This window comes from Mycobacterium innocens (genome assembly GCF_900566055.1).
Classification (GTDB): Bacteria; Actinomycetota; Actinomycetes; order Mycobacteriales; family Mycobacteriaceae; genus Mycobacterium; species Mycobacterium innocens.
In genome coordinates, this window is the sequence record NZ_UPHQ01000104.1 from 1 (window position 1) to 57,177 (window position 57,177).

Annotated in this window: 52 protein-coding genes and 3 pseudogenes (1 of these 55 only partly in view); 33 read left to right on the forward strand and 22 right to left on the reverse strand. The window is 67.1% G+C overall.

The features are described 5' to 3' along the window. Both EET03_RS31405 and EET03_RS11745 read right to left on the reverse strand, forming a co-directional pair. A pseudogene (locus tag EET03_RS31405) lies at positions 1 to 251 on the reverse strand (IS1380 family transposase); the annotation flags it as partial. A 119-nt stretch (positions 252 to 370) separates the two neighbouring features. Next, a complete protein-coding gene (locus EET03_RS11745) occupies positions 371 to 943 on the reverse strand; it encodes a class I SAM-dependent methyltransferase (RefSeq protein WP_075542835.1) in 573 nt (190 codons plus the stop codon). Between the two features lie 65 nt (positions 944 to 1,008). On the opposite strand from EET03_RS11745, the gene EET03_RS11750 reads away from it, so the two are divergent. Continuing rightward, positions 1,009 to 2,421, forward strand: a complete 1,413-nt coding sequence (locus tag EET03_RS11750) for a DNA polymerase IV (protein ID WP_099194143.1) — start codon at positions 1,009 to 1,011, stop codon at positions 2,419 to 2,421. Here the strand turns inward: EET03_RS11750 and EET03_RS11755 are convergent. Continuing rightward, a complete protein-coding gene (locus tag EET03_RS11755) occupies positions 2,386 to 3,357 on the reverse strand; it encodes an asparaginase (protein WP_244232330.1) in 972 nt (323 codons plus the stop codon). The genes EET03_RS11750 and EET03_RS11755 overlap by 36 nt on opposite strands. Before the next feature lie 42 nt (positions 3,358 to 3,399). Between EET03_RS11755 and lspA the strand changes: the two genes are divergently transcribed. The 3 genes from lspA to EET03_RS31410 all read left to right on the forward strand — a co-directional run bounded on the left by lspA (position 3,400) and on the right by EET03_RS31410 (position 5,633). Further along, complete coding sequence (lspA, locus tag EET03_RS11760) at positions 3,400 to 4,035, forward strand: signal peptidase II (protein ID WP_075542837.1); 636 nt, start codon at positions 3,400 to 3,402, stop codon at positions 4,033 to 4,035. Beyond that, positions 4,035 to 4,961 carry an RluA family pseudouridine synthase gene (locus tag EET03_RS11765; RefSeq protein WP_075542838.1) on the forward strand — a complete coding sequence of 309 codons (927 nt, stop codon included), beginning with the start codon at positions 4,035 to 4,037 and terminating at the stop codon, positions 4,959 to 4,961. The genes lspA and EET03_RS11765 overlap by 1 nt, the downstream gene beginning before the upstream one ends. Positions 4,962 to 5,213: 252 nt before the next feature. Beyond that, positions 5,214 to 5,633: a YciI family protein gene (locus EET03_RS31410; protein WP_075542839.1), complete on the forward strand. Its 420-nt coding sequence runs from the start codon at positions 5,214 to 5,216 to the stop codon at positions 5,631 to 5,633. Positions 5,634 to 5,670: 37 nt separating this feature from the next. Here EET03_RS31410 and EET03_RS11775 read toward each other — a convergent pair whose 3' ends face one another. Beyond that, a complete protein-coding gene (locus tag EET03_RS11775; protein ID WP_075542840.1) occupies positions 5,671 to 6,081 on the reverse strand; it encodes a group I truncated hemoglobin in 411 nt (136 codons plus the stop codon). Between the two features lie 227 nt (positions 6,082 to 6,308). On the opposite strand from EET03_RS11775, the gene EET03_RS11780 reads away from it, so the two are divergent. The 4 genes from EET03_RS11780 (at position 6,309) to dnaE (ending at position 12,511) form a co-directional block, all read left to right on the forward strand. Next, positions 6,309 to 7,325, forward strand: a complete 1,017-nt coding sequence (locus EET03_RS11780; RefSeq protein WP_075542841.1) for an SDR family NAD(P)-dependent oxidoreductase — start codon at positions 6,309 to 6,311, stop codon at positions 7,323 to 7,325. 4 nt (positions 7,326 to 7,329) lie between these two features. Further along, positions 7,330 to 8,133: an SDR family NAD(P)-dependent oxidoreductase gene (locus EET03_RS11785; protein ID WP_075542842.1), complete on the forward strand. Its 804-nt coding sequence runs from the start codon at positions 7,330 to 7,332 to the stop codon at positions 8,131 to 8,133. Between the two features lie 327 nt (positions 8,134 to 8,460). Continuing rightward, complete coding sequence (locus tag EET03_RS11790) at positions 8,461 to 8,892, forward strand: type II toxin-antitoxin system Rv0910 family toxin (protein ID WP_075542843.1); 432 nt, start codon at positions 8,461 to 8,463, stop codon at positions 8,890 to 8,892. A 67-nt stretch (positions 8,893 to 8,959) separates the two neighbouring features. Continuing rightward, positions 8,960 to 12,511 carry a DNA polymerase III subunit alpha gene (gene dnaE, locus EET03_RS11795; RefSeq protein WP_075542844.1) on the forward strand — a complete coding sequence of 1,184 codons (3,552 nt, stop codon included), beginning with the start codon at positions 8,960 to 8,962 and terminating at the stop codon, positions 12,509 to 12,511. A 7-nt stretch (positions 12,512 to 12,518) separates the two neighbouring features. Here dnaE and EET03_RS31415 read toward each other — a convergent pair whose 3' ends face one another. Continuing rightward, positions 12,519 to 14,396: a protein arginine N-methyltransferase gene (locus EET03_RS31415; RefSeq protein WP_099194145.1), complete on the reverse strand. Its 1,878-nt coding sequence runs from the start codon at positions 14,394 to 14,396 to the stop codon at positions 12,519 to 12,521. Next, positions 14,383 to 14,946, reverse strand: coding sequence for a glycosyltransferase (locus tag EET03_RS31420; protein WP_244232324.1), 564 nt, complete (start codon positions 14,944 to 14,946; stop codon positions 14,383 to 14,385). The genes EET03_RS31415 and EET03_RS31420 overlap by 14 nt, the downstream gene beginning before the upstream one ends. Before the next feature lie 295 nt (positions 14,947 to 15,241). Here EET03_RS31420 and EET03_RS11810 point away from each other — a divergent pair, with 295 nt between their 5' ends. Then, positions 15,242 to 16,942, forward strand: a complete 1,701-nt coding sequence (locus EET03_RS11810; RefSeq protein ID WP_075542847.1) for a long-chain fatty acid--CoA ligase — start codon at positions 15,242 to 15,244, stop codon at positions 16,940 to 16,942. Then, the gene (locus EET03_RS11815; RefSeq protein WP_099194146.1) at positions 16,939 to 18,822 is read left to right on the forward strand and encodes a lysophospholipid acyltransferase; all 1,884 of its coding nucleotides are present in this window, start codon (positions 16,939 to 16,941) and stop codon (positions 18,820 to 18,822) included. The genes EET03_RS11810 and EET03_RS11815 overlap by 4 nt, the downstream gene beginning before the upstream one ends. 7 nt (positions 18,823 to 18,829) lie before the next feature. On the opposite strand, the gene EET03_RS11820 is transcribed toward EET03_RS11815, so the two are convergent. Beyond that, complete coding sequence (locus EET03_RS11820; RefSeq protein WP_075542849.1) at positions 18,830 to 19,060, reverse strand: hypothetical protein; 231 nt, start codon at positions 19,058 to 19,060, stop codon at positions 18,830 to 18,832. A gap of 139 nt (positions 19,061 to 19,199) precedes the next feature. On the opposite strand from EET03_RS11820, the gene EET03_RS11825 reads away from it, so the two are divergent. From EET03_RS11825 to EET03_RS11835, 3 genes are all read left to right on the forward strand, one after another. Next, positions 19,200 to 19,637 (forward strand): nitroreductase family deazaflavin-dependent oxidoreductase, encoded by a 438-nt coding sequence (locus tag EET03_RS11825; RefSeq protein WP_075542850.1) that lies wholly within the window; start codon positions 19,200 to 19,202, stop codon positions 19,635 to 19,637. Between the two features lie 33 nt (positions 19,638 to 19,670). Then, complete coding sequence (gene ilvA, locus EET03_RS11830; protein ID WP_063470310.1) at positions 19,671 to 20,963, forward strand: threonine ammonia-lyase; 1,293 nt, start codon at positions 19,671 to 19,673, stop codon at positions 20,961 to 20,963. A 92-nt stretch (positions 20,964 to 21,055) separates the two neighbouring features. Beyond that, on the forward strand, positions 21,056 to 21,976 hold the full coding sequence (locus tag EET03_RS11835; protein WP_075542851.1) for a phosphatase PAP2 family protein: 921 nt from the start codon (positions 21,056 to 21,058) through the stop codon (positions 21,974 to 21,976). Positions 21,977 to 21,989: 13 nt separating this feature from the next. On the opposite strand, the gene EET03_RS11840 is transcribed toward EET03_RS11835, so the two are convergent. Then, positions 21,990 to 22,649 (reverse strand): pyridoxamine 5'-phosphate oxidase family protein, encoded by a 660-nt coding sequence (locus EET03_RS11840; RefSeq protein WP_099194147.1) that lies wholly within the window; start codon positions 22,647 to 22,649, stop codon positions 21,990 to 21,992. A 40-nt stretch (positions 22,650 to 22,689) separates the two neighbouring features. On the opposite strand from EET03_RS11840, the gene EET03_RS11845 reads away from it, so the two are divergent. Further along, complete coding sequence (locus EET03_RS11845) at positions 22,690 to 24,015, forward strand: aminotransferase class I/II-fold pyridoxal phosphate-dependent enzyme (protein ID WP_075542914.1); 1,326 nt, start codon at positions 22,690 to 22,692, stop codon at positions 24,013 to 24,015. A 75-nt stretch (positions 24,016 to 24,090) separates the two neighbouring features. Here the strand turns inward: EET03_RS11845 and treZ are convergent, their stop codons facing one another. The 6 genes from treZ to EET03_RS11875 form a co-directional block, all read right to left on the reverse strand. After that, a complete protein-coding gene (gene treZ / locus EET03_RS11850; RefSeq protein WP_075542853.1) occupies positions 24,091 to 25,815 on the reverse strand; it encodes a malto-oligosyltrehalose trehalohydrolase in 1,725 nt (574 codons plus the stop codon). After that, the gene (gene treY, locus EET03_RS11855; RefSeq protein ID WP_075542854.1) at positions 25,808 to 28,108 is read right to left on the reverse strand and encodes a malto-oligosyltrehalose synthase; all 2,301 of its coding nucleotides are present in this window, start codon (positions 28,106 to 28,108) and stop codon (positions 25,808 to 25,810) included. Before treY ends, treZ begins: the two co-directional genes overlap by 8 nt. A gap of 3 nt (positions 28,109 to 28,111) precedes the next feature. Beyond that, entirely contained in the window at positions 28,112 to 30,295 is a 2,184-nt protein-coding gene (gene glgX / locus EET03_RS11860) for a glycogen debranching protein GlgX (RefSeq protein ID WP_099194148.1), read from the reverse strand. Positions 30,296 to 30,384: 89 nt separating this feature from the next. After that, positions 30,385 to 32,529 carry an acyltransferase family protein gene (locus EET03_RS11865; protein ID WP_075542856.1) on the reverse strand — a complete coding sequence of 715 codons (2,145 nt, stop codon included), beginning with the start codon at positions 32,527 to 32,529 and terminating at the stop codon, positions 30,385 to 30,387. A gap of 85 nt (positions 32,530 to 32,614) precedes the next feature. After that, positions 32,615 to 33,439, reverse strand: coding sequence for an NlpC/P60 family peptidoglycan-binding protein RipD (ripD, locus tag EET03_RS11870; protein ID WP_075542857.1), 825 nt, complete (start codon positions 33,437 to 33,439; stop codon positions 32,615 to 32,617). A 333-nt stretch (positions 33,440 to 33,772) separates the two neighbouring features. After that, on the reverse strand, positions 33,773 to 34,192 hold the full coding sequence (locus EET03_RS11875; RefSeq protein WP_063470318.1) for a hypothetical protein: 420 nt from the start codon (positions 34,190 to 34,192) through the stop codon (positions 33,773 to 33,775). 84 nt (positions 34,193 to 34,276) lie between these two features. Between EET03_RS11875 and EET03_RS11880 the strand changes: the two genes are divergently transcribed. The 4 genes from EET03_RS11880 to EET03_RS11895 are packed head-to-tail and all read left to right on the forward strand — an operon-like array spanning position 34,277 to position 37,931. Beyond that, positions 34,277 to 35,584, forward strand: coding sequence for an adenosylmethionine--8-amino-7-oxononanoate transaminase (locus EET03_RS11880; RefSeq protein WP_075542915.1), 1,308 nt, complete (start codon positions 34,277 to 34,279; stop codon positions 35,582 to 35,584). A 6-nt stretch (positions 35,585 to 35,590) separates the two neighbouring features. Beyond that, the gene (locus EET03_RS11885; protein ID WP_075542858.1) at positions 35,591 to 36,751 is read left to right on the forward strand and encodes an 8-amino-7-oxononanoate synthase; all 1,161 of its coding nucleotides are present in this window, start codon (positions 35,591 to 35,593) and stop codon (positions 36,749 to 36,751) included. Further along, positions 36,748 to 37,422: a dethiobiotin synthase gene (bioD, locus tag EET03_RS11890; RefSeq protein WP_075542859.1), complete on the forward strand. Its 675-nt coding sequence runs from the start codon at positions 36,748 to 36,750 to the stop codon at positions 37,420 to 37,422. The genes EET03_RS11885 and bioD overlap by 4 nt, the downstream gene beginning before the upstream one ends. Next, a complete protein-coding gene (locus EET03_RS11895; protein ID WP_075542860.1) occupies positions 37,422 to 37,931 on the forward strand; it encodes a 2'-5' RNA ligase family protein in 510 nt (169 codons plus the stop codon). The genes bioD and EET03_RS11895 overlap by 1 nt, the downstream gene beginning before the upstream one ends. Here the strand turns inward: EET03_RS11895 and EET03_RS11900 are convergent. The 4 genes and pseudogenes from EET03_RS11900 to EET03_RS32400 all read right to left on the reverse strand — a co-directional run bounded on the left by EET03_RS11900 (position 37,932) and on the right by EET03_RS32400 (position 41,222). Beyond that, positions 37,932 to 38,799 (reverse strand): annotated as a pseudogene (locus tag EET03_RS11900) (hypothetical protein). Beyond that, positions 38,796 to 39,155: pseudogene (locus EET03_RS11905) on the reverse strand (hypothetical protein). Before EET03_RS11905 ends, EET03_RS11900 begins: the two co-directional pseudogenes overlap by 4 nt. Positions 39,156 to 39,160: 5 nt before the next feature. Further along, a complete protein-coding gene (locus EET03_RS11910; protein WP_099194378.1) occupies positions 39,161 to 40,996 on the reverse strand; it encodes a V-type ATP synthase subunit I domain-containing protein in 1,836 nt (611 codons plus the stop codon). 97 nt (positions 40,997 to 41,093) lie between these two features. After that, entirely contained in the window at positions 41,094 to 41,222 is a 129-nt protein-coding gene (locus EET03_RS32400) for a hypothetical protein (RefSeq protein ID WP_279637687.1), read from the reverse strand. A gap of 259 nt (positions 41,223 to 41,481) precedes the next feature. Here EET03_RS32400 and bioB point away from each other — a divergent pair, with 259 nt between their 5' ends. From bioB to EET03_RS11925, 3 genes are read left to right on the forward strand one after another with little or no spacing between them, the layout of a single operon-like run. Next, entirely contained in the window at positions 41,482 to 42,543 is a 1,062-nt protein-coding gene (gene bioB, locus EET03_RS11915; protein ID WP_122508763.1) for a biotin synthase BioB, read from the forward strand. 13 nt (positions 42,544 to 42,556) lie between these two features. Beyond that, positions 42,557 to 42,784 (forward strand): biotin synthase auxiliary protein BsaP, encoded by a 228-nt coding sequence (bsaP, locus tag EET03_RS11920; RefSeq protein WP_081254859.1) that lies wholly within the window; start codon positions 42,557 to 42,559, stop codon positions 42,782 to 42,784. Further along, positions 42,781 to 43,473 carry a DUF2567 domain-containing protein gene (locus EET03_RS11925; RefSeq protein ID WP_075542862.1) on the forward strand — a complete coding sequence of 231 codons (693 nt, stop codon included), beginning with the start codon at positions 42,781 to 42,783 and terminating at the stop codon, positions 43,471 to 43,473. The genes bsaP and EET03_RS11925 overlap by 4 nt, the downstream gene beginning before the upstream one ends. Before the next feature lie 6 nt (positions 43,474 to 43,479). Here EET03_RS11925 and EET03_RS11930 read toward each other — a convergent pair whose 3' ends face one another. Continuing rightward, positions 43,480 to 44,820, reverse strand: coding sequence for a lipase family protein (locus tag EET03_RS11930; RefSeq protein ID WP_075542863.1), 1,341 nt, complete (start codon positions 44,818 to 44,820; stop codon positions 43,480 to 43,482). A gap of 308 nt (positions 44,821 to 45,128) precedes the next feature. Further along, entirely contained in the window at positions 45,129 to 45,851 is a 723-nt protein-coding gene (locus tag EET03_RS11935) for an NUDIX hydrolase (RefSeq protein ID WP_075542864.1), read from the reverse strand. Positions 45,852 to 45,897: 46 nt separating this feature from the next. On the opposite strand from EET03_RS11935, the gene nadA reads away from it, so the two are divergent. Genes nadA through nadC form a run of 3 tightly spaced genes read left to right on the forward strand, consistent with a single transcriptional unit; the run spans position 45,898 to position 49,384 of the window. Next, entirely contained in the window at positions 45,898 to 46,956 is a 1,059-nt protein-coding gene (nadA, locus tag EET03_RS11940) for a quinolinate synthase NadA (protein ID WP_075542865.1), read from the forward strand. Next, positions 46,953 to 48,527: an L-aspartate oxidase gene (locus EET03_RS11945; RefSeq protein ID WP_075542866.1), complete on the forward strand. Its 1,575-nt coding sequence runs from the start codon at positions 46,953 to 46,955 to the stop codon at positions 48,525 to 48,527. Before nadA ends, EET03_RS11945 begins: the two co-directional genes overlap by 4 nt. Then, complete coding sequence (gene nadC, locus EET03_RS11950; protein WP_167470627.1) at positions 48,527 to 49,384, forward strand: carboxylating nicotinate-nucleotide diphosphorylase; 858 nt, start codon at positions 48,527 to 48,529, stop codon at positions 49,382 to 49,384. Before EET03_RS11945 ends, nadC begins: the two co-directional genes overlap by 1 nt. Positions 49,385 to 49,386: 2 nt before the next feature. Here the strand turns inward: nadC and EET03_RS11955 are convergent, their stop codons facing one another. After that, on the reverse strand, positions 49,387 to 49,953 hold the full coding sequence (locus EET03_RS11955; protein WP_075542868.1) for a TetR/AcrR family transcriptional regulator: 567 nt from the start codon (positions 49,951 to 49,953) through the stop codon (positions 49,387 to 49,389). Positions 49,954 to 50,184: 231 nt separating this feature from the next. Here EET03_RS11955 and EET03_RS31425 point away from each other — a divergent pair, with 231 nt between their 5' ends. After that, entirely contained in the window at positions 50,185 to 50,559 is a 375-nt protein-coding gene (locus EET03_RS31425) for an alcohol dehydrogenase catalytic domain-containing protein (RefSeq protein WP_244232325.1), read from the forward strand. Positions 50,560 to 50,685: 126 nt separating this feature from the next. Further along, complete coding sequence (locus EET03_RS31430; RefSeq protein ID WP_244232326.1) at positions 50,686 to 51,036, forward strand: MDR/zinc-dependent alcohol dehydrogenase-like family protein; 351 nt, start codon at positions 50,686 to 50,688, stop codon at positions 51,034 to 51,036. A 97-nt stretch (positions 51,037 to 51,133) separates the two neighbouring features. Here the strand turns inward: EET03_RS31430 and EET03_RS11965 are convergent, their stop codons facing one another. After that, on the reverse strand, positions 51,134 to 51,544 hold the full coding sequence (locus EET03_RS11965; RefSeq protein ID WP_063470352.1) for a nitroreductase family deazaflavin-dependent oxidoreductase: 411 nt from the start codon (positions 51,542 to 51,544) through the stop codon (positions 51,134 to 51,136). A gap of 113 nt (positions 51,545 to 51,657) precedes the next feature. On the opposite strand from EET03_RS11965, the gene hisD reads away from it, so the two are divergent. The 7 genes in view from hisD to hisF are tightly spaced (at most 7 nt apart) and all read left to right on the forward strand, a layout consistent with a single transcriptional unit that may run on beyond the window. After that, complete coding sequence (gene hisD, locus EET03_RS11970; RefSeq protein ID WP_099194379.1) at positions 51,658 to 52,974, forward strand: histidinol dehydrogenase; 1,317 nt, start codon at positions 51,658 to 51,660, stop codon at positions 52,972 to 52,974. Next, positions 52,971 to 54,113: a histidinol-phosphate transaminase gene (locus EET03_RS11975; protein ID WP_075542869.1), complete on the forward strand. Its 1,143-nt coding sequence runs from the start codon at positions 52,971 to 52,973 to the stop codon at positions 54,111 to 54,113. The genes hisD and EET03_RS11975 overlap by 4 nt, the downstream gene beginning before the upstream one ends. Next, a complete protein-coding gene (gene hisB / locus EET03_RS11980) occupies positions 54,110 to 54,742 on the forward strand; it encodes an imidazoleglycerol-phosphate dehydratase HisB (protein WP_075542870.1) in 633 nt (210 codons plus the stop codon). Before EET03_RS11975 ends, hisB begins: the two co-directional genes overlap by 4 nt. Continuing rightward, entirely contained in the window at positions 54,739 to 55,359 is a 621-nt protein-coding gene (gene hisH / locus EET03_RS11985) for an imidazole glycerol phosphate synthase subunit HisH (RefSeq protein WP_023373621.1), read from the forward strand. The genes hisB and hisH overlap by 4 nt, the downstream gene beginning before the upstream one ends. Before the next feature lie 2 nt (positions 55,360 to 55,361). Further along, complete coding sequence (gene priA / locus EET03_RS11990) at positions 55,362 to 56,096, forward strand: bifunctional 1-(5-phosphoribosyl)-5-((5-phosphoribosylamino)methylideneamino)imidazole-4-carboxamide isomerase/phosphoribosylanthranilate isomerase PriA (protein ID WP_075542872.1); 735 nt, start codon at positions 55,362 to 55,364, stop codon at positions 56,094 to 56,096. 7 nt (positions 56,097 to 56,103) lie between these two features. After that, positions 56,104 to 56,916: an inositol monophosphatase family protein gene (locus EET03_RS11995; protein WP_075542873.1), complete on the forward strand. Its 813-nt coding sequence runs from the start codon at positions 56,104 to 56,106 to the stop codon at positions 56,914 to 56,916. Position 56,917: 1 nt separating this feature from the next. Beyond that, positions 56,918 to 57,177, forward strand: partial view of an imidazole glycerol phosphate synthase subunit HisF gene (gene hisF, locus EET03_RS12000; protein WP_075542874.1) — the beginning only. 526 nt of this gene lie beyond the right edge of the window; the window shows 260 of its 786 coding nt (coding positions 1-260); the start codon lies at positions 56,918 to 56,920; its stop codon lies off the right edge, out of view.

Below are 57,177 nucleotides of genomic sequence, written 5' to 3' on the forward strand. Positions count from 1 at the left end.
CGCCTTGAGCAACTGCAGGTCCTCGTCGATCCGCTCGACCAGCCCCAACCGGGTGACCAGCCGATGCACCGCGGCGATCCCGCCGAAAGCGGTGGCATCGATGTTGGCGCCGACCTCGTAGCGCACCACCCCCGAGTTCAGCATCGGCCTGGCTGCGCGCCCCAGCGCCCCGCCCGCGCGTGCCGCGCCGCCACCCTGCGCCGCCGGCGTGTGATGTTTCGCCGACTCTGTTCATGCGCTAGCTTCTTCACCACAAGGGCCTTTCCCGCTGGGCTGCGTTGAGCTCGTAAACCCAGCCAGGGTAAGGCCTTTGCCCTATCCTTTCCAGCCGACACGCTTACTGAAGGACTAGGGCGCTTGGTTACTGGCGTCAAGCCGCGGGTTTGATCGCCCGCCAGCGTTGCCTGCGGTCGCGAACCTCAACATCGACATCGCGAAAACCCGCTGCGCGCAAGCGATCCGGCAAGGTCGCCGGCGGGATCGGGTTGCAGGTGTCGCGCAGGTGCAACAAGCTGAACACCAGAGACGGCACGCCGTCGCTGCCGGCGAATACGCCGCCCGGGCGCAGCACCCGGAAGGCTTCAGCGAACAGCCGGTCTTGCAGGTTAACGGTCGGCACGTGGTGCAGCATGGTGAACGAAACCACGGAGCTGAACTCGTCGGCGGGCAGTCTGGTGGCGGTGCCGTCGCCGATGATGATGCGTGCCCGGTCTCCGTACAGTTCCTGCAGCCGCTGCGCCATCGGGGCGTCGATCTCGACAGCGGTCAGGTTCGGCGTCTTGTCGACCAGGACCCGAAGAAATGCGCCGTATCCGGGTCCGATCTCGAGGGTGTTGTCGCCCAGGTCCACATCGGCGAGCACCCATGGCAAGACCTGGCTTTCAACTTCCCTGGCCCAGCGGTCGGAGTTACAGCACAACCGGTGAACCAGATTCATCGCCATACCGACTGACTTTAGACGACGGATGCTTCCGACGGTTCCGGCAGCCGTGAATAGCATTGCCCGTTGTGGAGTCCCGTTGGGTGCTGCACCTGGACATGGACGCGTTCTTTGCCTCGGTCGAACAACTCACCCGTCCTACACTCCAGGGCCGGCCCGTATTGGTGGGTGGCCTCGGCGGGCGCGGTGTGGTCGCCGGCGCCAGCTACGAGGCGCGAGTTTTCGGCGCCCGCTCGGCCATGCCGATGCACCAGGCCCGCCGGCTGATCGGCGTCACGGCGGTGGTGTTGCCGCCGCGCGGTCTGGTGTACGGGGTTGCCAGCCGCCGGGTGTTCGACACCGTGCGCAGCCTGGTTCCCGTCGTCGAGCAGCTGTCTTTCGACGAGGCATTCGGGGAACCGCCCCAACTCGGCGCGGCCACCGCCGAGGACGTAGAGACGTTCTGTGAAGCCTTGCGGCGACGGGTGCGCGAGGAGACCGGACTGGTTGCCTCGGTCGGGGCGGGCTCGGGCAAGCAGATCGCCAAGATCGCGTCCGGTCTGGCCAAGCCCGACGGCATTCGAGTGGTCCGCCGGGAGGAAGAACAGCGGCTGCTCCACGGCTTGCCGGTGCGGCGGTTGTGGGGAATCGGCCCGGTTGCCGAGGAGAAGCTGCATCGACTCGGCATCGAGACCGTGGGGCAGCTGGCCGCGCTGACCGACGTCGAGGTGGCCAACATCCTCGGCGCGACCGTCGGGCCCGCACTGCACCGGCTGGCCCGCGGTATCGACGATCGGCCCGTTGCCGAGCGAGCCGAAGCCAAGCAGATCAGCGCCGAGTCCACTTTCGCCGCCGACCTGACCACCCTTGACCAGCTGCGTGAGGCTATCGACCCGATCGCCGAACACGCGTATCAACGCCTGCTGCGCGACGGCCGCGGAGCTCGCACCGTCACCCTGAAGCTGAAGAAGGCCGACATGAGCACGCTGACCCGTTCGGCGACAATGCCCTATGCGACCACCGAGGCGGGGGCGCTGATCGCGGTGGCCCGGCGGCTGCTGCTGGACCCCGTTGAGATCGGGCCGATTCGCCTTCTCGGCGTTGGTTTTTCGGGGCTCAGCGAGGTACAGCAGGAGTCGCTGTTCCCCGACTTGGAGCTGTCACCGGATACGGCCGAGGAAGCCCAACACGACTTCCCGACATTACGGGCCGCGCAATTCGGCGGACCGGACAGCGCCGGATGGCGCATCGGCGACGACGTCGCCCACCCGGAACTCGGGCACGGCTGGGTGCAGGGGGCCGGCCACGGCGTGGTCACCGTCCGGTTCGAGACTCGTCGTTCAGGTCCGGGCCCGGCGCGGACCTTTCCCATCGATACCGGCGACCTCGCCGTCGCCAACCCGGTCGACAGCCTCGACTGGCCGGACTATGTCGGCCGGCTGCGGGTCGACGAGCCGACCGGCGTCTCAGCCCCAGCGGTCAATGACCTCGGCGACCGGTAGCCCGGCCGCCAGCGCGGCCATCAGCAACACCCGGGCCTGCGACGGTGGCAGCCGTGGCACCATCACCGCGCCGGCGTCCACCAGGTCGTGTCCGGGACCGTAGCCGGCGCCCACCCGTGCGCCGGCGACCCGGGTTGAGACCGCGACCACCACCCCATCGCCGCTGTGTCGGCGCACCGCGTCGATCACCGCCGACCCGGCATTTCCCGAACCCAATGCCTCTAGCACGATGGCCCGGGCGCCGGCGGCCACACACGCGTCCAACGTAACGGCGTCACTTCCCGGATACACCGCGACGATATCGACCCGCGGTGCCTCGGCGGCGCACAGTTCACCGAGGTAAGGGCGTTGCTTGGGGCTCGTCATCGTCACCGTGTCGGAGACCGCGCCAAGCAGTTCGCCGGCGAACCCGCTCAGGTCGTCGGTGGCCACCTTGCGCAGGCCCAGCGGTTGCAGCACCCGGCGCGCGAAACACACCAGCACGCCGCGGTCGCGGGCTGTCGCGTCGGCCGCCAGCGTCAGTGCGTCGCGCAGATTGACCGGACCGTCCGCGTCGGCGGCGTCGGCGCTGCGCATGGCGCCGGTGACGATCACCGGGGTGTCGCCGGAGTAGGTGAGGTCCAGCCAGAGCGCGGTTTCTTCGAGGGTGTCGGTGCCGTGCGTGATGACGACACCGACCGCACCGCCATCGACGGCGGATTGAACCGCGGCGCGGATGCGATCCCAATCGGCCGGGGTCAACAGCGAACTGTCGAGCGCCATCAGGTCCACGACATCGATGTCGAGGTCTGCGCCGGCCGCCGCGGTCAGCTCTGCCCCGCTGCGCGACGGACGGCGCACTCCGTCGGCGCCGATGCTGGTGGCGATCGTCCCTCCGGTGGTGATCACGCTGAGGCGGCCCATGCTGGGATCATCCCGCATGCCGGGCACCGCCATCCGCATGTGGGCGCTGTCACTGGACTAGGGGATGATGGTGGCGTGCCCGACGAACCAACAGGATCAGCCGATCCGCCTACTACGGCGGGGGATACCGGGGAACCTGAGGATTGCGCGCCGCCGCCTCCTAGGCGGCTGCGCTTGCTGCTGTCAGTTGCGGCGATCGTGCTGGCACTGGACATCGTCACCAAGGTGCTGGCCGTCAAGCTGCTGCCGCCGGGCCAGCCGGTTCCGATTATCGGCGACACGGTGACGTGGACGTTGGTACGCAATTCCGGTGCCGCATTCTCCATGGCGACCGGCTACACCTGGGTACTGACGCTGATCGCGACCGGCGTCGTCGTGGGCATCTTCTGGATGGGACGACGGCTGGTGTCACCGTGGTGGGCGCTGGGGCTGGGGATGATTCTGGGCGGCGCGATGGGCAATCTGGTTGATCGCTTCTTCCGGGCCCCCGGGCCGCTTCGGGGACATGTCATCGACTTCTTGTCGGTCGGCTGGTGGCCGGTGTTCAATGTCGCCGACCCGTCGGTGGTCGGTGGTGCGATCCTGCTGGTGGTCCTGTCGATCCTGGGCTTCGATTTCGACTCGGTAGGTCGGCGCAGACCCGACCGTGCCACGCCGAGTCGGGGCAAGGCCGACGGGGACACCGGCCGGCGCAAGGCCGATCAGCACTGATGACCGACCGCTCGATGCCCGTCCCGGAGGGATTGGCGGGTCTGCGCGTCGATGCCGGGCTGGCCCGTCTGCTCGGACTTTCCCGCAGCGCCGTGGCGGCCATCGCCGAGGGTGGTGGCGTGCACCTGGACGGCGTGCCGGCCGGCAAGTCCGACCGCCTGACGTCGGGGGCATGGCTGCAGGTTCGGCTGCCCGAGGCGCCGCCACCGCTGGAAAACACACCCGTCGACATCGAAGGCATGACGATTCTGTATTCCGACGACGACATCGTCGCCGTCGACAAACCGGCGGCTGTCGCCGCACACGCATCGGTGGGCTGGACCGGTCCCACGGTGCTCGGCGGTCTTGCCGCGGCGGGTTACCGCATCACCACATCCGGTGTGCACGAGCGGCAGGGCATCGTGCATCGCCTCGACGTCGGCACCTCCGGGGTGATGGTGGTGGCGCTGTCGGAACGGGCGTACACCGTGCTGAAGCGGGCATTCAAGCACCGCACCGTCGAGAAGCGTTATCACGCGCTGGTGCAGGGACACCCCGATCCGTCCAGCGGGACGATCGACGCACCGATCGGCCGCCACCCCGGCCCCGAATGGAAGTTCGCGGTCACCACGAACGGCCGCCACAGCGTGACTCACTACGACACCATGGAGGCTTTCGTCGCTGCCAGCCTGCTCGACGTCGAGCTGGAGACCGGACGCACTCACCAGATACGGGCGCATTTCGCCGCGCTGCGCCATCCGTGCTGCGGCGACCTGGTGTACGGAGCCGACCCCAAGCTGGCGAAAAGACTTGGCCTGGAACGGCAATGGCTGCACGCCCGGTCGCTGGCCTTCGCTCATCCGGCCGATGGCCGCCGGATCAAGATCGTCAGCCCTTACCCGCCGGATCTTCAGCACGCGCTGGATGTGTTACGAGCCGAGGGGTGATCCCCGCGTCGCCGCATGGTTGTTGCACCTGTCGATCTGATGGCGCGTCAATCGTCATAACGGTGACACCATCGAGTCGGAAAGGAACACCGTCATGCAGTACCGCCTACTCATGCACTATCAGGAGGGCGGCGAGATCGGGCTGAGTGAGGAAGACATGGCCCCCGCACGGCGCCGTTCTTCACCGCGCGCAACGGTGTCCCGCAGACTCAGGACGGGCCGTTTGCCGACACCAAAGAACGGCTCGGTGGGGTGTTCGTCATTGAGGTGCCCGACCTCGATGCGGCCCTGGCGTCGGCGCGACGATGCCCCGCAGCCGAGTGGGGATCCGTCGAAATCCGTTCTGTCGCAGTCACTTACGCTCGCGGTAAGGGCTGGTACCAGCCTGAGCGAGGTGCAGGCTCGGGTCACCGGGCTGGTTCGCGAGTCCTACGGCCGGTTGTTGGCGCTGAGCTCGACGGCCCGGACGCAGGGCTCAGCGCCCTCGATGCGATTGCCGACCCGGCGGTCGAGCGGTTTCAGCCAGCCTGGGCGGCGCGAGCCCGTCTGCTGGTCACAGCCGGTCGTCCCGCAGCGGCGGCCAAGGCCTACCGCGCGGCCATTGACCTGAGCACCGACGCCGGGGTCGTCAAATACCTGCAGCGACGACTCGTGGCGGTGGCGCGGCGCTGACCTTTCATCGGTGGGTTGGCAACCGTTTCGGGCCGGCTCAGACGCTGACAGTGGTGCTGTCGTCCGACGCGACGTCGGCGGCCAGCGGCGAGATCGTTTTCAGGATTTCGGTGATCGTCTCAGCGGGGACGCCGGCTGCGGCCAACGCGTCGCCCAAATGCCCGGCCACCAGGGTGAAGTGGCGCATGGTGATGCCACGGCCCTGATGCACCTGCTTCATCGGCGCACCGGTATATGGCTCCGGCCCGCCCAGAGCCGCGGCAAAGAATTCCGTCTGTTTGCCTTTGAGACGGCTCATATTCGTTCCGGTGAAGAAGCCGGCGAGTTGGTCATCGGCGAGCACCCGAGCGTAGAAATCCTCGACGACGACCTCGATCGCCTGGTACCCGCCGATCTGGTCGTAGATCGTGATCGGCGCGCGCTTGCGGAAACGTGACAGTAGTCCCATCCGGTCAGGGGAGCACGTCGGCGTTGCCTGGCCGTTAGGGACCGATCACGCCCGGATTATCAGTTGTAACAAGTCGATTGCTGTAGAACGCCGACGCGTCCCGCGGTTCGGCCAGGCGCCTGGCGGACTCGTATGCCGACAGGTTGGTCCCGGTCATTGACCGATGCCCTAGGTTTGCTTCATGACCATTGCCACATCCACCACACCGCCATCAGGAGCGACAACCGATGAATCTTGGTGACTTAGCGAACCTCGTCGAGAAGCCGTTCGCGACGGTGTCCAACATCGTCAACACGCCGAACTCCGCCGGGCGATACCGGCCCTTCTATCTGAGGAATCTGCTCGACGCGGTGCAGGGCCGGACACTGCGCGACGCGGTTGAGGGCAAGATCGTCCTCATCACCGGCGGGTCGTCGGGCATCGGCGAGGCGGCCGCGAAGAAGATCGCCGAAGCCGGGGGCGAGGTGGTTCTGGTCGCGCGCACCCGGGAGAACCTGGAAAAGGTCGCCGACGATATCCGCGGCAATGGCGGGGCGGCGCACGTGTACCCGTGCGATCTGTCCGACATGGACGCCATCGCCACCATGGCCGACCAGGTACTCGCCGATCTGGGACGGGTCGACATCCTGATCAACAACGCGGGGAGGTCAATTCGGCGCTCGCTGGAGCTGTCCTATGACCGGATTCACGACTACCAGCGGACCATGCAACTGAACTATCTGGGTGCGGTCCAGCTCATTCTCAAGTTCATTCCCGGTATGCGGGAACGCAAGTTCGGGCAGATCATCAACGTCTCCTCGGTCGGCGTGCAAACTCGAGCACCGCGCTTCGGCGCCTACATCGCCAGCAAGGCCGCTTTGGACAGCCTGTGCGACGCGCTGCAAGCCGAGACGGTCAGCGACAACGTCCGGTTCACCACCGTGCATATGGCACTGGTGCGGACGCCGATGATCAGCCCGACCACGATCTACGACAAATTCCCCACGTTGACCCCGGATCAGGCGGCCGGTGTGATCACCGATGCGATCGTGCACCGGCCGCGGCGGGCAAGCTCTCCTTTCGGACAGTTCGCGGCTGTGGCCGACGCTGTCAACCCGGCCGTCATGGACCGGGTACGCAACCGGGCGTTCAGCATGTTCAGGGATTCCGCTGCGGCCAAAGGAGGCGAAACTCCAACGGGCACATCAGAACTCGACAAGAGAAGCGAAACGTTCGTCCAGGCGACCCGAGGGATACATTGGTGAAATCATGAGTCTTCCCAAACCGAACAAGCAGGCCACGGTGGTCATCACCGGTGCTTCTTCCGGCATCGGCGTCCAACTGGCTCGCGGTCTGGCCCGCCGCGGCTTTCCGCTGGTGCTGGTGGCGCGGCGCCGGGAGCGCCTCGAGGAGCTCGCCGATCAATTGCGCGCGGAATTCTCGGTAGGTGTCGAGGTTTTGCCGCTCGATCTGGCCGATGCGCAAGCCAGAGCGCAGCTGGCCGATCGCCTGGGTACCTACGAGATCGCCGGCTTGTGCAATAGCGCGGGCTTCGGCACCAGCGGCCGTTTCTACGAGCTGTCCCCGGAACGCGAAAGTGAGCAGGTCACACTCAATGCGCTGGCCCTCATGGAACTCACCCGCGCAGCACTGCCCGGCATGGTCGAGCGCGGCGCGGGAGCGGTGCTCAACATCGCATCGATCGCCGGATTCCAACCGATTCCTTTCATGGCGGTGTACTCGGCCTCCAAGGCCTTTGTGCTGACCTTCTCCGAAGCCGTCCAAGAGGAGTTGCACGGAACCGGTGTGTCCGTCACGGCGCTGTGCCCGGGCCCGGTTCCTACCGAGTGGGCGGAGATCGCCAGTGCCGAGCGGTTCAGCATTCCCGTCGCGCAGGTGTCGCCGCGGGAGGTCGCCGAAGCCGCGATCGCCGGGATGCTTGCCGGCAAACGCACCGTGGTGCCGGGCGCGGTGCCCAAGTTGGTCAGCACCGGCGGCAGATTCCTACCGCGTACCCTGTTGCTGCCCGCGATCAGGATCGGCAACCGGCTGCGCGGCGGGCCCGGTCGCTAGGCCGGCTGGTGTCAACTCACGTGTCTCAGCAGTCTCAATAGTCCCTGGGCAGGGAAGGACGCGATGTGCCCACCTAGTAGCGACAAGTCGTGGCGTCATCGGGAGCGCCTGAAGGTGTCGCTACTAGGTGGGCACAAAGTGCATCCTCCCGGGCAGAGACAGGTGTGACGATTGTGACGAGCCGCCGGGCATCGTCGCCACGGCTGGGTTCGATTGCCGCGCTCCTCAGCGGGCCGCACGGCCCGCATCGTCGCCACGGCTGGGTTCGATTGCCGCGCTCCTCAGCGGGCCGCACGGCCCGCATCGTCGCCACGTTAGGCTCATCCGATGGCCTCCGTTGAGATGACCGCCGACGTCCCGATGACTCCCCACGGCACCTGGGAACACGTCTCCAATCTGTCGGAGTTGGGCGATTGGCTGGTGATCCACGAGGGATGGCGCAGCGAGCTGCCGGAGGAACTGAGCGAGGGCATCGAAATCGTGGGGGTGGCCCGGGCCAAGGGCATGCGCAACCGGGTCACGTGGACGGTGACCAAATGGGACCCGCCGCACGAGGTCGCGCTGTCCGGCTCCGGAAAGGGCGGCGCCAAGTACGGCGTTACCCTCACGGTCACGCCGACCAAGGTCGGGTCCAGCCTCGGCTTGCGCCTCGAGCTGGGCGGTCGTGCGTTGTTCGGGCCGGTGGGTTCGGCGGCTGCCCGAGCCGTCAAGGGCGACGTGGAAAAGTCGCTGCAGCAGTTCGTCGAGCTGTATGCCTAGCGACCACAAGACACACTCTGCGACACGCCCGAAAGCCGTCGGTGCTCAGTCATAGACTGGCGTCCCTATGAGCGGTTCATCTTCGCGGTCCTTCGTGCACCTGCATAACCACACCGAGTACTCGATGCTGGACGGTGCCGCGAAGATCAACCCCATGCTGGCCGAGGTCGAGCGGCTGCAGATGCCGGCGATCGGGATGACCGATCACGGAAACATGTTCGGCGCCAGCGAGTTTTACCACTCGGCGACACGGGCCGGGATCAAACCGATCATCGGTGTCGAGGCGTATATCGCGCCCGCTTCTCGTTTTGATACCCGGCGCATCTTCTGGGGCGACCCGAGCCAGAAGGCCGACGACATCTCGGGAAGCGGCTCCTACACCCACTTGACGATGATGGCCGAGAACGCCACCGGCCTGCGCAACCTGTTCAAGCTGTCGTCGCTGGCCTCCTTCGAGGGCCAGCTGAGCAAGTGGTCGCGCATGGATGCCGAGCTCATCGCCGAGCACGCCGAGGGAATCATCATCACCACCGGCTGTCCCTCGGGTGAGGTGCAGACCCGCCTTCGCCTCGGCCAGGAGCGTGAGGCGCTGGAGGCGGCGGCCAGATGGCGCGAGATCGTCGGCCCGGACAACTACTTCCTCGAGCTGATGGATCACGGGCTGACCATCGAACGGCGGGTCCGCGAGGGACTGCTCCACATCGGCCGCACCCTCGACATTCCACCGCTGGCCACCAACGACTGCCACTACGTGACCCGCGACGCGGCCCACAACCACGAAGCGCTGCTGTGCGTCCAAACCGGCAAGACCCTGTCGGACCCCAATCGCTTCAAGTTCGACGGCGACGGCTACTACCTCAAGTCCGCCGCCGAGATGCGCCAGATCTGGGACGACGAGGTCCCCGGCGCCTGCGACTCCACGCTGCTGATCGCCGAGCGGGTGCAGTCCTACGCCGACGTGTGGACGCCGCGTGACCGGATGCCCGTCTTCCCGGTTCCCGACGGCCACGACCCCGCGTCCTGGTTGCGCCACGAGGTGGCCGCGGGGCTGCGCCGACGGTTCCCCGACGGACCGCCCGACAGCTACGTCGCCCGCGCGGAATACGAGATCGATGTGATCTGCGCCAAGGGTTTTCCGTCCTACTTCTTGATCGTCGCCGACTTGATCGGCTACGCGAAGTCGGTGGGCATCCGCGTCGGACCGGGCCGCGGCTCCGCCGCCGGCTCCCTGGTCGCCTACGCCCTGGGTATCACCGACATCGACCCGATACCGCACGGTCTGCTGTTCGAGCGGTTCCTCAACCCCGAACGCACGTCGATGCCCGACATCGATATCGACTTCGACGACCGCCGACGTGGTGAGATGGTGCGCTACGCCGCCGACAAGTGGGGCCACGACCGGGTAGCTCAGGTCATCACCTTCGGCACCATCAAAACCAAAGCGGCGCTGAAGGACTCGGCCAGAATCCACTACGGCCAACCCGGCTTCGCGATTGCCGACCGGATCACCAAGGCGCTGCCGCCGGCCATCATGGCCAAGGACATTCCGCTGTCGGGCATCACCGATCCGGCCCACGAGCGATACAAGGAAGCCGCGGAGGTTCGCGGCCTGATCGAAACCGACCCGGACGTCCGCACCATCTACCAGACCGCACTCGGCCTGGAAGGCCTGATCCGCAACGCCGGCGTGCACGCCTGTGCGGTCATCATGAGCAGCGAGCCGCTGACCGAGGCCATCCCGCTGTGGAAGCGGCCGCAGGACGGCGCCATCATCACCGGCTGGGACTACCCGTCGTGTGAGGCGATCGGCCTGCTGAAGATGGACTTCTTGGGTCTGCGCAACCTGACGATCATCGGCGACGCGATCGACAACATCAAGGCCAACAAGGGAATTGACCTCGACCTGGAATCGGTGCCGTTGGACGACAAGCCCACCTATGAACTGCTGGGCCGCGGCGACACCCTGGGTGTGTTCCAGCTCGACGGCGGGCCGATGCGCGACCTGCTGCGCCGCATGCAGCCCACCGGCTTCGAAGACATCGTCGCGGTGCTCGCCCTGTACCGCCCCGGCCCGATGGGTATGAATGCCCACAGCGACTACGCCGACCGCAAGAACGGCCGGCAGGCGATCAAGCCGATCCACCCGGAGCTGGCGGAACCCCTCGAGGAGATCCTGGCCGAGACTTACGGCCTCATCGTCTACCAAGAGCAGATCATGCGTATCGCGCAGCGGGTGGCCAGCTACTCGCTGGCCCGAGCCGACATTCTACGCAAGGCCATGGGCAAGAAGAAGCGCGAAGTACTGGAAAAGGAGTTCGAAGGCTTCTCCGACGGCATGAAAGCCAACGGCTTCTCGGCAGGCGCCATCAAGGCGCTGTGGGACACCATCCTGCCGTTCGCCGACTACGCGTTCAACAAATCGCACGCCGCCGGCTACGGGCTGGTCTCCTACTGGACGGCCTACCTCAAGGCCAACTATCCGGCCGAATACATGGCCGGCCTGCTGACCTCGGTGGGCGACGACAAAGACAAGGCCGCTGTTTATCTGGCCGACTGCCGCAAGCTGGGCATCACCGTCTTGCCGCCGGACGTCAACGAGTCCGGGCTGAACTTCGCGTCGGTTGGCGAGGACATCCGCTACGGCCTGGGCGCGGTGCGGAACGTCGGCGCCAACGTCGTCGGCTCGCTGATCCAAACCCGCAACGACAAAGGCAAATTCACCGACTTCTCGGACTACCTGAACAAGATCGACATCTCGGCGTGCAACAAGAAGGTCACCGAGTCGTTGATCAAAGCGGGGGCGTTCGACTCGCTGGGCCATGCTCGCAAGGGTCTCTTCCTGGTCCACACCGACGCGGTGGACTCGGTGCTGGGCACCAAGAAGGCCGAGGCGATGGGGCAGTTCGACCTGTTCGGCGGCAACGACGACGGGACCGGCACCGCGGACCCCGTGTTCACCATCAAGGTCCCCGACGACGAGTGGGAGGACAAGCACAAGCTGGCCCTGGAACGGGACATGCTGGGGCTGTACGTGTCCGGGCATCCGCTCAACGGGGTGGCACACCTGCTGGCCGGCCAGGTCGATACCGCAATTCCGGCGATCCTGGACGGTGATGTGCCCAACGACGCCCAGGTGCGGGTGGGCGGCATTCTGGCGTCGGTCAACCGACGGGTCAACAAGAACGGAATGCCTTGGGCCTCGGCGCAATTGGAAGACCTCACGGGTGGAATCGAGGTGATGTTCTTCCCGCACACCTATTCCAGCTACGGCGCCGACATCGCCGACGACGCCGTGGTGCTGGTCAACGCCAAAGTCGCGATCCGTGACGACCGGGTTTCGTTGATCGCCAATGAGCTTGTGGTGCCCGATTTTTCCAACGCCCAGGCGCAGCGGCCGCTGGCCGTCAGCCTGCCTACCCGGCAGTGCACCTTCGACAAGGTGACGGCGCTCAAGCAGGTGCTGGCGCGTCATCCCGGCACCTCGCAGGTGCACTTGCGGCTCATTAGCGGGGACCGGATCACCACGCTGGAGCTCGATCAGTCGCTGCGGGTGACGCCCTCGCCGGCATTGATGGGGGACCTCAAGGAGCTGCTCGGTCCGGGATGCCTGGGCGGTTAGCGCCCCGTCACCCGCCACATCGCAGCGCGAAAAGTTCCGGATGGACCATGTCCAACGGCCCTGTCATGGCGGGCCATCCGTGCCCATGGGCGACGTCGTCGGTGGCATAGACGAGCACGTTCTGCCGGTACCACCACTCGCACCGGGTGTCCCACCACAGCCGGCTGCGGAGGAGGTCGTAGGGCCGGTAGCCGTGGGTGGCGAACAGCGCCGCCCAGAAGCTCGGCCACCTCTCGTTGACATGCCCGGTTCCGCCCTGGCCGGGGATCGCCGCCGAAAAGACGATCACGTCGCCGTGTCGACAGAGGCTGTCGACGAGCGTCTGGGCGGCCTCCGGCGGCAGGTGCTCAGCCACTTCAAGGCATGTGACCAGGTCGAATCGACGATCCAGGTCCAACGGGGTGGTCAGGTCATGGTCGATGAAGCGGTCGGCGGGGATGCATAGCTGAGTGCGCGGGACATATTCGCCGTCCACTCCGATGGCGTCGGCGCCGCTGTCCAGCCAGGTCGCAACCCAACCGCCGACCCCACAGCCAACGTCGAGGACCGAGCTGGGCCGGGTCAGCTCGGCCAACATCGGCACCATTACCGTGGCGGAGGCGGACGATCCCGCGGCCTGCCCGTCGTAGAACGCCGGTGTATAGAGCGTGGTTTCGCTACCGTCGCCGGCGATGCAGAGCACCTCGTCGAGGCTGGCCGTGCGCATCCCTGCCGCCCTCGCCCGCCGCCCGAGTTCGGCGATCAGATCCGGGTCCGTGCCGTCCACTCCGCTCGCTCGATCCAGTCGTGCGGTGTCGAACATCGCCGGGCCGTGCGCAACCTCCTCGGTGAGCAGGTATCGGCCGGCGTCGGGTGTTCGGCGCACCGCCTGCTCGGGCGCGCTGGCGCCCGTCAGCTTGACCGCGTCGGCGAGGTTGATGCCCACCTGATACACCTGCGGTTCGGCTTCGAGCACCGCCGTGAGGCGGGTGATCAGGCTTTCGGGTGCGAAGAATCGCCAGCCCCGGCCCAGGTGTAGCCAGAACCGTGCGTCGATCTGGGCGCGGATTTGCCCGAGCTGAGCGCCGATGCGAACAACGTCGAGGAATTCGTAACGCTGACACAGTGTTTCGCGATCCGGGCCGGACAAGCCGGCATCGACGACCAGGAAGCGCCCGACCCGCGAGACGTCGCTGCAGCAGCGCAGAAATGAGTTCAGCGTCTGCTCGGTGGCAGCGAGATCCGGCCCGGCGATCAGACTGACGACCACCCCGGCGTTGGGATGGCCCGGGCGCGGCGGGGACGCCAGCAGCGGGGGATCGGGGTAGGTGGACGCTGCCTCGATCATCGTCGGCGCGCAGATGTCGCAGTTTTCCGCGATCCGTTGGCGCTCGTTCTCCGGGAGGTCGGATCGGGCCAGCACGCGCCGCCACAGCGAGAACGCCTCGGCGTGCTTGCCGATCCAGGACGCGCACACCGCTTGTTCGTCGGCTATCCGCCAGTTGTAGATGTCGGCGCGGACAAACAACATGTCCTGGTCGGGGAACGGGATCTCGGCGGCACGCTTGGCGAACTCGTAGCCGAGCTGGTAGCACCCATCGGTGCGGTACCGGGCGGCGATGGCAAACAATGACTCGGCTCGGGTGGGCCGAAACTCCCAGGCCCGCAGGTAGGCGTCGCGCACGTCAGGCCACGGTTCGTTGAGCTCGCCCATCGACACCGCGACCCGCCACAACGCGTAGTAGGTCTCCTCCTCCCAGCCGCCCATCTCGGCTCGGCGCGCATACCACGTGCGCGCGTTGGCGAAATCGCCAAGGTCGTAGTAGCTCTGGGCCAAATAAAAGACCGACCGCGCGTCCGCGGGGTTGCGCTCAACCTCGGCCAGCAACAGATCACGGTCGCGCATACTTCTGCCCAGACAAGTTGCGGGCACCGCGTTGACGATCTTCGATGTGGTACTCGCCCTCCAGGCGCGCCTCCACGCAGCAGTCGAAGTCCCACATCGGGGCCTCGTGAGTGACGCCCACCCACCGCACCCGCAGCCCGTCGCGGAACAATTGCGAGCGATAGTAGCCGTGGGCATTGCACAGGTAGCGCACCCAGTAGACGTCGGCACCGAGGCCCGCGAAATCGGGTGTGCCCACCAGCAAGTCGTCGGCATCGACCACCCAGACGTAGTCGCCATGGCCCTGGGCCAGGGTCAGCGCCTCGGTGCGGTTGTCGCCGAAGTTGCGCCACGGGCGTTCGTACAGCTCACCGGGAATGCCGAGCCGGGCCATGTGGTCGCGAATGAGGTCCTGAGTCCCGTCGTCGGAGCCGGTGTCCACGATCACCCACGAGCTGATGTAGGGCGCCACCGAGTCGAGTGCCTCGGCCACGATGTGTGCCTCGTTTCGCACGATCATGTTGAGGCAGATCGCCGGCCGCTTCGAGTGCTCTGCCCCTCGGTCGGACACCGCAAAATCGTACCCAGCGATCGCGCGTCGGGTTGCGGATATGTGCCGCCGGGGCAGACCTCAAGCAGCCGCTCCGTCCGCGGCGCTGGGGCGCTCGATCCGGGGATGGCCAGTCACACCCATCTTGCCTCTCCAGATTCCTTGATAACCAACTGAATCCGGCCTGCGCACAGGTCAACCTCGGGTGCGGGCGCCAGGCGCGGGCTTCCATGCCCGGCGATCGCCGACGTACGCTCACCGATGTGAGCGGGCAGCGCTGATTCGCACACGATGAAGCCGCGAAGGAGAGGGACAGATGACCACGACCGAGCGCCCGGCCACCATGTGCCAGGCATTTCAGCGAACCGCGGCCGTCGACCCAGATGCGGTGGCACTGCGGACCCCCGGTGGCGCCCAGACGCTGACCTGGCGCGAGTACGCGGACCAGGTGCGTCACGTTGCCGCCGGCCTTGCGGGTCTGGGGGTCGGGCGCGGCGACACAGTTTCGCTGATGATGGCCAACCGCATCGAGTTCTATCCGCTGGAAGTGGGCGCCCAACACGTTGGCGCCACGTCGTTTTCGGTCTACCACACGTTGCCCGCCGAGCAGCTGACCTACGTGTTCGACAACGCCGGCACCAAGGTGGTGCTCTGCGAGGAGCAATACGTCGACCGCATCCGTGCCAGTTGTGCCCCCATCGACCACATCGTCTGCATTGACGGCGCGCCTGAGGGCACCATCTCGGTCGCCGAGCTCTATGCGGCCGCGCCCGCTGATTTCGACTTCGAGGCGGCGTGGCGCGCGGTCCGGCCCGACGACGTCGTCACCCTCATCTACACATCCGGAACCACCGGGAACCCCAAGGGTGTGGAGATGACTCACACCAACCTGCTGTTCGAGGGCTACGCCATCGACGAGGTGCTCGGAATCGAGTTCGGTGACCGGGTCACGTCGTTTCTGCCGTCGGCGCATATCGCCGACCGGATGACCGCGCTGTACCTCCAGGAGATGTTCGGCACCCAGGTCACGGTGGTTTCCGACGGCCGCGCCATCGCGGCGGCGTTGCCCGACGTGCGGCCGACCGTGTGGGGCGCGGTGCCCCGGGTATGGGAAAAGCTCAAGGCCGGAATCGAATTCACGGTCAGCCACGAGACCGACGAGATGAAGCGGCACGCACTGCAGTGGGCGATCTCGGGCGCCGCGCCCATCCCGAAGGAGACGCTGGGTTTCTTCGCCGGCATCGGCATCCCGATCGCCGAGATTTGGGGGATGTCCGAGCTGAGCTGCGCGGCCACCGCGTGTCACCCCCGCGACGCGCGGCTGGGCAGCGTCGGCAAGCTGCTGCCCGGGCTGGAGGGCAGGATCGCCGACGACGGTGAATATCTGGTCCGCGGCCCGCTGGTGATGAAGGGTTACCGCAAGGAACCGGAGAAGACCGCGGCGGCCATTGATGCCGACGGCTGGCTGCACACCGGCGACATTTTCGACGTCGACGAGCACGGCTACCTGCGGGTGGTCGACCGGAAGAAGGAGTTGATCATCAATGCGGCCGGAAAGAACATGTCGCCGGCCAACATTGAGAACACCATCCTGGCCGCCTGCCCGATGATCGGAGTGATGATCGCGATCGGCGACGGGCGCCCTTACAACACCGCGCTGCTGGTCTTCGATGCCGATTCGGTCGGTCCGTACGCCGCCCAGCACGGATTGGCCGAAGCCTCGCCCGCGGCCCTGGCCGCCGACCCCGAGGTGATCGCCCGGATCGCGGCCGGCGTGGCCGAGGGCAACGCCAAACTTTCCCGGGTGGAGCAGATCAAGCGCTTCCGGGTACTGCCCACCTTGTGGGAGCCCGGCGGTGACGAGATCACACTGACCATGAAGCTCAAGCGCCGCCCGATCCTTGCCAAGTACGCCGCCGAGGTCGAGGAACTCTACGTGGCCGAGCCGGGACCCGATGTCCACGAACCGGCCGTCACGGCGACCGCACAACCGGCATCACTGGGGGAGCGGCGGTGACGGCGCGCGAAGCCGGTCGTATTGCGGTGCGAAAGCTGCTGCAGCGCACCGGAATTATCGACGAATCGATCACGCCGTTGTCGACCGACCCGCCCGAGGTCGTCCAGTTGCTGGGCACCCCGTGGTACGACGACCGGTTGGCCAGGCTGGCCAACGAGCTCGGGCGTGATCCGGACAGCGTGCGCGCCGAGGCCGCGGGCTACCTGCGGGAGATGGCGGCCTCGCTCGACGAGCGGGCAGTGGAAGCGTGGCGGGGTTTCAGTCGCTGGCTCATGCGGGCCTACGACGTGCTGGTCGACGGGGACCAGATCGCCGCGCTGCGCAAGCTGGATCGCAGGGCGACCCTGGCGTTCGCCTTCTCGCACCGCTCGTACTTGGACGGCTTACTGCTGCCCGAGGTGATCCTGGCCAATCGGCTGTCACCGGCGCTGACCTTTGGCGGCGCAAATTTGAACTTCTTCCCGATGGGTGCGTGGGCCAAGCGCACCGGGGCCATTTTCATTCGGCGCCAGACCAAAGACATTCCCGTTTACCGGTTCGTGCTGCGCGCCTACGCCGCGCAGCTGGTGCAAAACCATGCCAACCTGACCTGGTCGATCGAGGGAGGCCGGACCCGGACCGGCAAGCTACGCCCTCCGGTGTTCGGGATCTTGCGCTACATAGCCGACGCCGTCGACGAAATCGACGGTCCGGAGGTGTATTTGGTGCCGACGTCCATCGTGTACGACCAGCTGCACGAGGTGGAGGCCATGACCACCGAGGCCTATGGTGCGGTGAAACCACCGGAAGACTTGCGCTTCCTGATCCGGCTCGCGCGCCAGCAGGGTGAACGGCTCGGCCGTGCCTACCTGGACTTCGGCGAGCCGCTGCCGCTGCGCAAACGCCTCGAGGAGTTGCGGGCCGACGAATCGGGGACCGGGACCGAGATCGAACGCATTGCCCTCGACGTGGAACACCGCATCAACCGTGCCACGCCGGTCACGCCGACCGCGGTGGTCAGTCTGGCGCTGCTGGGTGCTGACCGCTCGCTGTCCATCAGCGAGGTGCTGGCCACGGTGCAGCCGCTGGCCAGCTACATCGCGGCGCGCCACTGGTCGGTGGCCGGCGCGGCGGATCTGACGAACCGCTCCACGATCCGATGGGCCCTGCACCAAATGGTGGCGTCGGGGGTGGTGAGCGTCTACGAGGCCGGTACCGAAGCGGTGTGGGGCATCGGCGAGGACCAGCATCTCGTCGCCGCGTTCTATCGCAACACCGCAATCCACATCTTTGTCGACCGTGCGATCGCGGAGATGGCGTTGTTGGCGGCCGCAGAGATCTCCGAACGTTCCGGGAATGGTTCCGTGTTACCGGCTACCGTGCGCGACGAGGCGCTGCGGCTTCGCGAGCTCCTGAAGTTCGAGTTCCTGTTCTCGGCGCGTGCGCAGTTCGAGAAGGACCTCGCCGACGAAGTCCGGCTGATCGGGCCGGTGGAAGACACCACCAAGGCGGCCACCGCGGAGCAGGTGCGGCGGCTGCTGGAGTCGGCCGATCTGCTGCTCGCGCATCTGGTGTTGCGGCCGTTCCTGGACGCCTACCACATCGTTGCCGACCGGCTGGCCGCCTGCGAAGACGACGTGTTCGACGAGCAGGCGTTTCTTGCCGAGTGTCTGCAGGTGGGCAAGCAGTGGGAATTACAGCGCAGAATTGCCAACGCCGAGTCGCGGTCGATGGAGCTTTTCAAGACCGCACTTCGACTGGCTCGCCATCGTGAGCTGGTGGACGGAGCCCCCGACTCCGACTCCCACGACATCGCCCAACGGCGGCGTGAATTCGCCGACGAGATCGCGACGGCCATACGGCGGGTCAACGCGATCGCCGAACTGGCCAGAACTCGGTGAACCGCGGTTAGCGCTGGGCCGGCGTCAGCACCTTCAACACCAGGCCGACCACGATTCCCACTGCGGCGGCGCCCAGCACAGCCGCGGCTGCACTCATGGTCACCACCCCGAGCAGTACCAGGGCGGCGAACCCGGCGATCACGGCGAACAACTTGTGCCGCGGCCAGGGCACACCCGCGATCAGCACGTTCGCATTATTCGGGGCGGCGAACGAACGCAATCGTTCGGCTGTGGTCATGAATTCAGGATACCGTTACTTTGATTTCGGGTAACCGAAGTTGAGATCGGAGCTTCGGGGCGGCGGCGACAGCGGCCGGATCGCCTCGCGAGTCCTGGACGCCGCGGCGGCTCGAGCATGCCTCTCTAGAGTGGTGCTTATGCCGTTAGATGGTGAATACGCGCCCAGCCCCCTCGACTGGTCGCGCGAACAGGCCGACAAGTACTCGGAATCAGGCGGGACCGAAGGCGCAGAACTCAAGGGCAAACCCGTCGTTTTGTTGACCACCGTCGGGGCCAAGACCGGCAAACTGCGCAAGACGCCGCTGATGCGGGTGGAGCATAACGGCGAGTACGCAGTCGTCGCCTCGTTGGGCGGGGCCCCGCAGGACCCGGTGTGGTACTACAACGTCAAGAAGAACCCGCGGGTCGAGCTTCGGGATGGCACTGTCACCCGTGACTACCAGGCCCGTGAGGTATTCGGCGACGAGAAGGCCACGTGGTGGGACAGGGCCGTGCAAGCCTGGCCGGACTACGCCGAATACCAGAAAAAGACCGACCGCCAGATCCCGGTGTTCGTGCTGACGCCGGTGAGCTGAGTCGCCCGGCGGCTGGCATGGCACCATTGATCGGTGTCCGCTGAACTGAGCCAGGGCCCGAGCAGCCTGCCGCTGCTGTCGGCGGCTGACATCGACAGTGCGGCGAAGCGGATTGCCCCGGTCATCACACCGACGCCGTTGCAGCGCAGTGACCGGTTGTCGGCGATCACCGGCGCGACGGTCTATCTGAAACGCGAAGACCTGCAGGTGGTGCGCTCTTACAAGCTGCGGGGGGCCTACAACCTGCTGGTGCAACTGACCGATGAGGAGCTGGCCGCCGGCGTGGTGTGCTGCTCGGCGGGTAACCACGCGCAGGGCTTCGCTTTCGCCTGCCGGGCACTGCGGGTGCACGGCCGCGTCTATGTCCCGGCCAAAACACCCAAACAAAAGCGAGACCGAATCCGCTACCACGGCGGGGAGTTCATCGAGTTGATCGTGGGCGGGGCGACCTATGACCTGGCCGCCGCGGCGGCGCTGGAAGACGTTCGCCGCACCGGCGCCACGCTGGTACATCCCTACGACGACCTGCGCACCATCGCCGGCCAGGGCACCATCGCCGTCGAAATCCTTTCCGAGCTCGGCCCGATCGTCCAAGAGCCTGACCTGGTGGTGGTGCCCGTGGGTGGCGGCGGCTGCATCGCCGGGATTACCACTTACCTGGCGGAGCGAACGACAACCACCGCGGTGCTGGGTATCGAGCCGGCCGGGGCCGCCGCGATGATGGCCGCGCTGGCCGCGGGCGAGCCGGTGACGTTGGACCACGTGGACCAGTTCGTCGACGGCGCTGCGGTCAGCCGGGCCGGGACGCTGACGTATACGGCGCTGGCAGCCGCCGGGGACATGGTGTCCATCACCACCGTCGACGAGGGCGCGGTGTGTACCGCGATGCTCGATCTCTATCAGAACGAGGGCATCATCGCCGAACCGGCGGGCGCCCTGTCGGTCGCCGGCTTGCTGGAAGCCGACATCGAGCCCGGGTCCACCGTGGTGTGCCTGATCTCGGGTGGCAACAACGACGTGTCGCGGTATGGCGAGGTGCTCGAGCGCTCGTTGGTTCACCTGGGCCTCAAGCACTATTTCCTGGTGGACTTCCCGCAGGAGCCCGGTGCGCTGCGCCGGTTTCTTGACGGGGTGCTCGGCCCCACCGACGACATCACCCTGTTCGAATACGTCAAACGCAACAACCGCGAGACCGGCGAAGCCCTGGTAGGTATCGAGCTCGGGTCGGCCGCGGACCTGGATCGACTGTTGGCCCGGATGCGGGCGACCGACCTTCACATCGAAGCCCTCGAGCCGGGTTCGCCGGCCTACCGCTACTTGCTGTAACCGGCATTCTTGCTCACATCTGCACGGGCCGATGGCTTGATAACCTGGTCGACGCCCGGACCGCCGCGTTCCCTTGCACGTTGGGTTGAAACATGAGCCAGCCATCTAAACCCGGTACGCCCGGTTTCGGTCTGGTGAGCGCAGCGACCGTGGCGTGTCTGGCACTACTGGTGGCCGCGGCGACGTGGATCGCCCGGAACGAGACGCCGATTCGCGGATTGTGGGCGCGGGCATGCAACGTCGCCGTGATCGGCCGCGTGGTGGCGTGGCTACGCGCGCGGGCCGGCGCCGGGGGAGGGGCGCCGACTCGCCGACTGGCGGTGTCCGAGGTCGCCGGTGTCGCGCTGCTCATCGGCGCTGCGGTGGTCACCGCGTTGGCGGTCTGCTTCACCGAAGTGCTCGATGACGTCCTCGAGGGTGACGGCATAGCGGGGATCGACCAACCGGCTGCCGAATGGCTTGCAGCTCACCGCGACCTGTGGTTGACCACGACGCTGCGGGTGGTCACCGCGGCGGGCGGTCCGGTCGGGATGGCGGCGCTCATCGTGCTGACCTGCGCTGCTGTCGTTTTTCGGTGCAGGTCGTGGCTGCCGGTGGTGCTTGCTCTGGTCGGTGGTGGTGGTATTGCACTGGTGGTTCTCGTTGCAAAAGCGCTGGTAGTCCGGGATCGGCCCGCCATGCCTTTCGCAACGATCGCCGAAGGCGGATACTCCTTTCCCTCCGGGCACGCGGCGGGTACCGCCGCGGTCACATTGCTCTCAGGGTGGCTGGTGGCCCGCTGGTTGATCATGTCGTGGACCGGGCGAATCATCGTGTGGACTTTGGCGATGGGCTGGACCGCCGTGGTCGGGTTCTCACGGATTTATCTGGGAGTGCACTACATCAGCGATGTGCTGGCCGGCTGGCTCTTGGGCATGGCCTGGGGCGGTGTCGTCGTGCTGGTCGGGACATGGTGGGACAGCACTTGGCGTGCGAGCGCTGCCGAGCCGGGTTCGGGTAGCCGCATACGGTGAGCGCACCGGTATCTCAGGGTCTGCGCGCGGCGGTCAGGTAGTCCGGCAGCGGGGTAGCGGGGTCGAGATCGTCGGCCGGTTGCGGTGTCCCCGCCGTCACGGTCAGCGGGATGACCCCGGCCCAATGCGGCAGCGCACGATCTTCCGGATCGTCGACCGGCCCGCCATGGCGCACCTTGGCCGAAACCTCGACCAGCTCGAGCGCAAGCACCGCGGCGGCGGCCAGTTCACGGGTGTTGGGGGTCCGGCAGTCGGCGGCGCGGCCCGGCCGGATGTGATCGAGCAGCGCCTGCAAGGCAGGCAACTTCTCGGCGTCGTCGTCCACCACACGCGCGCTGCCCATCACGACCACCGAGCGATAGTTCAGGGAATGGTGCATCGCCGAGCGAGCCAGCACCAGCCCGTCGACGACGGTGGCGGTGACGCAGACGGGCAGGCCGGCTGGCTTGGCGCCAAGCATGGGTCCGCTGCCGGTGGAGCCGTGAATGTACACCGTCTCGCCGCAGCGGACATGCATGGTCGGCAAGACCACCGGCCCGCCGTCGCGGACATAGCCGAGATGACAGAACAACGCCTCGTCCAGGATGCGGTGGACGGTCTCGCGGTCGTAATGTGCACGCTCGCGGTAGCGAGAGGGGGTGGTGCGCGGCGTTGGTTGGTATGCAGGGGACATATGATTGCCATCGCTTCCGTACTAGTACATAATTATGACTGTGCCAGCACAATATAGGATAACGGGGACGGGTGCCGAATCCATAGCCACCAGCGTCGAACAAGCCATCTCCCAAGGCAGTCTCGCGCCCGGCGACACCCTGCCGCCGATCCGCGATGTCGCGGGGCAACTCGGCGTGAATCCCAATACGGTGGCCGCCGCCTACCGTATCCTTCGTGATCGCGGGGCCGTCGAGACCGCGGGGCGGCGCGGTACCCGGGTGCGGAACCGCCCGGCCACGACACCTCGCTCCGCACTCGGTCTCGATGTCCCCGAAGGCGCCCGAGACTTGTCCACCGGAAACCCGGACCCCGCTTTGCTGCCGATCGGCGCCGCGCGACTGCGGACCCGTCCCGGACCGCCCGTCCTCTACGGACAGCCGCCGATGTCGGACGAGTTGGTCCACCATGCTCGCGCCGCGCTGACCGCGGATGCCGTCCCGGCCCATCACCTCGCGGTGACCAGCGGCGCGCTCGACGGGATTGAGCGGGCGCTGAGCGCACACCTGCGACCCGGTGACCGGGTCGCCGTCGAGGACCCGGGCTGGGCCAATCTGCTCGATCTGCTTGCGGCACTGAGGCTTAACGCGGAGCCGGTACGAGTCGACGACGACGGGCCGCTGGTTGCCGACCTTGCCCGGGCGCTGGGCCGCGGCGTGCGGGCACTGGTGGTCACCACCCGTGCGCAGAATCCGACCGGGGCGGCGTTGTCCGCGGATCGCGCGGCCGCGCTGGGCAAACTGTTGGCGGGCCGATCCGACGACGTGCTACTCGTCGAGGACGACCACTGCGCCGGCATCGCTGGGGTGCCGCTGCACACGCTGGCCGGCTCAACCGGCCACTGGGCTTTCGTGCGTTCTGCGTCGAAGGCCTATGGCCCCGACCTGCGCCTGGCCGTCCTTGCCGGAGACCAGCGGACGGTCGAACGGGTGCAGGGTCGGCTGCGGCTCGGGCCGGGCTGGGTGAGCCACCTGCTGCAGGATCTGGCCGTCACGCTGTGGTCGGACGAGGCCGCAACGCGCCTGGTCCGCAAGGCCGAACGGCGCTACGCCGATACCCGCGTACGGTTGCGCGCTGCTCTGGCCGACCGCGGTGTCGTTGCGTATGGCCGATCCGGGCTGAACGTCTGGATTCCGGTGCCCGACGAGACGGTGGCGATCACCCGCCTGCTCAACACCGGCTGGGCGGCGGCGCCGGGATCGCGGTTTCGGATTGCGACCCCGGCCGGAATGCGCATCACCATTGCCGATCTGACCGTGGGCGAGATCGACCCCCTTGCCGACTCGATTGCCGAGGCGATGCACGTCACCGGCCGTCGCAGCGTGTGAGCTAACGGTGGGCGAGCAGACGCAGAATCGCACTGTTGTGACCACAACAGTGCGATTCTGCGTCTGCTCGCGCCCTTATCCGCAGCGGAGAATGGCGACCGAATGGCCTTCCAGCGCAGTGTGATCGGCATCGACTGCCGGCTCACCCCAAGCCAGCACCACTTCGCCGGTGACGGGCACCGGCACCGGCTCGGCGCCCAGGTTGCACGCGATGCGCAACCGGCCGCGGCACACGATGATCCAACGCCCGTCTTCGTCGTAGTCGACGATCAGGTGCTCCAGCCAGGGATCGGCCATATCGGGGTCGTTGCGCCGCAACGCCATCAGATCGCGATAAAAGCGGTGCACGAGCGCGTGTTCGCCGGCATGGCGCTCATCCCACTTCAGCTTGGAGCGCGCAAACGTCTGCGGATCTTGGGGGTCGGGGATGTCGTCGGCATCCCAGCCGTGCTCGGCGAATTCGGCCTTGCGTCCCTCGGCGGTGGCCCGGGCCAGCTCCGGTTCGGGATGCGAGCTGAAATACTGGAACGGCGTCGAAGCCGCCCACTCTTCGCCCATGAAAAGCATTGCTGTATAAGGTGATCCGAGGGCCAGCGCGGCCTTGATCGCCAGCTGGCCACCGGTCAGGTTTTGCGACGGGCGGTCTCCGAGGGCCCGGTTGCCGACCTGGTCATGGGTGCAGGTATAGGCGAGCAACCTGGTGGCCGGGATGGTCGCGGTATCCAGCGGCCGGCCGTGGCGGCGGTGCCGGAACGACGAATAGGTGGCCGCGTGAAAGTAACCGTGCCGCAAGGTGTGTGCCAGTGTGGCCAGCGAACCGAAATCCGCATAATACCCTTGGCGCTCGCCGGACACCGCGGTGTGGATGGCGTGATGGATGTCGTCGGACCATTGCGCGGTCAGCCCGTAACCGCCGCAATCGCGCGGCGTGATCAGCCGCGGATCATTGCGATCGCTCTCGGCGATCAGCGACAGCGGCCGCCCCAGCTGTTTTGACAGCCAAGCAGTTTCGCCGGCGAGTTCTTCGAGGATATCGATGGCGGTGGTGTCCACCAGCGCGTGCACGGCGTCCAGCCGCAGCCCGTCGGCGTGAAAGTCGCGCATCCAGCGCAGCGCACACCCGATGATGTAGCGGCGCACCTCGTCGGAGTCGGCGTCGGCGATGTTGATGCCGTCGCCCCAGGGGTTGCTCGCCGACGAGAGGTAGGGCCCGAACCGCGGCAGGTAGTTCCCCGACGGACCGAGGTGGTTGAACACCGCGTCGACCAGCACCCCCAGACCGCGTGCGTGGCAGGCGTCGACGAACCGGATCAGCCCGTCGGGTCCGCCGTAGGGTTCGTGCACGCTGTACCACAGCACGCCGTCGTATCCCCAGCCGTGGGTGCCGGCAAAGGAGTTGACCGGCATCAGCTCGACCAAATCGATCCCGAGATCGACCAGATAGTCCAGCTTTTCGATGGCGGAGTCGAAGGTGCCGGCGCCGGTGAAGGTGCCCAGGTGCAGTTCGTAGATCACCGCGCCTTCGATTGAACGGCCCGGCCAATCGCCGTCGGTCCAGGTCGCATCGGCCGGGCCCCATAATTGCGAGCGTGCGTGCACCCCGTCGGGTTGCCGCGGTGATCGGGGATCGGGCAGCACGGTGGGGTCCTGGTCGAGCAGATATCCGTAGCGGGCGCGCGGTGGCGCATCGACGTCCGCGTGCCACCACCCGTCGTCCGAACGAGTCATCGCGTGCACCCGGCCGTCGACGTCAAGGCGCACCAACTCGGGTTTGGGTGCCCAGACCCGAAATTCAGTCACGGTTGCGCTCCAGCAGGACGACGGGCAGGTCTGCGAAAAGTTCGGCGGCCGAGGTCGGCCCGCTTGCCGTGGCGCCGGAAAGCCTGTCGGTCCAGGACCCATCCGGTAGCGGCACCACGGTGTTACCCCAGCCGGTTTCCTCCAGCCGCACGGTCCAGCGGGTCACCGCGACAACGATGTCCTCGCCGCGACGAAACGCCACCACATGGTCACTGGCGTCGCCATCGGCCAGCACCGGAACGTAGCCACCATGCAGGAAGCTGTCCGGACGGGAGCGCCGGAGCCGAAGTGCGGTGGTGACGACGCGAATCTTGGGGTGTGCCAACGCTTTCAGTGCGGTGCGGCGGGCGGTGTAATCGACGGGCCGACGGTTGTCCGGGTCGACCAGGCTGTCGTCCCACAGTTCGGTGCCCTGGTAGACGTCGGGTATCCCGGGTACGGTCAGCGCGAGCAGCTTCTGACCCAGCGCGTCGCTTGCCGCGTGCGGGTGTAGTTGAGCCACCAGCCCGGTCAGCTGCTCTGCCACCGGACCGTCGAGCACGGTATCGAGCCAGCGGTGTGTCGCGTCCTCGAAATCGGTGTTCGGGTCGTTCCACGAGGTATGCCAGGCCGCTTCCCGAATGGCCTTCTCGGCGTAGTGGTGCAGCCGGTCGCGAAGCTCGCCGGTCACCTCACCGTTGACGGGCCACACCCCGAAGATGTTCTGCCACAAGAACTGTTCCGTCGCCGGGTCGGGGGAGGGCACCTGGATCTCCCAGCGAGCGACGAACTCGGCCCACAGCGACGGAACCTGCGAGAGCACGCCGATCCGGGCGCGCACATCCTCACCGCGTTTGGTGTCGTGGGTGGTCAGCGTCGTCATCGTGTGCGGCCACATCCGGGCCCGGGTGGCGGCGCTGTGATGAAACTCCGCTGCCCCCACTCCGAAACGGAGCGGTTCGCCCCCTACCTCGTTGAGTGAAACCAGCCGGGAGTCGCGGTAGAAGTAGCAGTCCTCGACCGACTTGGCGGTCACCGCGCCGCAGAGCTGCTGCAGCCGGGTGGCCGGTTCGCCGCCACCGGCCAGTGCCGCGGCGACGATCTGCAGCGCGGGCCCCAATTCCGGTGCCGCCGCCTGGGTTTCGGCCAAGCCGGTGGGCATTACCGCGGCCAGGCCCGGGTAGTCGCAGCGGTAGACACCGATATGGGTGAGCAGCGCGGCCACCGCCTCGGGCAGTAACGGGTCATCGGCGCCGGCGGCGGCCACGATGGTCCGGCGCAGCCTGCGCAACTCGCTTGCCAGGGTGCCGGTGGCCGAACGGATCTTCAACGCGGCCAACATTTCCGGCATTGCCTGATAATTCACTCCCGCGGACTCGACCAGGGCGGTGAGCTCCTGGGCTCCGCTGGGATCGACGAAGAGTCCGCCGATGTCCCGCAATACGTCGTAGCCGGTGGTGCCGGCCACCGGCAGCGTGGACTCCAGCGCCTCGTCGGCGGCCAGGATCTTTTCGATCACGATCCATGCGTCCGGACCGAGCAGTTCGCGCAACCACGCGAGGTATCCGCACGGATCCGACAGACCGTCAGGGTGGTCGATGCGCACGCCGTCGACGAGGCCCTCGGCAAACCACCGGGCGACCTCGGTGTGCGAGGCGTCGAACACCGCCCGGTCTTCCTGCCGCAGCCCGGCCAGCGAGGTGATCGAGAAGAACCGGCGATAGCCGCATCGCCCGTTTCGCCAGCCCACCAGCCGGTAGTGCTGACGGTCGTGCACCTCCGGGCCGGTGCCCGCCGCGGTACCGGGTGCGACGGGCAGCGTCAGGTCGCCCAACCGCAGCAGGTCCTCGTCGACTTTCAGGTCGGCGACATCGTCGTCGGAGCCCAGAACCGGCAGCACGATCCGGCCGTCGTCTTCGAGATCCCAGTCGATGTCGAAGTAGCTGGCGTAGGCCGACGACCGGCCGTGCCGCAAGACGTCCCACCACCAGGCGTTCTGCTCGGGCTTGTCGATGCCCACATGGTTGGGCACGATGTCGACGACCAGACCGATGCCGCGGGCTCGGGCCGCTTCGGACAACCTGGCCAGCCCGTCTGCACCGCCAAGCTCCGCCGACACCGTTGTCGGGTCGGTGACGTCGTAGCCGTGGCTCGACCCCGCGGCCGCGGTCATGATCGGGGACAGGTACAGGTGCGACACGCCGAGTTCGTCGAAGTAGTCCAGCAGGTTTTCGGCGTCGGAAAAGGTGAACGCGAACCCGCTCGAGGCACCGCGTAGTTGCAGCCGGTAGCTGGACAGGACGGGCAAAGCCATGCGTCACAACGTCTTACGGAGCACAAGCAGTGAACGGGCGGGCAGCGAGATCTGCTCTCCGGCGTTGACGACCTGGTTGGAGTCGCCGGACGGGTCGTCGGTGTCGAGCTCCACGGTCCACTCCTGCGCGTAGCTGCCATGGGGCATTACGAAGTCCACCGGTTCGCCGTGAGCGTTGAAGCACAACAGGAATGAATCGTCGACGACTCGCTCACCTCGTGCGTTGGGTGCGGTGATCGCGTCGCCGTTGAGAAACACCGCCACGCACTGGTGAAAGCTCTTGCCCCAGTCCTCGTGTGTCATTTCCCGGCCGTCCGGCGTCAACCAGGCGATATCGTGCACTTCGTCGCCGCTTCGGATCGGTTCGCCCTCGAAGAACCGGCGCCGGCGAAACACCGGGTGGTTCTTGCGCAACGCGGTCACCTTGCGCGCGAAGGTCAGCAGATCCGAGCTCTTGTCCACCAAAGTCCAGTCCATCCACGACAATTCGGAGTCCTGGCAGTAGACGTTGTTGTTTCCGTTCTGGGTGCGCCCGATCTCGTCGCCGTGCAGGATCATCGGTGTGCCTTGGCTGAGCATCAGGGTGGCCCAGAAGTTGCGCATCTGGCGGCGGCGCAGCGCCGTGATGTCGGGGTCGTCGGTGGGTCCTTCGACGCCGCAGTTCCACGACCGGTTGTGGCTTTCTCCGTCGCGGTTGGCCTCGCCGTTGGCCTCGTTGTGCTTTTCGTTGTAAGACACCAGGTCGTTGAGGGTGAAGCCGTCATGGGCGGTGACGAAGTTGATGCTCGCGCTGGGGCGGCGGCCGGTCGCCTCGTAAAGGTCCGACGACCCGGTCAGCCGGGAGGCGAACTCGCCCAGGGTTGCGGGCTCGCCCCGCCAATAGTCACGCACAGTATCCCGATACTTCCCGTTCCACTCCGTCCACAAACCGGGAAAATTGCCGACCTGGTAGCCGCCCTCACCGACGTCCCAGGGCTCGGCGATCAACTTGACCTGGCTGACCACCGGATCCTGCTGTACCAGATCGAAGAATGCGCTCAACCGGTCCACGTCGTGCAGCTCTCGGGCCAGGGTCGCGGCCAGGTCGAAGCGGAATCCGTCGACGTGCATCTCGAGCACCCAGTAGCGCAGCGAGTCCATGATCAGTTGCAGCACGTGTGGGTGGCGGGCGTTGAGGCTGTTACCGGTACCGGTGTAGTCCTTGTACAGCCGCAGGTCCGTGTCGACGAGCCGGTAGTACGCGGCGTTGTCGATGCCGCGGAAGTTGATCGTGGGACCCAGATGGTTGCCTTCGGCGGTGTGGTTGTACACCACGTCCAGGATCACCTCGATGTCGGCTTCGTGCAGACTGCGCACCATCGATTTGAACTCGGCCACCGCGCCGCCGGGTTGCCGGTTCGACGCGTATTGGTTGTGGGGGGCGAAAAAGCCAAACGTGTTGTAGCCCCAGTAGTTACGCAAGCCCAAGTCGAGTAGTCGGGAGTCGTGCAGGAACTGGTGTACCGGCATCAGTTCCAGCGCGGTGACGTTCAGCGACTTGAGGTGATCGATGATCACCGGGTGGGCCAGGCCGGCGTAGCTGCCCCGTAGTTGCTCAGGGATGCCGGGATGAGTTCGCGTCATCCCCTTGACGTGAGCCTCGTAGATGACCGTCTCGTTGTACGGGGTGACCGGCGCCCGGTCGTACCCCCAGTCGAAAAACGGGTTGATCACCACGCTGGTCATGGTGGAGCCCAGGGAATCAACCATGGGCGGGATGCCCGGGTCGGCCGAATCGCCATCTGGATCCACTGCACTCATGTCGTAGGAGAACAGCGCCTGCCCGAAGGTGAAATCGCCGTCGAAGGCTTTCCCGTACGGGTCGAGCAGCAGTTTGCTGGGGTCACAGCGATGTCCGGCCGAGGGATCGAAGGGCCCGTAAATCCGAAACCCATAGCGCTGGCCGGGGGTGATGTTGGGCAGATAGGCGTGCCAGACGTATCCGTCGACCTCGTCCAAGGAGATCCGGGTTTCGCTACCGTCGTTGGCGATCAGGCACAACTCGACCTTCTCGGCGATTTCGGAGAACACCGAAAAGTTGGTGCCGGCACCGTCATAGGTAGCTCCCAGCGGATATGGGGTACCCGGCCATACGGTACGCAGCATGGGCCCGGCCCCGCCTGAGCGTTCGGCGTTGTTCGGCGACATGGCTTGACCTTATCCGCGTCCGGCATGGCGCCGTTTGGTGATTCGCGCTCGTGTCCGGCTGTTTCGCGCCGCATCGCGGCGGCGCCCAATCACCACCAGCCGGTGATCGCCGCGATCTGTCGCCCCAGTTCGGGTGCCATGGTTCGCATATACGTCGGGGTTAGGTGGTGAGAGTCGCGGTAGATCAGCACATTGCCCTCCACCGCGCGGCAGAAATCCTGCCGGCATATCGCATCCGACATGTCGATGGGCTTCAGCAGCGGAAACTGCGCCACGAAATCCAGGGTGGAGTTGTAGTCGGAGAGCACGTCGGACCGCTTGATCCCGCAGGATTGCCCATTGCCCCCCTTGGCCAGGCAGTCCGCCGGTTTGAATGGTTGGCCGTCCTTGACCATCCACGGGGTGTCCCGAACCGCCAGGATGGGAATGTTGTTATCCGACAACGTTTGCCAGATCCCGATGTAGGTGGCCGGCATCACGTCGCCGGGCTTGATGTTCCACGGCCGGGTAGACGTGGTGAACACGTAATCGGGACGATCGGCGACGAGCTTTTCCATGGTCGCCTGCACCCACTCGCGACACTGTGGGTACGCGGCGTTGTTGCCCATGATCAACGGGACTTCCTCGGTGGACAGCGGGCAGCCCATCTTGAGGTAGGTCACCACTTTGAAGTGGTGCAGACGCCCGAGCAGGTCCAGCGCCGGCAGCCAGTGTTCGGCATGTGACCCGCCGGCGAGCGCTATGGTTCGGGGCGCGTCCCCGTCGCCGTAGGTGCAGTTGACCAGAGCCGGATTGACGAAGTCACTGATGCACCCGTCCCGGGTGGACGCCGGCAGGTCCTCTTTGACTTCCAGGACGGTGGGACGCATCCGCAGGGTGGGCACCCGGGCATGGTTGATCAGGGCTCGGGCGCCGGGATAGTCGTTGGTGCTGAGTCCGCTGAGCTCCTTGCCGGAGGCGCGGGCGACGATGACATGTTCACGCCAGCTGAACGACGTCGCGGTCAACGTGACGCCCAGCAGCACCACCACCGATCCCAGCGCGATGGTCGGCCGGCGCAATCGCAGCTGCCAGGGCATCGCGGCGGGAGTTGCTTGCGCGGTGGCGGCGGACGCCCGGTACCGCAGGGGGTCCTCGACGTGGCGAAGGGTCAGGTAGGCCAGTAAACCCGAGACCAGCAGCACCGCGGTGCCCTCAAGGAAGTTCGCGTGCCGGTGGCCGGTGTAGGAGAGCCAGAAGATGAGCAGCGGCCAATGCCACAGATACAGCGAGTAGGCCATCGCCCCCAACGTCACCAGCGGCCCGATCGCCAGCACCCGGTTCGGCAGGGGCAGTCGATGGCTGGTACCGGGATGGGCTTGCCGGTTGGCTCCGGCCATGATCATCAGCATCGCTGCCCCGACGGGCACCAGCGCCCAGGGGCCGGGGAACTCCTTGACGCCGTCGATCAGGGTGCCGCACGACAAGATTGCCGCCAGCGCGGCGGTGGCGGCGACGGTGCGCAGCCACCTTGGCCAGCGGATGTAGGGCACCGACGCACCGACGAGCACCCCCAGGAGCAGCTCCCACGCCCGCGCGAAGCTGTCGTAATACGCGCTGGCCTGGTTGGCCTGGTGGGCGGCGATCGCGTAGCCGAACGACGCGATCGTGAGCGCGCTGAGCAGCACGACGAACAGCGTTCGCAGCCGGGGTCCCAGGGGACGCCTGAATACATATGCGCACGCGGCAACCAGGAACAGGAATGCCAGATAGAACTGGCCCTGCACTGACATGGACCAGATGTGCTGCAGCGGGCTGACGGCTTCGCCGGCGCGCAGGTAGTCCGACTGCGAGTTGGCCAGTTCCCAGTTCTGGTAGTAACCCAGGCTGGCCAGGCTCTGGTTGGCGAACGTCTCCCAGCGGGTCTGCGGTTGCACCAGCACGGTGAGCAACGCGCAGCCGGCAAGGACCACGACCAGCGCCGGAACCAGGCGGCGGCCCAGCCTGAACACCTCGCTTATCGGCGACAGCTTCACCTCTGGATCAAGGGCCGCCCGCAGTACTTTGCCGCCGAAGAAGAAGCCGGACAACGCCAGAAACACGTCCACACCGCCGGAAACCCGGCCGAACCACACGTGGAATACGGCGACCAGCGCAATTGCGATACCCCGCAAGCCGTCGAGATCATGCCGATAAAAGCCCGCCGCCCGCGACCCCATCGCGGTCGGTGTTGGAGGCGGTGCCAGGGTCTGCATGATCGACCGCTAATTTACCGAAACCCGCCACCGGCCCCGCGCTGAGCAGCGGTGACCGGTGGCGGGTTGCGTTGGGCCGAGAAGGTTACCGGGGGGTGCCGGCGGGTGCGGGCTGCGCCGGAGCCGGCGGCGCGGGCGCTTGCTGCGCCGGCATGTGCTGCAGTGGTGCCTGTTGCGCGGGCAACTGCTGCAGTGGTGCCTGGGTTGCGGGCGCCTGCTGTAACGGCGCCTGCTGTAGTGGTGCCTGTTGGGCCGGCAGCTGCTGCAGTGGTGCCTGTTGCGCGGGCAACTGCTGCAGTGGTGCCTGGGTCGCGGGCGCCTGCTGCAACGGTGTCTGTGGCAGCGGTGTCTGCGGTACCGGCGCCTGCGGCAATGGTGTCTGCGGCGGCAGTTGCTGCCCGGGCGCGGTCTGGGTACCGAGGATCCGGACCAGGTAGGGTGCCATGCCGCTGCTTCGCACCGGCGACACCTGAACGACGTCGCCGACCTCCAGCATCTGGCCGTTGCCGAGATACATGGCGACACTTTGGGTGCCTTCGGGACCGTAGAAGATCAGGTCGCCCTTGCGTGCCTGCTGCGGCAGGACCTTCTGGCCCACTTTGTACATCTCGCCGGAGGAACGCGGGAGCTTGATCCCGGCGCCGGCGTAGGCGTATTGGATCAGCCCCGACGCGTCGAACCCGACGGTGTAGATGCCGGAACCCTTGCCGCGAGTGGGGCCGGTGACACCGCCGCCGGCCCACGAGAACGGCACCCCGCGCTGTGAAAGACCGCGGGCGATGACGACGTCGGTGGCCTGCTGGTAATCCGTCGACCTCAGGCCGGGGTCGGCGGCCGCGAGGCCCGGGACAGCCGCCATCGGGCTGACCATCATCGCCAGACCGATGACGAAGGCGTAGATGCGTTTCATGGGGATCCAACCTCCTGGACCCTGCCGGGCCCTTCTTGCGTCAGCGCGGTGACTTCGCGCCTCAGCCGCCGTTGCATGACTCACGCGGTGGCCGCTACATCGAGACCTGCCGGCGCTGCATGCACTCGGAAGCGTGAATCGTTGGGCCGAAACCACGTAATTCACACCAGTCACTACAGTCACTTTGACAACAGAAGCGGACAACCGCCAGGCCCGGCCGGGATTTTTTGTCTTAACGTGACCGGACGGTGACTGGGCTGACCCAATCTTGCGTGGCAGTTGTGATTTCGGTCTCACCGACGTTGCCGCCGCGTGATCAACCAGATGCGGCGATCAGTGCCAGTATCGTTCGCTGAAGCCGGCCAGCGCATACCCGAGCACGGACGTGACGGTCATGACGCCGACTGCGATGATCGGCCAGAAGGACATGTACCAGCCCTTCACCATGGACACGAACGGCCCGATGACGGCCGCGGCTATGGCGGCGCCGATGCCGCCCCACATCAGCGGATAGATGTAGTAGTTGGCGCCGTAGGGCACCGGAGGGCAATCTTCGGACAGGCACACGTTGTCGGTGAAAGCGAAGAGCCGCGACGGCCAACTGGTTGCGGTCACCAGATAAAGCAGCAACCCCGATACCACAACCGTGCTGATCACATCCCACGGGACGATCCGCAGCTTGAGCACCCGCGGAGCCTGAGGGTCGGCGGTACCGGAGCCGGGACGGTCTTGGGGACGATTCGGCGCAGCCATGCCATGCATGCTCCCGGATGGCCGCGGTTTCCGCGACCCGCGACCGCGATGGGCGGCGGGGCGTCTGCATTACTCTCGGTCTCCATGGCTGCCGCGGTAACGCCCGGGTTGACGCCCGAGCAGATCAGCGCGATCGACGCCGCCCACCTCTGGCACCCCTACAGCACCATCGGCGCCGAAGCGCTGCCGCCCCTAGTGGCGGTCGCCGCCCATGGCGCCTGGCTCACGTTGATCCGCGACGGCCACCCGACCCGGGTCCTCGACGCGATGAGCTCATGGTGGACCTCCATCCACGGTCACGGCCATCCCGTTCTGGATGCGGCCTTGACCACTCAGCTGGCCACGATGAACCACGTGATGTTCGGCGGCCTGACCCACGAGCCGGCGGCCCGGCTGGCCCGGCTGCTGGTCGAGCTCACCCCGCCGGGCCTGGACACGGTGTTCTTCAGCGACTCGGGCTCGGTGGCGGTGGAGGTCGCGGTGAAGATGGCGCTGCAGTACTGGCGCAGCCGCGGCCGGCCCGCCAAGCACCGGCTGATGACCTGGCGGGGCGGTTATCACGGCGACACGTTCACGCCGATGAGCATTTGCGACCCCGACGGCGGCATGCATTCGCTGTGGACCGACATCTTGGCCCGGCAGGTGTTCGCTTCGCAGGTGCCGCGGGACTACGACCCCGGCTACAGCGCGGCGTTCGAGGCGCAGCTGGCCGAACATGCCGCCGAGTTGGCCGCGGTGGTCGTGGAGCCGGTCGTGCAGGGCGCGGGCGGAATGCGCTTCCACGACCCGCGATACGTGTGCGACGTGCGCGACATCTGCCGTCGCCACGAGGTGTTGTTGATCTTCGACGAGATCGCCACCGGATTCGGCCGCACCGGCGAACTGTTCGCCGCTGACCATGCCGGGGTGAGCCCGGACATCATGTGTGTGGGCAAGGCGCTCACCGGCGGATATCTCAGCCTGGCCGCCACCTTATGTACCACCGGCATTGCGCACACCATCAGCACCGGTGCCGCCGGTGCGCTGATGCACGGGCCTACTTTCATGGCAAATCCACTGGCCTGCGCGGTGTCGGTGGCCAGCGTTGAGCTGCTGCTCGAACAGGACTGGCGTTCGCGGATCGCCGAGATAGCGGCCGGGCTGACCGCAGGGCTGGAGCCCGCCCGAACATTGCCCGCGGTCACTGATGTACGGGTGTGTGGCGCCATCGGCGTCATCGAATGCGACCGGCCGGTCGATCTGACCGTCGCCACCCCGGTGGCCCTGGACCATGGTGTCTGGCTGCGCCCGTTCCGCAACCTGGTCTATGCGATGCCGCCCTACATTTGTCCGCCCGCCGAGATCGCGCAGATCACCTCCGCGATGGTCGAGGTCGCGCGACTCGTAGTCTGAACGCCTATGAACGCCTCCCCGCGGGCACCGATCGAGACGTCACCGCTGGCGTGGCTCGACGAGGTCGAGCGGCAGCGCCGCACGGCCGGGTTGCGGCGCTCGCTGCGGCCACGTCCCGCCGTCGCCACCGAACTGGACCTGGCATCCAACGACTACCTCGGCCTGTCCCAGCATCGCGATGTCATCGACGGCGGTGTCCAGGCGCTGCGGGTGTGGGGCGCCGGTGCCACCGGTTCCCGCCTGGTCACCGGCGACACCGAGCTGCACCAGGAGTTCGAAGCCGAGCTCGCCGAATACGTCGGCGCCTCTTCAGGGTTGTTGTTCTCCTCCGGCTACACCGCCAACCTGGGAGCTGTTGTCGGCTTGACCGGTCCCGGTTCGCTGTTGGTGTCCGACGCCTACTCGCACGCGTCCCTGGTGGATGCCTGCCGGCTTTCGCGGGCCCGCGTGGTCGTCACCCCGCACCGCGACCTCGATGCGGTGGAAGCGGCGCTGGGATCGCGCTCCGAGCGGCGCGCCGTCGTCGTCACCGACTCGGTGTTCAGCGCCGACGGCACCCTGGCGCCCATCCGCGAGCTACACGAGGTGTGCCGTCGGCACCGGGCGCTGCTCGTCGTCGACGAGGCGCATGGTCTGGGGGTACGCGGCGGCGGGCGCGGGCTGTTGCACGAAGTTGGGCTGGCGGGTGCGCCTGATGTGGTGATGACGACGACGTTGTCCAAGGCGCTGGGCAGCCAGGGCGGTGTAGTTCTGGGGCCGGCGGCGGTGCGCGCTCATCTGATCGACGCGGCCCGGCCGTTTATCTTCGACACCGGTCTGGCACCGGCGGCGGTGGGCGCGGCGGGTGCCGCCCTGCGGGTGCTGAAGGCGGAGCCGTGGCGGCCCGACGCCGTCCTCACCCATGCCCGCCGCCTGGCCGGGATCTGCGGTGTGCCCTCACCGCCGGAATCGGCCGTGGTGTCCGTGGTGCTGGGTGACCCGGAGATGGCGGTGGCCACCGCGGCGGCCTGCCTGGACGCCGGCGTCAAGGTTGGCTGTTTCCGCCCTCCGACGGTGCCCCCCGGGACGTCGCGGTTGCGGCTGACGGCGCGCGCCTCGCTGAGTGCCGACGAGCTGGAGTTGGCTCGCCGTGTCTTGACCGACGCTCTGGCTGTGGCGCGCGGTTGACCGTACTGCTCGTCACCGGGACCGGCACCGGCGTCGGTAAGACCATCGCCAGTGCGGCGCTGGCGTCACATGCGCGCCAGGCCGGCATCGACGTAGCGGTGTGCAAGCCGGTGCAGACCGGCACCGGCGCCGGCGACGACGACCTGGCCGAGGTGGGCCGGTTGTCGGCGGTGACCGAGCTGGCCGGGTTGGCGCGCTACCCGCTACCCATGGCGCCGGTGGCGGCGGCCCAGCAGGCCGGGATGGCGTTGCCCGCGCGCGATCAGGTGTTGCAGCTCATCAGGGGTCTGGACCGCCCGGGCCGGCTGACTCTTGTCGAGGGCGCGGGCGGGTTGCTTGTCGACCTCGCCGACGGCGGCGTCACGCTGCGCGATCTCGCCGTCACCCTGCCGGCTGCGGTGCTGGTCGTGGTCGGCGCCGGCCTGGGCACCCTCAACCACACTGCGCTTACACTGGAAGCGCTTGCCGCCCAAGGGGTTTACTGTGCCGGGCTGGTGATCGGCAGCTGGCCGGCCCACCCGGGCCTGGTCGAGACCTCCAATCGGTCAGCGCTGGACCGGATGGCTCCGGTGCGGGCAGTGCTTCCAGCGGGCGCCGGCGTGGCCGAAGACTTCGCGGCCATCAGCGCGGCCGCGTTTGACCCCGAGTGGGTGAGAACGCTGGTCGTCTGATGGTTCATTCGATCGAGCTGGTCTTCGACCCCGATACCGAGGCGGCGGTCCGCCGTATCTGGGCCGAGTTGGCGGCCGCCGGCATACCCAGCCAGGCGCCGGCCAGCCGGCCGCACGTGACGCTGGCCGTCGCCGACCACATCGACTCCGATGTCGATGCGTTGCTGCACCCGGTTGCCGGCAAACTGCCACTGAACTGTGCGATCGGCGCTCCGGCGCTCTTCGGGCGCGCCAACGTGGTGTTCACGCGCCTGGTGGTGCCGACGAGCGAGCTGTTGGCACTGCATGCCGAGGTGCACCGGGTCTGCCTGCCGCACACGGCGCCGGCGCCGATGTCCAATAGCCTGCCCGGTCACTGGACGGCCCACGTCACGCTGGCCCGCCGGGTGGGTGGCGGCCAGCTGGGACGGGCGCTGCGCATCGCGGGACGCCCGGCGCAGATCAACGGCAGTTTCGCCGGCTTGCGCCGCTGGGAGGGCAACAAACGGCTCGAGCACCCGATCTGCTGACTATCCGCCGAACAGCAGATACAAGCCGGTGAATGTGTAGCCGACCATGACCAGCATCATGGTGAGTTGCCCGCAGAGCTGATGGCCGGCCGGCAGCAGCCGCAGGGCCTTGTCGGGCGCCGCAATCACCGCCACGATGTGCCCGGTGACCACGCGCGCGACCTTGATCGTAGCCAACACCGGCGGGTGCGTGGACAACACATACGCGACATGCAGGTGCCGCCGAACGGGTCCGCCCGCGCCAACCAGCGCCGGCCGCACAACCATGTCCCGCCCAGCAACACCACGGCGTAGACCAGCAACCACGTCCGCACCGCGGTCAGCGATGCGGAGTCGGGGCTGGCCAATACCATCCAGACGAAAGCGAACAGGCCCGCCGCCGCCGGCCGGTACCCCCAGGCGTCGGGATAGGCCAACCGCGGCCGGCTCATGGGCTCCGGAATGCAGCGCCGCCGCAGCAGATATATCGTCCGTACCGGTGAGACCACTCGCCACACCGGGCCGAACTCCAACGACACCGCAACCAACCCGACCCACAGCAGCACCTAAAACGCTCCCAGCAGGCCGTTGGCCTGCGTTTGCGGACCCCATATCCCGGCCCAGCGCCACCCATACCGCGAATGCCAACCCCAGCCCGGCAGCCGTCCACCGGGTGACGCGGGATTCAACCAGTGTGGTCAGCCCTCGGCAACGGGTGTCCGGGTTTTGCCGGGTCGAACCGCGGCTGGCGCCACGCAACCGCCACCAGGGCGCACGTACAGGTCAATGCCCACGCCGCCGCTACCATCGCATAGGTGTACGGCACCGGCAGACCACCGGACCCCCCGAGGCCATGCGCCAGCACCGCCTCGCCATCAGCGCGGTTCACGGCTGAACGTGAATCGTGGCGATGGTGCGCTTGAGGTGATGTAACTCGACGTCGACATTGCCCGGCAGGTCGACGCTGAACTGAAACGTCTGGTTCGGCGCGGCCGCGACCTGGAACTTGTGATCGGGCACCGAATGTACGTGCAGTTCATCGGTGGCGTCACCGGTGACGCGCAGGGTGATCGGCTACTTGACCTTGGCCTGCGGGGTGGCGTTCGACGGCGTCACCTGGTCGTTGGCGATGGTGACATCGACCGCCAAGCCCCCGGCGGGCGGCTGGCTCGGTGAGCCACCGCAGGCCGCCAGGCCCAAGATCAGTACCGGCACCCAAGCCGTGCTGGCGATACGACGAATCATCGGGGTCAGGCCGCCCGCGGAAGAGGTCGTCTCTCCTGTTCGGACTCCTTGGGGGTGGTCTCGGCGGCATTGATCCGGCCGGCGCCCCAGGTCAGGGCCGCAATCACCATCAGCGTGAAGAGCAGCACCACCACCGATCCCGCGGTGAACAACCACAACGGCGTGTTCTGGTCGCGTTCGCGCTGCAGGACGGTGATTTCCTGGACGAACGGCCGGGTGCTGGATGCCAGGGCCGGTACCTCGGCTGCCGGAATGGCCTCATCGGCTGGCTCGTAAATCGGCACGGCGGTCATCGTGTAACCGTCTTGAACCCTCAGCAGGGTCTTCCACGAGCCCCAGACGGGAATCGGTTGGGTGGACCGATAGTGTCCCGGGCCGACTCGATCGAGTCGGTCGATCACCAGACCTCGGTGGTTTTGCATTCCGCCCTGCCAGGACAGGATGGTGACCCATTCCGGATCACCGCGCACGAGGTCGGGTCGATTGAGCTGCACATCGGCCGACACCATGCGCTTGCCCGGGTCGCTGGGCCGGTCGGTCAATGTGATGGTCGCGGTCGCTTGTTGAGGCACGACGATATGCAGTCCGTTGGCCACCGCGCCGCCGATCGCCAGCACCGTCACCGCCACGACCGTGATCCCGATACCGCGACGCTGCAGGCGTTGGCCGGTGAGCACCATGCCGGTCATCGCCCCGCATAGCCCGGCCAGCACTGCTACCGGCACCCCCATTGCCAGCGCTTCGCCCCACATGCTCACCGGCCACGGGTAGTGATAGACCGCCCCGATCCACAGTGACTCCAGCCAGAGCCCGATGGTGCCGACGCCCAGGCCCGCGGCGGCGCCAAAGGCGATCGGGCGCTTGAACACCGGGGTCAGCGCCAGCAATTCGACGACCACGGCGGGACCCAGATACAGCGGGAACCAGTTCGTCGGAGCCCCCAAAACGGGTCCCACCAGCAGGGCAACCGCCCCGCGCAGCGCAATCGCGAACAACGCCGCCACGATCGCGGCCCCACGGCCCATCGTCATCCGAGCCACCACCAGCCCCAGCGCCGCGGCGGCGGCGATCATCATCGGTTGCAGCACCAGCCGGAACTGCTCCACACCGAAGTCGTATTCGATCTGGTAGACCGACAAGCCGATCAGCAATCCGCCGCAGGACAGATAGCGCAAGAATTTCACGAACCGACGTTCGGTATCCCCTTCTGCCATGGTCCGTCCGCCTTCGTACTCCAGCATGAGCACCGCGAACAGGGAAAATCCGGCGCCGCCGATCATCATCAAGTGGGTCGGGCCCCACAGCGTGACGTCTTGGCCGAAGATGCGATGCCAGATGTCGTCGAGCGGAAAGCCGATCATCGCGTAAAGTCCGCAGCCGGCCATCAGCACACCGCCGACCGGGGCATGCCAGTTGCGGGTGATGCGCACCGGCGCGGGGCCCGGCTTGTCGAAGGGCAGCACCACCGCGATCATGCCGGCCAGGAACACGCCGAACAGGCCGATGATGATGAAGTAGTGGGCCGGGTTGGCCAGCGGGCCGGGATCGCGGCCGTTGCCGATGTGCCAGCTGACGTCCCAGATGAAGCCGAACAGCGCGCAAATGATCGACGTGGTGAACACCAGCACCGGCAGCGCCACCCAGGACGGGCGTTCGAACTTGACCGCCATCCGGTCGGCGAACCGGCCGAGCCAGCCGATCCGGTGGCTGCGGTGCGCATACCCGATCCACAGCATCACCACGCTGATCACCACCGCGGCGATCGAGAGGCCGATCACTTGATTCAAGCTGGCGCCGCGCGCCGGCGCGGCCTCCGCAACAACCGTCAAATCCATCGCCATCGCCTCCACGCCGGGGCCCGCGGGATCTCATCGGCGAGCCGCTGACTCTTTCCGGTTCTCGAATGCCCAGATGAAGCGCTCGTCAATCCTGTTTTCGTCAGCCGCGCCGGTCTCGCATGGCCACGTAGAGCACCACACCGACGACGATGACCGCGGGTAGGAACGCCGGCAGCGCCAGCAACAGCGCATGATGGGCCAAGTACTCGGTGTGCAGGTCACTGGTCATGGGGCTCACGGTTGGGCTCTCACAGGGAGGCCATCGAAATGGCCCAATAAGATCACCGTACCCACGCCAAACGGTGACTAAGCAGGTGCGATACCCAGCGGCGGGTGCCGCGGCGGCATGCCCACAAGCTGTTGGGCCCGCGCAGACCGTTACCCTAGCCTGAACACCGTTTTAGTTCGGGCCGCGTATTCGCATGCGGCCGCGCACCATAACTGCGTTCCGAACGCTCGGATACGACAAAGATGTAGGGGAGTACCTGGTGACTCAAGCGCCGATTCGACCGACGACCGACGCCGGCCAGCATGGCGTGCCCGACCCGGACAATCTGGCCGACATTTTGGCCGAGGCCCGCCTGCAGGTGCTGGAGCGTGGTGAGGGTTTGAACCAGGATCAGGTGCTGCGGGTGCTGCAGCTGCCCCACGAGCGGCTCGAGGAGCTGCTGGGGCTGGCGCACGAGGTGCGGATGCGGTGGTGCGGTCCCGAGGTCGAGGTGGAAGGCATCATCAGCCTGAAGACCGGCGGCTGCCCCGAGGATTGTCATTTCTGCTCTCAGTCGGGCCTGTTCAGCTCCCCGGTGCGCAGTGCGTGGCTGGATATTCCCAGCCTGGTCGAGGCGGCCAAGCAGACCGCTAAGACCGGTGCCACCGAGTTCTGCATCGTGGCCGCGGTACGCGGGCCCGACGACCGGCTGCTGGCCCAGGTCGCGGCCGGTATCGAGGCGATTCGCAACGAAGTCGAGATCAACATCGCCTGCTCCCTGGGCATGTTGAGCGCCCGGCAAGTGGAGCAGCTGTCGGCGATGGGTGTGCACCGCTATAACCACAACCTGGAGACGGCCCGCTCGTACTTCACCAAGGTCGTCACCACACACACCTGGGAGGAGCGCTGGCAGACGCTGACGATGGTGCGTGACGCCGGCATGGAGGTGTGCTGCGGCGGCATCCTCGGCATGGGCGAGACGTTGGAGCAGCGGGCCGAATTCGCTGCCAACCTCGCCGAGCTGAACCCCGACGAGGTGCCGTTGAACTTTCTCAACCCGCGCCCGGGAACCCCGTTCGGCGACTTGGAGGTGCTGCCGGTCGGCGAAGCGCTCAAGGCTGTGGGGGCTTTCCGGCTGGCGCTGCCGCGCACGATGCTGCGCTTCGCCGGTGGCCGCGAGATCACCCTGGGCGACCTTGGTGCCAAGCGGGGGATTCTGGGCGGCATCAACGCGGTGATCGTCGGCAACTACCTGACCACCCTTGGCCGCCCCGCCGAGGCCGACCTGCAGCTGCTCGACGACCTACAGATGCCGATCAAGGCGCTCAACGCCACCTTGTGAGAAGGCGGCAAACGTGGTCGAAAATCGGGGCGATCCGGTCGGTGGCGGTGCCTACAACGTCTACACCGGGCAACCGGCGGGCACGGCCACGCCGACAGCCGCTCAATTGGGTCTCGAGCCACCACGGTTCTGTGCGGAGTGCGGCCGGCGAATGACCGTGCAGGTTCGTCCCGATGGGTGGCGGGCACGATGCTCCCGGCACGGACAGGTGGATTCATCCGATCTGGAGGCGCAGCGGTGACCGAGGAATCCGTGCCCCAGAGTCCGCCGGCGCCGCAGACGGCCAGCGCGCCGGCCGGTCCAGAGTCGTCCGGCGCCGATCGCGCATCCCGCAAAAGTGCGGCCATCACCGTGGTGCTCGGTTTGTCGCTGACCGGTGTGGTGATAGGTGCGTTGTGGGCGTGGGTGGCGCCACCGATCCATGCGGTTGTGGCGCTCACCCGCGCGGGCGAGCGGGTGCACGACTATTTGGGTGAAGAATCGCAGAACTTCTTCATCGCCCCGTTTTTGATGCTCGGTCTGTCGGGTGTGGTGGCGGTGGTGGCGGCAGTGCTGGTGTGGCAGTGGCGCGAACACCGGGGACCGGGGATGGTCGTCGCGCTTTCGGTCGGCTTGGTCGGCGCCGCGGCGGCAGCGGCGGCGGTGGGGGCGTTGCTGGTTCGGTTGCGCTACGGCGCGCTGGATTTCGACACCGTGCCGCTGGCAAGCGGCGATCATTCGCTGACGTACGTCACGCAGGCGCCGCCGGTGTTCTTTGCCTGGCGGCCGTCGCTGGTGGCGGCCACACTACTGTCGCCGGCGGCCACCGCGTCACTGGTGTACGCGTTGATTGCGGCCGGGACCGCACGTGACGACTTGGGCCGCTGTCCGGCCGGTGAGCAGGCGTCGAACGCGCCGACCGAGCCGGTGTCAGAAGCCGGGGTGGCTTGACCGCCGTCAAAGCGGCCGGCGGGGGACTTTACGCCCGGTGATGACCTTGGCGGCAATGACGGCCAGTCGGGCCATGCCGGCGTAGGTCATCGGGTTGAACATGGTCGGCCAGGTAGTCCGGATGACATGTTCGCTCAGCGGCCGCCCGGCGAACCGGTCGGTGAGCCAGCGCAGCGTCATCGGAGCCGACAGCGGGTGCAGCACCATGTGCTCGTTGAAGGCATCCCGATGGTAGGTGACTTTGGCGCCGCCGGCCGAATACGCCTCGGCCAGCGCATCGATGTCGTCGACGTCGATGAGATAGTCGTGGACCGCCTGCACGATCAGGACCGGGGGCGCCGGTACCGCGGCCCCTAGCTTGATGTCCTGGAAGACGTGCACGATCTCGGGGGTGGACAGGACGTCTTCGAGCGGCTCGTCCAAATAGTCGCCCAAGTTCTTGTTCGCCGTGCGGACGACCGCCTCGATGGTCGTCATCCCTTCCAGCCGCTTGAGCAGGTCTATCCCGGCGTCGTTGGCGTGTTGCTTGATCACCCGGTCCAGCCCGGGGTAGGTGTGTGCGAGCGCAGCCACCACCAGCGCGGGCAGACCAGCGAGCAGGGTGCCGTTGAGCCGGCGGAAAGTGTTACCCAGGTCGCCGACCGGTGATCCCAGCACAGCCCCGACGATGTCCAGCTCCGGCGCGTAGTCGCCAGACATTTCAGCGGCCCAGGCGCTCGCCAGGCCGCCGCCCGAGTAGCCCCACAGCCCGATGGGAGCCGACGGGGACAACCCGAGACGTTCCGAATTTAGGGCCGCCCGGATGCCGTCCAGGACGCGGTAGCCGGGTTCGTACGGAGCTCCCCACAGTCCCCGGGCGCCTTCGTGGTCGGGTACCGAAACCGCCCAACCCTCGGCGACAGCGGCGGTGATCAACAACAGCTCCAGCTGAGTCAGCGACCCGAGGCCCTTGGCCCGGCGCCGCAGCGCATAGGACGGAAAGCATCGGGAGCTTATGGCGTCGATCGCGCACTGATACGACAACAGCGGGCAGGTCTGCCCCGGCGCAACTTCGGCGGGCAGGATCACCGTGGTCACCGTCGCCTCGGGGTTTCCGTTCATATCGGTGGTCCGGTACAGCAGCTGAGTCGCGGTGATGGATTGCGGTATCAGACCCAGAAACGCCAGCTCGACGTCACGTGATCGCAGTACCGTTCCGGGTTCGGCATGCTGGTAGCCCGCCGGCGGCTGATAAAAGGGATCGTCGCACGGCAGCAGTGGGCGCACCTTGCGCTGCAACTCCTCATGCGAGGGTCGGCCGATCCATTCCGCGGCGCGCGCATCTGCCAGATTGCCGACGCTAACCATCAGGCTCCCTTCTCGGCCTTGGCGTCTCGCGCATCAATCCGTCCCGGACCAGGAGACAGCGCAGTTAGCCCAGTCATAGTCAGGCGCCGGCACCTCAACCGCGGCCAGCACCTCTTAGCTACCTCTTATATAGCCTTACTCAGCTCTTATGCAACTTACGGCATCGTCGGTCGCTGGAGCGATAAGGGCGCGGCGTGCCGCTCGTCACAATCGGTGAGCTGGGCAATCAGATCCGGTGAGACCGCGATCCTTGCCGACCCGCCGGCCCGGAAAACGCTGCGGAAGCCGAAGCCGTCGTGCCGGGACTTTCAGGCCTGGCCGGGGGGCCGCAATGCGGCGAATTCGTCGGTGACCCTCAGCTGCGAATCGGTGAACCGGTACAGCGCTGCCGGGCGGCCGCCGCTGCGCCCGGATTGGGCCACGGTACCGGTCTGCGTGATCACCTTGCGACGCGCCAGGACCCGCTGCAGGTTCGTGGCATCGACTTGATAGCCCAACGCGGCACCGTAGATACCGCGCAGCGTGGACAGCGCGAATTCTTTGGGAGCCAACGCGAACCCGATATTGGTGTACGACATTTTGGCGACCAGCCTGGCGCGGGCATGGGCCACCATCGGGCCGTGATCGAAGGCCATCGGTGGCAGGGAATTCACCGGATGCCAGCGGGTGTCTTCGGGCAACTCCGGGGTTGCGGGGGAGGGAACCAGCCCCAGGAAGGTCGACGCGATCACCCGAGTGCCCGGCACCCGATGCGGATCGGAGAACACGGCAAGCTGTTCGAGATGGGATAGCTCGCGGAGATCGACTTTCTCGGCCAGTTGGCGGCGAACCGAGGTCGTCAAATCCTCGTCGTTGCGCATCCGTCCCCCCGGAAGCGACCACGCGCCCTTCTGCGGGTCCTGGGCGCGTTGCCATAACAGCACGTTGAGCTGTGGTTTTTCGGCCTTTGACCGTTGTTCCGGGCCAGCGGTGACCATGCGAACCTGGAATACGACGGCCAGCACTTCATGGGCGGTGCTACCATAGGGCATGTTTTCGATTGTAAGTCGAAAACCTGCTGGCGTGAAAGGAGCAGCCGTGACGGTCTTGAGTCGCATGGACACGCTCGGCACTGGCATCACCGACATGACCGCTCGGGTCACCAATACACCAACCGGCTACACCGGGGTCGACGGTGACGCACAGTGGGCTGCCGAAGTGCGTCGACTGGCGCGATTGCGCGGCGCCACGATACTGGCCCACAACTACCAGCTGCCCGCCATTCAAGACGTCGCCGACCACATCGGGGATTCGCTGGCGCTGTCGCGCATCGCGGCCGATGCGCCCGAAGACACCATCGTTTTCTGCGGGGTGCACTTCATGGCCGAGACCGCCAAGATCCTCAGCCCGCAAAAGACAGTGCTGATTCCCGACCAACGGGCCGGCTGCTCACTGGCCGACTCGATCACGGCTGACGAATTGCGTGCCTGGAAGGCTGAGCATCCCGGCGCGGTCGTCGTCTCCTACGTCAACACCACGGCCGAGGTGAAGGCGCTCACCGACATCTGCTGCACCTCGTCGAACGCAGTCGACGTGGTCGCCTCCATCGACCCCGATCGTGAGGTGCTGTTCTGCCCGGACCAATTCCTCGGTGCACACGTGCGCCGCGTGACCGGTCGCCAGAATCTGCACGTATGGGCCGGCGAATGCCACGTGCACGCCGGGATCAACGGTGAAGAGCTCACCGACCAGGCGCATGCCAATCCCGATGCCGAATTGTTCGTGCATCCGGAATGTGGTTGCGCCACCTCGGCGCTCTACCTTGCCGGAGAAGGCGCCTTCCCCCAGGAGCGGGTCAAGATCCTGTCCACCGGTGGGATGCTGGACGCGGCCCGCCAAACCCGTGCCCGCAAGGTGCTGGTCGCCACCGAGGTCGGAATGCTGCATCAACTGCGGCGGGCGGCGCCGGAAGTCGACTTCCAGGCGGTCAACGACCGTGCGTCGTGCAAGTTCATGAAGATGATCACGCCCGCCGCTTTGTTGCGTTGTCTGGTGGAGGGGGCCGACGAAGTCCATGTCGATCCCGACGTCGCGGCCGCGGGCCGGCGCAGTGTCCAGCGGATGATCGAAATCGGACAACCTGGCGGTGGCGAATGAGGACCGCGCCCGCCTGGCGCGATGCCGTCGACGTCGTTGTGGTCGGTACCGGCGTGGCCGGCCTGGCCGCCGCGCTGGCGGCCCATCGCGCGGGCCGCAGCGTCGTGGTGCTCAACAAGGCGGCCCAGCTGGTCGGGGTGACCGCGACACACTACGCGCAGGGCGGCATAGCGGTGGTGTTGCCGGACACCGACGATTCTGTCGACGCTCACGTCGCCGACACGCTGGCCGCGGGGGCCGGCTTGTGCGACGACGGGGCGGTGTACTCGATCGTCGCCGACGGCTACCGTGCGGTTACCGAACTCGTCGGCGACGGAGCGCGATTCGACGAAACTTCGCCTGGCCGTTGGGCGCTCACGCGTGAAGGCGGGCACTCGCAGCGACGCATCGTGCATGCCGGTGGCGATGCCACCGGCGCCGAGGTCCAGCGGGCGCTCGATCACGCGGCCGGGGCGCTGGACATCCGCGGCAGCCATGTGGTCATGCGGGTGCTTCACGACGACGCCGCGGTGACCGGCGTGTTAGTGCTCAGCCCGCACGGTGTCGGCATCATCAGTGCTCCGTCGGTGATCCTGGCCACCGGCGGGCTCGGGCAGTTGTACAGCGCGACCACCAACCCCGACGGCTCCACCGCCGACGGCATCGCGCTGGCGTTGTGGGCCGGTGTGGCAGTCAGCGACCTCGAGTTCATCCAATTCCATCCGACGATGCTCTACGCGGTGGGCAGCGGCGGCCGGTGCCCGCTGGTCAGCGAGGCACTGCGCGGCGAAGGCGCGAAATTGCTTGACCACCAAGGCCGTTCCATTACGGCAGGCGTTCATCCGATGGGTGACCTGGCGCCCCGCGATGTCGTCGCAGCGGCGATCGACGCCCGGATGAGGGCCACCGGCGACCCGTGCGTCTACCTCGACGCGCGTGGCATCGACGGTTTCGAATCGCGGTTCCCGACCGTCACCGCCTCGTGCCGTGCCGTCGGCATCGACCCGGTCCGCCGGCCCATCCCGGTGGTCCCGGGCGCGCATTACAGCTGCGGCGGCGTCGTCACCGACGTATTCGGCCAGACCGAACTGCCGGGGTTGTTCGCCGCCGGTGAGGTTGCCCGCACCGGGATGCACGGCGCCAATCGGCTGGCCTCCAACAGCCTGCTCGAAGGCCTTGTGGTCGGCGGCCGGGCCGGAAGGGCCGCGGCCGCACATGCGGCGGTAGTCGGGCGGCGCCGCGCGAGCGTGCCTGAGCCGATCCTGCACACTGCCCCGGAGCGCGCCGAGCTGCAACGGGCGATGAGTCGGGAAGCATCGGTGGTGCGCACCGCCGACGGGCTGCGGCGGCTGTCCGGATCGCTGGCCGGGCCGGTGCGCAGGGTCGCGGGCCGTCGGGATTTCGAAGACCTGTCGTTGGCGGTTGCTGCCCGCGTCGTGGCTGCCGCCGCCTTGGCGCGCACCGAAAGCCGCGGCTGTCACCATCGTGCCGAGTACCCGGACGCCAACCCGGAGCAGGCGCGCAGCATCGTGGTTCGGTTGGCAGATGACCACCACACGGTGGGTGTGCCGGCGTTGGCTGCGGCGGGCTGATGACGCTGTCTGACCGGGAGCGGGATGCCGCTCGGGAGACCATTCGGCGCGGACTCGATGAGGACTTGAGCTTCGGGCCGGACGTCACCACGATCGCGACGGTGCCCGCCGGCGCGGTGGCCACAGCGTCGATGGTTCCCCGGGAAGTCGGTGTGATCGCTGGAGTGGACGTCGCCCTGATGGTGCTCGACGAGGTGATCGGCAAAGGCGGATACCGGGTGCTGCACCGCGTCGATGACGGCGCGCGGCTGCAGCCGGGCGAGCCGTTGCTGACTCTCCGGGCCGACGTGCGCGGGCTGCTGACCGCCGAGCGCACCATGCTCAATCTGATCTGCCACATGTCGGGAATCGCCACGGTGACCGCGGCTTGGGTCGACGCAGTGCACGGCACCAAGGCCAAGATCCGCGACACCCGCAAGACCTTGCCGGGTCTGCGTGCGTTGCAGAAATATGCGGTACGCGTCGGCGGTGGCGTCAATCACCGGATGGGACTGGGGGATGCGGCGTTGATCAAGGACAACCACGTGGCGGCCGCGGGATCGGTGGTCGAGGCGTTGCGGGCGGTGCGCACCGCCGCGCCCGAGCTGCCCTGCGAGGTGGAGGTCGACTCGCTCGAGCAACTCGACGCGGTGTTGCCCGAGAAGCCCGAATTGATCCTGCTGGACAACTTCCCGGTGTGGCAGACCCAGACGGCGGTGCAGCGACGCGATGCACGTGCACCCACCGTGCTGCTCGAGTCGTCCGGCGGGCTCAGCCTGGAGACGGCGGCGAGCTACGCCCGAACCGGAGTGGACTACTTGGCGGTGGGGGCGCTGACGCACTCGGCGCGCGTCCTCGATATCGGTTTGGATATGTAGGTCTAGCCGGACAGCAGGGTGCGCGCTGCCGGCTTGACGGCGTGCAGCGCGGCCGCATCACCGGCGACGCGGGACAGGATCAACGCTCCCTCGATCAACGAAACCACCGCGAGCGCAACCGATTCCGCATCGGTGGCCGCCCAACTTTCGGCGTGAAGCCGCTCCGCGATCGCCGCACACCATCCTTTGAATGCGTGTGCGGAGGCTTCGCGTACCAGTGGGCAGGCGTGCACGGCCTCGGTGGCGATCGGCTCGATCGGGCAGCCGTCGCGATGGTCGCCGGCCAATCCCGCGACCAACAGGTCTACCCATTGGTCGACGACGTCGGCCACCGGGCGGTCGGTCGCCAGGAAGCTGCGCAGAAGTTGCTCGATGGCGGCCCCTGCCGTGCCGACGACCGCAGCGGCCAACTGTTGCTTGCCGTCGGGGAAGTGGTGGTAGAGCGACCCGGGTTTGACGCCCGCTTCGTCGAGGATCTGCTTCAGCCCGGTCGCTGCGTACCCCTGACGACGGAACAGCGTGGCGGCTGTACCGATCAACGCGGCACGGCTGTGGTCTGGTCTGGGCATGGGTAAAAAATACTTGTCAATTCTTGAGGGATCACTCAAGAATAGCGGAATGAGACAATTGGTTTTCGAAGGGACCGGGCGATACGGATGGCGCGGGGCACCGGACCCGGTTCTCACGACCCCGGACCAAGCGCTGGTGAGGCCCCTGGTCGTGGCATGCTGTGACCTCGATGTCGCGGTTGTCGATGGCCGGGCGCCGCTGCACCCGGGTATCCGGTTGGTCGCTAGGGGGTGGCCGAAGTCGTGGCGGTCGGCGACGGCATCAGCATCATCCGCGTGTGCGACCGGGTGGTGGTGCCCCTCCAGATCAGCTGCGGCAAGTGTCGTGAATGTCGTCGCGGCACGACGGGCTCCTGCAACTCGGTGCCGCTGATGGCGATGTACGGCATGGGTCCGCTCGCCGGTCTGGATGGCGGTGGATTCATGGCCGACCTGGTGCCGGTGCCCTACGCCGACGCAATGCTGGTTGCGGTTCCTGCCAGCATCAACCCCAGCGACCCGATCGCCATTGCGTCGCTGTCGGGCAACATTCCCGACGCCTGGCGCGCCGTGGGGCCCTTCAAGAACGACTTGTCGGGCTCGAGCCCGCCGACCGTCGGGTCCTAGTGGCGGGGCGGTTGTCGATCGGGCTGTACGCAGCGGCTTTCGCGGCGGCGCTGGGAGCCCACGTCGACTACGTCGACACCGACGCGCAGCGTCTCGCGGTCGCCGAAAAGCTCGGGGCAACCGTGCATGACCGGCCGAAGCCGGCCAAGGAGTGGGATCCGTATCCCGTCACGGTGCACACCTCGGCCGCCGTCGGTGCTGGCCGCCATGCTGCGGGCCACCTGGCCGGACGGCGTATGCACCGACACTGGGATCTACTACCAACCCACGGTCGAGATGCCGTTGCTGTCGATGTATACCCGCGGCGTGAGGTTTGTGACCGGACGCGTCAATGCGCGTGCCGTCATCCCGGAAATCCTGGGCGTGATCGCCGGCGGCTGCGACCTGTCGCCCGCCGTCGATCGCGTCGTGGCCTGGGACGACGCGCCCTCGTCCTGGCCGTCGATGACCGGAAAGACGGTGTTCCCCAGGGCCTGATCGCGGCGTGCCCCGGCTGTGCGCCGAGGGCATCGTGCGTCACCGTAGGGCGGGATGCCGGCCGCATCGGCAACCCCGGAAGCACACTCAGCTGAGCTCAGGCGATGTCGGCGACGAATATCCCCATCCGACGCGCCTGCATGCGTGCCATAAACGGCAACCCCGCGCCGTCAGAACCGGCGGGCAGGATCCGCGGGTTGGTGATGTGCACCTGATGGCGGGTGAACGTCACGTCGGCCTCGCCGGCGGCCAGCACGTTCTTGACCCAGTCGGTCTTGCCGTGGCCCAGCGCGATCGCCAGCACGTTTCCCTTACGGTAGGCGGTCACGATGGTCCGGTACGGCTTGCCGGATTTGCGGCCGCGGTGCGTGATGGTGGCCGTTCCGGGCAGATAACGGGCGACCGGTTTGAGCGCGGGATTGATGTATTTGATCTGGAAGTTCTCAAACCAGGGCGGGAACACCATGGGGACGCCTGGGGCGTTGTTCGGGTGGTCCTTTGCCGACATGTTGGCTGCCTTTCGCGATCGCGGACTCTTGAGCCGCTCTACCGGCACTGTACCGGCCGGATATCGACTTGAGCTGCTCTGGGACAATGGTCCACGTGACTACACCGCCCGCGCTGCTGGCCCGTATCGATCTGCGGGGAGCGCAGTTGACGGCGGCGCGGCTGCGGGAGGCGCTGCCGCGCGGCGGCGCCGACGTAGAGACCGTGCTGCCCAAGGTCCGGCCGATTGTGCAAGCAGTGGCCGAGCGCGGTGCCGAGGCCGCGTTGGACTTCGGCGAGTCGTTCGACGGAGTGCGCCCCGCGGCCGTGCGGGTGCCGGATAACGCGTTGGACTCCGCACTGGCTGAACTTGCACCCGAGGTACGGGAAGCACTGCAGGTGATGATCGAACGGACCCGCGCGGTGCATGCCGACCAGCGGCGCAGCGACGTCACCACGACGCTGGGCCCCGGCGCGACGGTCACCGAGCGGTGGGTTCCGGTTCAGCGGGTCGGCCTGTATGTCCCCGGGGGCAACGCTGTGTACCCGTCGAGCGTGGTGATGAATGTGGTGCCCGCGCAGGTCGCCGGGGTCGACTCGCTGGTGGTGGCCAGCCCACCGCAGACCAGCTTCGGCGGACTGCCGCATCCAACCATCCTCGCCGCGGCCCGGCTGTTGGGCGTCGACGAGGTCTGGGCCGTGGGCGGAGCCCAGGCGGTGGCGATGTTGGCCTACGGCGGCACCGACACCGACGGCGCCGAATTGATACCGGTCGACATGATCACCGGACCCGGCAACGTCTACGTCACGGCCGCAAAGCGGCTGTGCCGCTCCCACGTGGGCATCGACGCCGAAGCGGGGCCGACCGAGATCGCCATCCTCGCCGACCACACCGCCGATCCGGCGCATGTCGCCGCCGACCTCATCAGCCAGGCCGAACACGACGAGATGGCCGCCAGCGTGCTCGTCACCCCGAGTGCGGATCTGGCCGACGCCACCGACAGCGAAGTAGCCGCCCAATTGCAGACCACCGTGCACCGCGGCCGCGTGACGGCCGCGCTGAGTGGCTCGCAATCGGCGATCATCCTGGTCGACGATATGGAGGCCGGCATCAAGGTCGTCAACGCGTACGCCGCCGAGCATCTGGAGATCCAGACCGTCGATGCGCCGCAGGTTGCCGGTCGGATACGTTCGGCCGGGGCCATTTTCGTCGGGCCCTGGGCGCCGGTCAGTCTGGGCGACTATTGCGCCGGGTCCAACCACGTGTTGCCGACTGCCGGCTGCGCCCGGCATTCCAGCGGCCTGTCGGTGCAGACCTTCCTGCGCGGCATCCATGTGGTCGACTACACCGAAGCGGCGCTCAAAGACGTCTCCGGGCACGTGATCACCCTGGCCAAGGCCGAAGACCTGCCCGCCCACGGTGAGGCGGTACGGCGGAGGTTCGAGCGGTGACGGGCGCATCCCAAGGGCCCACCCTTGACGAGCTGCCGCTGCGCGACGACCTGCGCGGTAAATCACCTTACGGTGCACCACAATTGACGGTTCCGGTGCGGCTGAACACCAACGAGAACCCGCATCCGCCCACCAAGGCGCTGGTCGACGACGTGGTCTGGTCGGTGCAGGCGGCCGCCGTCGACTTGCACCGCTACCCCGACCGGGATGCGGTGGCATTGCGACGTGACCTGGCCGGCTACCTCACCGCGCAAACCGGCGTCCAGCTCGGCGTCGAAAACGTCTGGGCCGCCAACGGATCCAACGAGATCCTGCAGCAGCTGCTGCAGGCGTTCGGTGGGCCGGGGCGCAGCGCGATCGGTTTCGTCCCGTCCTATTCGATGCACCCGATCATCGCCGGCGGCACCCACACCGAGTGGATGGAGACGGTGCGGGCCGACGACTTCAGCCTGGACATCGACGCCGCCGTGGCCGCCGTCGCCCGGCGAAGGCCGGATGTGGTCTTCATTACCAGCCCCAATAACCCCACCGGACAAAGTGTTTCGCTGAGCGACCTGCGCAGGCTGCTCGACGTGGTGCCCGGGATCTTGATCGTCGACGAGGCCTACGGTGAATTTTCGTCGCAGCCCAGCGCGGTGCGGTTGGTGGCCGAATATCCGACCAAGCTGGTCGTCAGCCGCACCATGAGCAAGGCGTTCGCCTTCGCCGGCGGCCGGCTCGGGTACTTGATCGCCACGCCGGCGTTGGTAGACGCGATGCTGCTGGTGCGGCTGCCCTATCACCTGTCCGCGGTCACTCAGGCAGCGGCGCGGGCCGCGTTGCGGCACGCCGACGACACCCTGGCCAGCGTCGCCGCGCTGATCGCCGAACGCGAGCGGGTGTCAACCGCCCTGTCCGGCATGGGGTTCCGGGTCGTCCCCAGTGATGCCAACTTCGTGCTGTTCGGAAAATTCGCTGACGCGCCGGTCGCCTGGCAGCATTATCTGGATGCCGGGGTCCTGATCCGCGATGTCGGTATTCCCGGTTACCTGCGCGCCACCACCGGCCTGGTCGACGAGAACAACGCGTTCCTGCGGGCGAGCGCGCGAATCGCTGCCACCGAACTGGTCCCCGCCACCAGCCCCGTAGGAGCGCCATGACCGCCCCCCCAACAGGCAACGCAACCCGCCGTGCCCGCATCGAACGCCGCACGCGGGAATCCGACATCGTCGTCGAATTGGATCTCGACGGCACCGGGCAGGTCGACGTCGACACCGGAGTGCCGTTCTACGACCACATGCTGACGGCGCTGGGCAGTCACGCCAGCTTCGACCTGACGGTGCGTACCAGGGGCGACGTCGAGATCGAAGCGCATCACAGTGTCGAGGACACCGCGATCGCGCTGGGCCAGGCACTCGGGCAGGCCCTCGGCGACAAGAAGGGTATCCGTCGCTTCGGAGATGCCTTCATCCCGATGGACGAGACGCTGGCCCATGCCGCGGTCGATCTGTCCGGCCGGCCCTACTGCGTGCACACCGGGGAGCCGGATCATTTGCAGCACACCACGATCGTCGGCAGCTCGGTGCCATACCACACCGTCATAAACCGGCACGTGTTCGAGTCGCTGGCGATGAACGCGCGCATCGCCCTGCATGTGCGCGTCCTGTACGGACGCGATCCGCACCACATCACCGAAGCCCAGTACAAGGCCGTCGCTCGCGCGCTGCGTCAGGCCGTCGAACCCGACCCCCGGATTTCCGGTGTGCCGTCAACCAAAGGTGTTCTGTGACAACGAAATCGGTTGTTGTCCTGGATTACGGCTCCGGCAACCTGCGGTCGGCCCAACGCGCGCTGCAGCGGGTCGGCGCGGCGGTGGAGGTGACCGCGGACGCCAAGGCGGCCGCGGCTGCCGACGGGCTGCTGGTGCCCGGCGTCGGGGCTTTCGAAGCGTGCATGACGGGCCTGCGCAAGATCGGGGGAGAGCGGATCATCGCCGAGCGGGTGGCGGCCGGGCACCCGGTGCTCGGTGTCTGTGTCGGCATGCAGATCATGTTCGCGCGCGGGGTCGAGTTCGGTGTGGAGACGCGAGGCTGCGGGCAGTGGCCCGGCGCGGTCACCCGGCTGGACGCCCCGGTGATTCCGCACATGGGGTGGAATGTGGTGAACGCCGCCGCGGGCAGCACGTTGTTCCAGGGCCTGGACGCCGACGCCCGGTTTTATTTCGTGCATTCCTATGCCGCGCAGCGCTGGGAGGGGCACCCGGGGGCGCTGCTGACCTGGGCTACCCATCAGGTACCGTTCCTGGCCGCCGTGGAGGATGGACCGCTGGCCGCCACCCAGTTCCACCCGGAGAAGAGCGGGGACGCCGGTGCGGCCGTACTGAGCAATTGGGTTGGGGAACTTTGAAAATGCCACTGATTCTGTTGCCCGCTGTCGACGTGGTCGACGGTCGTGCCGTGCGCCTGGTACAAGGCAAGGCCGGCAGTGAAACCGAGTACGGCTCGGCCCTGGATGCCGCGTTGGGTTGGCAGCGCGACGGCGCCGAGTGGATTCACCTGGTCGACCTCGACGCCGCATTCGGGCGCGGCTCCAACCGCGAACTGCTCGCCGACGTGGTCGGCAAGCTCGACGTGCGGGTCGAGTTGTCCGGGGGTATCCGCGACGACGCTTCGTTGGCCGCAGCGCTGGCCACCGGGTGCGCCCGGGTCAACCTGGGCACGGCCGCGCTGGAAAACCCGCAATGGTGCGCCCGGGTGATCGCCGAGCATGGCGACAAGGTCGCCGTCGGCTTGGATGTCCACATCGTCGACGGGCGGCACCGGTTGCGTGGACGCGGCTGGGAGACCGACGGCGGCGACCTGTGGGAAGTACTGGAACGCCTTGATAATGAAGGGTGTTCGCGGTTCGTCGTCACCGATGTGAGCAAGGACGGCACCCTGCGCGGTCCGAACCTCGGCCTACTGCGGCAGGTCGCCGACCGCACCGAGGCGCCGGTGATCGCCTCGGGCGGGGTATCCAGCCTGGACGATTTGCGGGCCATCGTCACCCTTGTCGGCCGCGGGGTTGAGGGCGCCATCGTCGGTAAGGCCCTCTACGCCGGGCGGTTCAGCTTGCCGCAGGCGTTGGCCGCGGTACGAGAGTAGCCCTGCCATGGATCTGGCTGCACAGCTGACACCGTTGGTCGAGCAGGCATCGGCGATTCTGGATGCCGCGGTGCCGCGGTTTCTGGACGGTCACCGTGCCGATTCCGCGGTCCGCAAGAAGGGCAACGACTTCGCCACCGAGGTCGACCTGGCGATCGAGCGCCAAGTGGTTGACGCGTTGGTGGCGGCCACCGGAATCGGCGTGCACGGCGAGGAATTCGGTGGCACACCAGTCGACTCGCCCTGGGTGTGGGTATTGGATCCGGTGGACGGCACGTTCAACTACGCCGCGGGGTCGCCGATGGCCGCGATCTTGTTGGGTCTGCTGCACCACGGCGATCCGGTGGCCGGCTTGACCTGGTTGCCGTTCATCGATGAGCGCTACACCGCAGTCACCGGCGGCCCGCTGATGAAAAACGGTGTCCCACGGCCGCGGCTGGCGCCCGCCAAGCTGGCCGACAGCCTTATCGGCGTCGGCACGTTCAGCGCGGATTCCCGGGGCCGCTTCCCCGGGCGCTATCGGCTGGCGGTGCTGGAGAACCTCAGCCGGGTCTCGTCGCGGTTGCGCATGCACGGGTCGACCGGTATCGACCTTGTCTATGTTGCCGACGGAATCCTCGGTGGTGCAATAAGTTTCGGCGGCCACGTATGGGATCATGCGGCGGGTGTGGCTCAGGTGCGCGCCGCCGGCGGCGTCGTCACCAACCTGGCCGGCGAACCGTGGACTCCGGCAGCGCGCTCGGTGCTGGCCGCGGCGCCCGGCGTGCACGACGAGATCCTCGAAATGCTGCGCGGCACCGGGGAACCGGAGGACTACTGACATGTACGCCGATACCGGCCTTGCGGTGCGGGTGATCCCGTGCCTGGACGTCGACCGCGGGCGCGTGGTCAAAGGAGTCAACTTCGAGAACCTGCGGGATGCGGGCGATCCGGTGGAACTCGCCGCCGCCTATGACGCCGAAGGCGCCGACGAGCTGACGTTTCTCGACGTGACCGCGTCGTCGTCGGGCCGGGCCACCATGTTGGAGGTGGTGCGGCACACCGCCGAGCAGGTATTCATTCCCCTCACTGTCGGCGGCGG

Coding starts and splice junctions, on each gene's coding strand:
- EET03_RS11745 (WP_075542835.1), bottom strand. CDS start 943: ATGGCGATGAATCTGGTTCACCGGTTGTGCTGTAACTCCGACCGCTGG.
- EET03_RS11755 (WP_244232330.1), bottom strand. CDS start 3,357: ATGGCGGTGCCCGGCATGCGGGATGATCCCAGCATGGGCCGCCTCAGC.
- EET03_RS11765 (WP_075542838.1), top strand. CDS start 4,035: ATGACCGACCGCTCGATGCCCGTCCCGGAGGGATTGGCGGGTCTGCGC.
- EET03_RS11775 (WP_075542840.1), bottom strand. CDS start 6,081: ATGGGACTACTGTCACGTTTCCGCAAGCGCGCGCCGATCACGATCTAC.
- EET03_RS11780 (WP_075542841.1), top strand. CDS start 6,309: ATGAATCTTGGTGACTTAGCGAACCTCGTCGAGAAGCCGTTCGCGACG.
- EET03_RS11785 (WP_075542842.1), top strand. CDS start 7,330: ATGAGTCTTCCCAAACCGAACAAGCAGGCCACGGTGGTCATCACCGGT.
- EET03_RS11790 (WP_075542843.1), top strand. CDS start 8,461: ATGGCCTCCGTTGAGATGACCGCCGACGTCCCGATGACTCCCCACGGC.
- dnaE (WP_075542844.1), top strand. CDS start 8,960: ATGAGCGGTTCATCTTCGCGGTCCTTCGTGCACCTGCATAACCACACC.
- EET03_RS31415 (WP_099194145.1), bottom strand. CDS start 14,396: ATGCGCGACCGTGATCTGTTGCTGGCCGAGGTTGAGCGCAACCCCGCG.
- EET03_RS11810 (WP_075542847.1), top strand. CDS start 15,242: ATGACCACGACCGAGCGCCCGGCCACCATGTGCCAGGCATTTCAGCGA.
- EET03_RS11820 (WP_075542849.1), bottom strand. CDS start 19,060: ATGACCACAGCCGAACGATTGCGTTCGTTCGCCGCCCCGAATAATGCG.
- EET03_RS11825 (WP_075542850.1), top strand. CDS start 19,200: ATGCCGTTAGATGGTGAATACGCGCCCAGCCCCCTCGACTGGTCGCGC.
- EET03_RS11835 (WP_075542851.1), top strand. CDS start 21,056: ATGAGCCAGCCATCTAAACCCGGTACGCCCGGTTTCGGTCTGGTGAGC.
- EET03_RS11840 (WP_099194147.1), bottom strand. CDS start 22,649: ATGTCCCCTGCATACCAACCAACGCCGCGCACCACCCCCTCTCGCTAC.
- treY (WP_075542854.1), bottom strand. CDS start 28,108: ATGGCTTTGCCCGTCCTGTCCAGCTACCGGCTGCAACTACGCGGTGCC.
- glgX (WP_099194148.1), bottom strand. CDS start 30,295: ATGTCGCCGAACAACGCCGAACGCTCAGGCGGGGCCGGGCCCATGCTG.
- EET03_RS11865 (WP_075542856.1), bottom strand. CDS start 32,529: ATGCAGACCCTGGCACCGCCTCCAACACCGACCGCGATGGGGTCGCGG.
- ripD (WP_075542857.1), bottom strand. CDS start 33,439: ATGAAACGCATCTACGCCTTCGTCATCGGTCTGGCGATGATGGTCAGC.
- EET03_RS11875 (WP_063470318.1), bottom strand. CDS start 34,192: ATGGCTGCGCCGAATCGTCCCCAAGACCGTCCCGGCTCCGGTACCGCC.
- EET03_RS11880 (WP_075542915.1), top strand. CDS start 34,277: ATGGCTGCCGCGGTAACGCCCGGGTTGACGCCCGAGCAGATCAGCGCG.
- EET03_RS11885 (WP_075542858.1), top strand. CDS start 35,591: ATGAACGCCTCCCCGCGGGCACCGATCGAGACGTCACCGCTGGCGTGG.
- EET03_RS11895 (WP_075542860.1), top strand. CDS start 37,422: ATGGTTCATTCGATCGAGCTGGTCTTCGACCCCGATACCGAGGCGGCG.
- EET03_RS11910 (WP_099194378.1), bottom strand. CDS start 40,996: ATGGCGATGGATTTGACGGTTGTTGCGGAGGCCGCGCCGGCGCGCGGC.
- EET03_RS32400 (WP_279637687.1), bottom strand. CDS start 41,222: ATGACCAGTGACCTGCACACCGAGTACTTGGCCCATCATGCGCTGTTG.
- EET03_RS11930 (WP_075542863.1), bottom strand. CDS start 44,820: ATGGTTAGCGTCGGCAATCTGGCAGATGCGCGCGCCGCGGAATGGATC.
- EET03_RS11935 (WP_075542864.1), bottom strand. CDS start 45,851: ATGCCCTATGGTAGCACCGCCCATGAAGTGCTGGCCGTCGTATTCCAG.
- EET03_RS11945 (WP_075542866.1), top strand. CDS start 46,953: ATGAGGACCGCGCCCGCCTGGCGCGATGCCGTCGACGTCGTTGTGGTC.
- nadC (WP_167470627.1), top strand. CDS start 48,527: ATGACGCTGTCTGACCGGGAGCGGGATGCCGCTCGGGAGACCATTCGG.
- EET03_RS11955 (WP_075542868.1), bottom strand. CDS start 49,953: ATGCCCAGACCAGACCACAGCCGTGCCGCGTTGATCGGTACAGCCGCC.
- EET03_RS31430 (WP_244232326.1), top strand. CDS start 50,686: ATGACCGGCCGAAGCCGGCCAAGGAGTGGGATCCGTATCCCGTCACGG.
- EET03_RS11965 (WP_063470352.1), bottom strand. CDS start 51,544: ATGTCGGCAAAGGACCACCCGAACAACGCCCCAGGCGTCCCCATGGTG.
- hisB (WP_075542870.1), top strand. CDS start 54,110: ATGACCGCCCCCCCAACAGGCAACGCAACCCGCCGTGCCCGCATCGAA.
- priA (WP_075542872.1), top strand. CDS start 55,362: ATGCCACTGATTCTGTTGCCCGCTGTCGACGTGGTCGACGGTCGTGCC.
- EET03_RS11995 (WP_075542873.1), top strand. CDS start 56,104: ATGGATCTGGCTGCACAGCTGACACCGTTGGTCGAGCAGGCATCGGCG.